Annotated in this window: 57 protein-coding genes, 1 pseudogene and 2 other annotated features; of the genes and pseudogenes, 54 read left to right on the plus strand and 4 right to left on the minus strand. The window is 27.0% G+C overall.

From position 1 onward, the window contains the following. Positions 1 to 390 (plus strand): annotated as a pseudogene (locus BUA77_RS01510) (pyruvate:ferredoxin (flavodoxin) oxidoreductase); the annotation flags it as partial. 37 nt (positions 391 to 427) lie between these two features. Here the strand turns inward: BUA77_RS01510 and ychF are convergent. Next, on the minus strand, positions 428 to 1,522 hold the full coding sequence (gene ychF, locus BUA77_RS01515; protein ID WP_072886647.1) for a redox-regulated ATPase YchF: 1,095 nt from the start codon (positions 1,520 to 1,522) through the stop codon (positions 428 to 430). Between the two features lie 212 nt (positions 1,523 to 1,734). Between ychF and BUA77_RS01520 the strand changes: the two genes are divergently transcribed. From BUA77_RS01520 to BUA77_RS01735, 44 genes are all read left to right on the plus strand, one after another. Further along, positions 1,735 to 2,157 (plus strand): YhcN/YlaJ family sporulation lipoprotein, encoded by a 423-nt coding sequence (locus BUA77_RS01520; RefSeq protein WP_072886648.1) that lies wholly within the window; start codon positions 1,735 to 1,737, stop codon positions 2,155 to 2,157. Positions 2,158 to 2,235: 78 nt separating this feature from the next. Then, on the plus strand, positions 2,236 to 3,354 hold the full coding sequence (locus BUA77_RS01525; RefSeq protein ID WP_072886649.1) for a hypothetical protein: 1,119 nt from the start codon (positions 2,236 to 2,238) through the stop codon (positions 3,352 to 3,354). 1 nt (position 3,355) lies between these two features. Beyond that, positions 3,356 to 4,618, plus strand: coding sequence for an EF-P 5-aminopentanol modification-associated protein YfmF (gene yfmF / locus BUA77_RS01530; RefSeq protein ID WP_242939063.1), 1,263 nt, complete (start codon positions 3,356 to 3,358; stop codon positions 4,616 to 4,618). A 12-nt stretch (positions 4,619 to 4,630) separates the two neighbouring features. Next, positions 4,631 to 5,914 carry an EF-P 5-aminopentanol modification-associated protein YfmH gene (gene yfmH, locus BUA77_RS01535; RefSeq protein WP_072886651.1) on the plus strand — a complete coding sequence of 428 codons (1,284 nt, stop codon included), beginning with the start codon at positions 4,631 to 4,633 and terminating at the stop codon, positions 5,912 to 5,914. Between the two features lie 108 nt (positions 5,915 to 6,022). Beyond that, positions 6,023 to 6,754 (plus strand): prolipoprotein diacylglyceryl transferase, encoded by a 732-nt coding sequence (gene lgt / locus BUA77_RS01540; protein WP_072886652.1) that lies wholly within the window; start codon positions 6,023 to 6,025, stop codon positions 6,752 to 6,754. Positions 6,755 to 6,825: 71 nt separating this feature from the next. Continuing rightward, positions 6,826 to 7,761, plus strand: coding sequence for a 16S rRNA (cytosine(1402)-N(4))-methyltransferase RsmH (gene rsmH, locus BUA77_RS01545; RefSeq protein ID WP_072886653.1), 936 nt, complete (start codon positions 6,826 to 6,828; stop codon positions 7,759 to 7,761). A gap of 24 nt (positions 7,762 to 7,785) precedes the next feature. After that, on the plus strand, positions 7,786 to 8,151 hold the full coding sequence (locus tag BUA77_RS01550; protein ID WP_072886654.1) for a septum formation initiator family protein: 366 nt from the start codon (positions 7,786 to 7,788) through the stop codon (positions 8,149 to 8,151). Positions 8,152 to 8,171: 20 nt separating this feature from the next. Next, entirely contained in the window at positions 8,172 to 10,343 is a 2,172-nt protein-coding gene (locus tag BUA77_RS01555; RefSeq protein WP_072886655.1) for a stage V sporulation protein D, read from the plus strand. A 218-nt stretch (positions 10,344 to 10,561) separates the two neighbouring features. After that, positions 10,562 to 12,733: a stage V sporulation protein D gene (locus BUA77_RS01560; protein ID WP_072886656.1), complete on the plus strand. Its 2,172-nt coding sequence runs from the start codon at positions 10,562 to 10,564 to the stop codon at positions 12,731 to 12,733. Positions 12,734 to 12,863: 130 nt separating this feature from the next. Further along, complete coding sequence (locus tag BUA77_RS01565; RefSeq protein WP_072886657.1) at positions 12,864 to 14,318, plus strand: UDP-N-acetylmuramoyl-L-alanyl-D-glutamate--2,6-diaminopimelate ligase; 1,455 nt, start codon at positions 12,864 to 12,866, stop codon at positions 14,316 to 14,318. Positions 14,319 to 14,320: 2 nt separating this feature from the next. Continuing rightward, entirely contained in the window at positions 14,321 to 15,706 is a 1,386-nt protein-coding gene (locus BUA77_RS01570; RefSeq protein ID WP_072886658.1) for a UDP-N-acetylmuramoyl-tripeptide--D-alanyl-D-alanine ligase, read from the plus strand. A gap of 63 nt (positions 15,707 to 15,769) precedes the next feature. Beyond that, a complete protein-coding gene (gene mraY / locus BUA77_RS01575) occupies positions 15,770 to 16,732 on the plus strand; it encodes a phospho-N-acetylmuramoyl-pentapeptide-transferase (RefSeq protein WP_072886659.1) in 963 nt (320 codons plus the stop codon). A 72-nt stretch (positions 16,733 to 16,804) separates the two neighbouring features. After that, on the plus strand, positions 16,805 to 18,154 hold the full coding sequence (gene murD / locus BUA77_RS01580) for a UDP-N-acetylmuramoyl-L-alanine--D-glutamate ligase (RefSeq protein ID WP_072886660.1): 1,350 nt from the start codon (positions 16,805 to 16,807) through the stop codon (positions 18,152 to 18,154). Positions 18,155 to 18,173: 19 nt separating this feature from the next. Beyond that, complete coding sequence (gene ftsW, locus BUA77_RS01585; protein WP_072886661.1) at positions 18,174 to 19,283, plus strand: putative lipid II flippase FtsW; 1,110 nt, start codon at positions 18,174 to 18,176, stop codon at positions 19,281 to 19,283. A gap of 4 nt (positions 19,284 to 19,287) precedes the next feature. Further along, positions 19,288 to 20,382, plus strand: a complete 1,095-nt coding sequence (gene murG, locus BUA77_RS01590) for an undecaprenyldiphospho-muramoylpentapeptide beta-N-acetylglucosaminyltransferase (RefSeq protein WP_072886662.1) — start codon at positions 19,288 to 19,290, stop codon at positions 20,380 to 20,382. Between the two features lie 122 nt (positions 20,383 to 20,504). Continuing rightward, a complete protein-coding gene (gene murA, locus BUA77_RS01595) occupies positions 20,505 to 21,755 on the plus strand; it encodes a UDP-N-acetylglucosamine 1-carboxyvinyltransferase (protein ID WP_072886663.1) in 1,251 nt (416 codons plus the stop codon). Positions 21,756 to 21,797: 42 nt separating this feature from the next. After that, positions 21,798 to 22,517 (plus strand): cell division protein FtsQ/DivIB, encoded by a 720-nt coding sequence (locus BUA77_RS01600; protein ID WP_072886664.1) that lies wholly within the window; start codon positions 21,798 to 21,800, stop codon positions 22,515 to 22,517. Between the two features lie 13 nt (positions 22,518 to 22,530). Then, positions 22,531 to 23,250 (plus strand): DUF881 domain-containing protein, encoded by a 720-nt coding sequence (locus BUA77_RS01605; protein ID WP_072886665.1) that lies wholly within the window; start codon positions 22,531 to 22,533, stop codon positions 23,248 to 23,250. A 1-nt stretch (position 23,251) separates the two neighbouring features. Then, positions 23,252 to 23,968, plus strand: coding sequence for a DUF881 domain-containing protein (locus tag BUA77_RS01610; RefSeq protein WP_072886666.1), 717 nt, complete (start codon positions 23,252 to 23,254; stop codon positions 23,966 to 23,968). Continuing rightward, positions 23,961 to 24,323 (plus strand): small basic family protein, encoded by a 363-nt coding sequence (locus tag BUA77_RS01615; protein ID WP_334292342.1) that lies wholly within the window; start codon positions 23,961 to 23,963, stop codon positions 24,321 to 24,323. The genes BUA77_RS01610 and BUA77_RS01615 overlap by 8 nt, the downstream gene beginning before the upstream one ends. Before the next feature lie 107 nt (positions 24,324 to 24,430). Then, positions 24,431 to 25,525, plus strand: coding sequence for a cell division protein FtsZ (ftsZ, locus tag BUA77_RS01620; RefSeq protein ID WP_072886668.1), 1,095 nt, complete (start codon positions 24,431 to 24,433; stop codon positions 25,523 to 25,525). Between the two features lie 158 nt (positions 25,526 to 25,683). Beyond that, on the plus strand, positions 25,684 to 26,532 hold the full coding sequence (locus BUA77_RS01625; protein ID WP_072886669.1) for a sigma-E processing peptidase SpoIIGA: 849 nt from the start codon (positions 25,684 to 25,686) through the stop codon (positions 26,530 to 26,532). A 32-nt stretch (positions 26,533 to 26,564) separates the two neighbouring features. Further along, the gene (gene sigE / locus BUA77_RS01630) at positions 26,565 to 27,296 is read left to right on the plus strand and encodes an RNA polymerase sporulation sigma factor SigE (RefSeq protein ID WP_072886670.1); all 732 of its coding nucleotides are present in this window, start codon (positions 26,565 to 26,567) and stop codon (positions 27,294 to 27,296) included. Positions 27,297 to 27,386: 90 nt separating this feature from the next. Then, a complete protein-coding gene (sigG, locus tag BUA77_RS01635) occupies positions 27,387 to 28,160 on the plus strand; it encodes an RNA polymerase sporulation sigma factor SigG (protein ID WP_072886671.1) in 774 nt (257 codons plus the stop codon). A 94-nt stretch (positions 28,161 to 28,254) separates the two neighbouring features. Further along, positions 28,255 to 28,518 carry a YlmC/YmxH family sporulation protein gene (locus tag BUA77_RS01640; protein WP_072886672.1) on the plus strand — a complete coding sequence of 88 codons (264 nt, stop codon included), beginning with the start codon at positions 28,255 to 28,257 and terminating at the stop codon, positions 28,516 to 28,518. A 47-nt stretch (positions 28,519 to 28,565) separates the two neighbouring features. Further along, a complete protein-coding gene (nrdR, locus tag BUA77_RS01645; protein ID WP_072886673.1) occupies positions 28,566 to 29,024 on the plus strand; it encodes a transcriptional regulator NrdR in 459 nt (152 codons plus the stop codon). A 4-nt stretch (positions 29,025 to 29,028) separates the two neighbouring features. After that, positions 29,029 to 29,736, plus strand: a complete 708-nt coding sequence (pgeF, locus tag BUA77_RS01650; protein WP_143151272.1) for a peptidoglycan editing factor PgeF — start codon at positions 29,029 to 29,031, stop codon at positions 29,734 to 29,736. Between the two features lie 14 nt (positions 29,737 to 29,750). Further along, entirely contained in the window at positions 29,751 to 30,440 is a 690-nt protein-coding gene (locus BUA77_RS01655) for a response regulator transcription factor (protein WP_072886675.1), read from the plus strand. A gap of 7 nt (positions 30,441 to 30,447) precedes the next feature. Continuing rightward, the gene (locus BUA77_RS01660) at positions 30,448 to 31,722 is read left to right on the plus strand and encodes a HAMP domain-containing sensor histidine kinase (RefSeq protein WP_242939064.1); all 1,275 of its coding nucleotides are present in this window, start codon (positions 30,448 to 30,450) and stop codon (positions 31,720 to 31,722) included. A 99-nt stretch (positions 31,723 to 31,821) separates the two neighbouring features. After that, positions 31,822 to 32,730: a YIEGIA family protein gene (locus BUA77_RS01665; protein ID WP_072886676.1), complete on the plus strand. Its 909-nt coding sequence runs from the start codon at positions 31,822 to 31,824 to the stop codon at positions 32,728 to 32,730. Between the two features lie 2 nt (positions 32,731 to 32,732). Continuing rightward, positions 32,733 to 32,924 carry a capping complex subunit for YIEGIA gene (locus BUA77_RS01670; protein WP_072886677.1) on the plus strand — a complete coding sequence of 64 codons (192 nt, stop codon included), beginning with the start codon at positions 32,733 to 32,735 and terminating at the stop codon, positions 32,922 to 32,924. A gap of 86 nt (positions 32,925 to 33,010) precedes the next feature. Further along, positions 33,011 to 34,342, plus strand: coding sequence for a DUF512 domain-containing protein (locus BUA77_RS01675; protein ID WP_072886678.1), 1,332 nt, complete (start codon positions 33,011 to 33,013; stop codon positions 34,340 to 34,342). 18 nt (positions 34,343 to 34,360) lie between these two features. Then, positions 34,361 to 35,683 (plus strand): ribosome biogenesis GTPase Der, encoded by a 1,323-nt coding sequence (gene der, locus BUA77_RS01680; protein WP_200773903.1) that lies wholly within the window; start codon positions 34,361 to 34,363, stop codon positions 35,681 to 35,683. Between the two features lie 5 nt (positions 35,684 to 35,688). Next, entirely contained in the window at positions 35,689 to 36,282 is a 594-nt protein-coding gene (plsY, locus tag BUA77_RS01685; protein WP_072886680.1) for a glycerol-3-phosphate 1-O-acyltransferase PlsY, read from the plus strand. A 17-nt stretch (positions 36,283 to 36,299) separates the two neighbouring features. Next, the gene (locus tag BUA77_RS01690; protein WP_072886681.1) at positions 36,300 to 37,325 is read left to right on the plus strand and encodes an NAD(P)H-dependent glycerol-3-phosphate dehydrogenase; all 1,026 of its coding nucleotides are present in this window, start codon (positions 36,300 to 36,302) and stop codon (positions 37,323 to 37,325) included. A gap of 126 nt (positions 37,326 to 37,451) precedes the next feature. Further along, positions 37,452 to 38,927, plus strand: a complete 1,476-nt coding sequence (gene spoIVA / locus BUA77_RS01695) for a stage IV sporulation protein A (RefSeq protein WP_072886682.1) — start codon at positions 37,452 to 37,454, stop codon at positions 38,925 to 38,927. Between the two features lie 226 nt (positions 38,928 to 39,153). Then, positions 39,154 to 40,410, plus strand: coding sequence for an HlyD family efflux transporter periplasmic adaptor subunit (locus BUA77_RS01700; protein ID WP_242939066.1), 1,257 nt, complete (start codon positions 39,154 to 39,156; stop codon positions 40,408 to 40,410). A gap of 11 nt (positions 40,411 to 40,421) precedes the next feature. Continuing rightward, positions 40,422 to 41,123, plus strand: coding sequence for a YggS family pyridoxal phosphate-dependent enzyme (locus tag BUA77_RS01705; protein ID WP_072886684.1), 702 nt, complete (start codon positions 40,422 to 40,424; stop codon positions 41,121 to 41,123). A gap of 11 nt (positions 41,124 to 41,134) precedes the next feature. Next, on the plus strand, positions 41,135 to 41,587 hold the full coding sequence (locus tag BUA77_RS01710; RefSeq protein ID WP_072886685.1) for a cell division protein SepF: 453 nt from the start codon (positions 41,135 to 41,137) through the stop codon (positions 41,585 to 41,587). A 14-nt stretch (positions 41,588 to 41,601) separates the two neighbouring features. Then, the gene (locus tag BUA77_RS01715) at positions 41,602 to 41,877 is read left to right on the plus strand and encodes a YggT family protein (RefSeq protein ID WP_072886686.1); all 276 of its coding nucleotides are present in this window, start codon (positions 41,602 to 41,604) and stop codon (positions 41,875 to 41,877) included. Continuing rightward, a complete protein-coding gene (locus tag BUA77_RS01720; protein WP_242939065.1) occupies positions 41,878 to 42,666 on the plus strand; it encodes a YlmH family RNA-binding protein in 789 nt (262 codons plus the stop codon). 11 nt (positions 42,667 to 42,677) lie between these two features. Beyond that, on the plus strand, positions 42,678 to 43,130 hold the full coding sequence (locus BUA77_RS01725; protein WP_072886687.1) for a DivIVA domain-containing protein: 453 nt from the start codon (positions 42,678 to 42,680) through the stop codon (positions 43,128 to 43,130). Positions 43,131 to 43,209: 79 nt separating this feature from the next. Next, positions 43,210 to 43,462 (plus strand) — a binding site (T-box leader). Positions 43,463 to 43,535: 73 nt separating this feature from the next. Next, positions 43,536 to 46,640 carry an isoleucine--tRNA ligase gene (gene ileS / locus BUA77_RS01730; protein WP_072886688.1) on the plus strand — a complete coding sequence of 1,035 codons (3,105 nt, stop codon included), beginning with the start codon at positions 43,536 to 43,538 and terminating at the stop codon, positions 46,638 to 46,640. 78 nt (positions 46,641 to 46,718) lie between these two features. After that, positions 46,719 to 47,417: a 5'-methylthioadenosine/adenosylhomocysteine nucleosidase gene (locus tag BUA77_RS01735; RefSeq protein ID WP_072886689.1), complete on the plus strand. Its 699-nt coding sequence runs from the start codon at positions 46,719 to 46,721 to the stop codon at positions 47,415 to 47,417. Positions 47,418 to 47,454: 37 nt separating this feature from the next. On the opposite strand, the gene BUA77_RS01740 is transcribed toward BUA77_RS01735, so the two are convergent. Next, positions 47,455 to 47,658, minus strand: coding sequence for a hypothetical protein (locus BUA77_RS01740; RefSeq protein WP_072886690.1), 204 nt, complete (start codon positions 47,656 to 47,658; stop codon positions 47,455 to 47,457). 163 nt (positions 47,659 to 47,821) lie between these two features. On the opposite strand from BUA77_RS01740, the gene BUA77_RS01745 reads away from it, so the two are divergent. The 9 genes from BUA77_RS01745 (at position 47,822) to BUA77_RS01785 (ending at position 55,235) form a co-directional block, all read left to right on the plus strand. Continuing rightward, positions 47,822 to 48,076, plus strand: a complete 255-nt coding sequence (locus tag BUA77_RS01745) for a hypothetical protein (protein WP_072886691.1) — start codon at positions 47,822 to 47,824, stop codon at positions 48,074 to 48,076. Positions 48,077 to 48,137: 61 nt separating this feature from the next. Continuing rightward, positions 48,138 to 48,342, plus strand: a binding site (T-box leader). Between the two features lie 56 nt (positions 48,343 to 48,398). After that, a complete protein-coding gene (trpS, locus tag BUA77_RS01750) occupies positions 48,399 to 49,403 on the plus strand; it encodes a tryptophan--tRNA ligase (protein WP_072886693.1) in 1,005 nt (334 codons plus the stop codon). Positions 49,404 to 49,624: 221 nt separating this feature from the next. Further along, positions 49,625 to 50,728, plus strand: a complete 1,104-nt coding sequence (locus tag BUA77_RS01755) for a GerAB/ArcD/ProY family transporter (protein WP_072886694.1) — start codon at positions 49,625 to 49,627, stop codon at positions 50,726 to 50,728. A gap of 85 nt (positions 50,729 to 50,813) precedes the next feature. Further along, positions 50,814 to 51,092, plus strand: coding sequence for a DUF5665 domain-containing protein (locus tag BUA77_RS01760; protein ID WP_072886697.1), 279 nt, complete (start codon positions 50,814 to 50,816; stop codon positions 51,090 to 51,092). Between the two features lie 9 nt (positions 51,093 to 51,101). Further along, positions 51,102 to 51,623 carry a TraR/DksA C4-type zinc finger protein gene (locus BUA77_RS01765; protein ID WP_084605398.1) on the plus strand — a complete coding sequence of 174 codons (522 nt, stop codon included), beginning with the start codon at positions 51,102 to 51,104 and terminating at the stop codon, positions 51,621 to 51,623. A 76-nt stretch (positions 51,624 to 51,699) separates the two neighbouring features. Beyond that, positions 51,700 to 52,131: a signal peptidase II gene (gene lspA, locus BUA77_RS01770; RefSeq protein ID WP_072886699.1), complete on the plus strand. Its 432-nt coding sequence runs from the start codon at positions 51,700 to 51,702 to the stop codon at positions 52,129 to 52,131. Positions 52,132 to 52,140: 9 nt separating this feature from the next. After that, a complete protein-coding gene (locus BUA77_RS01775) occupies positions 52,141 to 53,049 on the plus strand; it encodes an RluA family pseudouridine synthase (RefSeq protein ID WP_072886701.1) in 909 nt (302 codons plus the stop codon). Positions 53,050 to 53,347: 298 nt separating this feature from the next. Next, a complete protein-coding gene (gene pyrR / locus BUA77_RS01780) occupies positions 53,348 to 53,884 on the plus strand; it encodes a bifunctional pyr operon transcriptional regulator/uracil phosphoribosyltransferase PyrR (protein WP_072886703.1) in 537 nt (178 codons plus the stop codon). 91 nt (positions 53,885 to 53,975) lie between these two features. Next, a complete protein-coding gene (locus BUA77_RS01785) occupies positions 53,976 to 55,235 on the plus strand; it encodes a uracil-xanthine permease family protein (RefSeq protein ID WP_072886705.1) in 1,260 nt (419 codons plus the stop codon). Positions 55,236 to 55,267: 32 nt separating this feature from the next. Here the strand turns inward: BUA77_RS01785 and BUA77_RS01790 are convergent, their stop codons facing one another. Both BUA77_RS01790 and BUA77_RS01795 read right to left on the minus strand, forming a co-directional pair. Continuing rightward, the gene (locus BUA77_RS01790; protein ID WP_072886707.1) at positions 55,268 to 55,765 is read right to left on the minus strand and encodes a DUF1097 domain-containing protein; all 498 of its coding nucleotides are present in this window, start codon (positions 55,763 to 55,765) and stop codon (positions 55,268 to 55,270) included. A 101-nt stretch (positions 55,766 to 55,866) separates the two neighbouring features. Then, a complete protein-coding gene (locus tag BUA77_RS01795; RefSeq protein ID WP_072886709.1) occupies positions 55,867 to 57,651 on the minus strand; it encodes an Rqc2 family fibronectin-binding protein in 1,785 nt (594 codons plus the stop codon). Positions 57,652 to 57,671: the final 20 nt, after the last annotated feature.

A 57,671-nucleotide genomic window follows, 5' to 3' on the forward strand; every position in this document is an offset into this window, starting at 1 on the left:
ATGGGAGCTGATAAGAACCAATTCATGAAAGCTTTAATTGAAGCTGAAAAATATGATGGACCATCTTTAATAATAGCTTATGCTCCATGTATCAACCATGGTTTAAAAGAAGGTATGGGACGCACTCAAGCAAATACAAAAGAAGCTGTTGAAGCTGGATATTGGCATTTATATAGATACAACCCAGAATTAAAAGAGCAAGGAAAGAATCCATTTATTCTAGATTCTAAAGAGCCAAAAAAAAGCTTTAGAGATTTCATAATGAAACAAGTAAGATATACATCACTTCAGAAAGCTTTCCCAGAAATAGCAGAGGAGTTATTTGTTAAAGCTGAAGAAGATGCGAAAGAAAGATATGAAACTTACAAAAAAATGGCTGAACAGGCTTAATAAATAAGAAAAGAGAAGCAAAAATTGCTTCTCTTTTTTATACATTAAATCTAAATAATATTACATCTCCATCTTTGACTTCATAATCTTTTCCTTCAAGTCTAACTAGTCCTTTTTCCTTAGCTGCATTCATTGTTCCGACGTTAACTAAATCTTCATAGGCTATAGTTTCGGCTCTTATAAATCCTCTTTCAATATCAGAGTGAATTTTTCCACCAGCTTGAGGAGCTTTAGTTCCTCTTTTTATAGTCCAAGCTCTAATTTCTTTTGGACCTGCAGTTAAGAAACTTATAAGTCCAAGTAAAGAATAAGAAGCTTTTATCAATTTATCAAGACCAGATTCAACTAGTCCTAAATCTGATAAAAATTCTTTCTTTTCATCTTCTTCAAGTTCAGCTATTTCGGCCTCTATTTGAGCACATATAACAACTACCTGTGCGTTTTCAGAACTTGCAAACTCTCTAACTTTTTCAACCATAGGATTATCAGCACCATCATTTGCAAGATCATCTTCAGAAACGTTAGTAGCATAAATTACGGGTTTAGAAGTTAAAAGATTTAATTGTTTTACAAAAGCTTTTTCATCATCAGTAAATTCCATTGTTCTAACACACTTATTATCCTCTAAAGTTTCTTTTATTTTATTTAATAAATCTAGTTCAGAAAGAAGAGATTTATCAGCCTTAGCTGCTTTTTGCGTTTTTTGAATTCTTCTTTCTAAAACTTCAATATCTGAAAATATAAGTTCAAGATTTATTGTTTCTACGTCTCTTAAAGGATCAACAGATCCATCTACGTGAACAACATTTGGATCTTCAAAGCAACGAACAACGTGAATTATAGATTCTACTTCTCTTATATGAGATAAGAATTTATTTCCAAGACCTTCTCCTTTACTTGCTCCTCTAACAAGTCCTGCTATATCACAAAATTCTATAGCAGTAGGAACAATTTTTTCAGAATTATATATTTCTTTTAATTTATGTAGTCTTTCATCTGGAACTGCAACTACACCAACGTTAGGTTCTATAGTACAGAATGGATAATTTGCTGATTCTGCACCAGCTTGAGTTATAGCATTAAATAAAGTACTTTTTCCAACGTTAGGTAGACCTACTATACCTAGTTTCATTTAAATCTTCCTTTCATTTGTTATTTATAATAATAAGTTTTTTCAAAACTATTTAAAACATACAGAAAAATTATAACCTATATGATAAATACATGCAATATTAGAAAAAACTTAAGTAAGATTATATAGGAGTTTATAATTTCCTAATTATTATAAAATTACTTAATTATTTTTCTATAAAAAACAAAAACTAAGTTAAAGGAGGGATTATTTTGAACAAAAAATATATTATATTTTTAGGTGTTTTCTTATTAATTATAATTTCTATTTGTGCATGTACTATGAAAGCAACTGCTAATAAATCTATTAAAAAATCTAATGTAATAGCTTCTCGTATTTCAAATTTAGATCCTATAAATAAAGTGGATATATTAATTAGTAAGAATACAGCATTAGTTGCTTTAGATTTAAAAGATAAGGAATTATTAGGAATAACTACTAAAAAGAGATTAAGGGATGAAATAAAAAAAATAGTAAAAGATTCAGATTCAAAAGTAGAAAATATATTTATAACATCCAATTCAAATATTACAAAAAAGATAATTAATATATCAAAAAATATAAATAGAGGAAAAAAAGTTAATTTAGATTGGGAAATTGAAAATATAGTAAGAAATTTTATACCTAATATATAAAGAACAGGACTTTCCTGTTCTTTATTTTTTTTAATTTCATATTTTTATAACGAGTAGAAATTTATATGGAGGATTAAAATGTATAAAAAAATAATTTTAGGACTTTGTTTTTTTAGTATGTTTATATTTAATAATTTCTTAGAAAATATATTTATAATTGCTTTTGTTATAGGGATGTATAACTTATTTTTGAATAAGGACTTTAAAAATTTATTTATAGGTTTTATTTTAGCTCACTTTATACTTAATTTTTTAGTGATAGTATTTTTTCAAGATAGATTAGAATTAAAAGAACTAGAATCAACTGATAAAAGAGAAAATAAAACAGCAGTTGTATTAGTTTATGATGGAGAAGATAAAAAATATAATTTAAAACAAAGGGCAAGAGAAATATATCAAAGAAATAGACTTTATTCATTCTTAAATATGAATTATAAACTATATAAATATAAGAATATGTATCAAGATTTAGGATCAAGTCAATTTAAAAATAAATCATATATTACAAGAAACAGTTTAAGTGAAAGGCTTGGAAAAAATTACATAGTAGTAAATAGTAATTTATATACTACTCCATATATAGAAGAAATACTAATAGATTTAGTAAATAAGGGCTATAAAGATATAATATTATGTCCTATTTTTTTTACTGAAGGAAAAGACTATGATTTATTAAGAAAGAGAATAAATAATATGGGAATATTAAAATATGAAATTAATATTAAGCTTACAGATTTATTTTGGAACTCTCAAGTTTTAGCAAAAGTCTATAAAAATAAAATATTAGAATCTATAGACAATAAAGATAAAACTATAGGAGTACTGTTAGTAGGACTTGAGGAGAAAAATAATTTAGAGGAAGATATAATTTTTAGAGAAAAGATAAAAAAATATTTAAAAGATGAAAAAATATATGATATTAAAATAAAATTACCTCTTTTAGAAAATCATAAAAAGGATATAATAAAAACAGGGGATGAATTACTAGAATATGGTATAGATTCTCTTTGTTTAGTAATACCAACATCTTTGTTTGAAACTGTATATATTAGAACTTTAGCTGAGCATATACTTGAAAAGTTAGATATACCAAATGAAACTAGATTTCATTACATAGGACCCTTTAATGAAGATGAGGTATTTATAGATGAATTATATAAAAAAATAAAGTTAGCTGAAAATGAAGGAGGTAATTAAATTGGATAATGTAGAAAGAATAAACTTAGGTAATGGAATTAATTTGACCTTTATAGATACTAATAAATTTAAAACTAATTTAGTTAGTGTATATATTCAAAGACCTCTAGACAAAAAAGAAGTTACTAAAAATGCTTTAATTCCAATTGTATTAAAAAATGGAAGTCAAAATTATAAAAGTCAAAGAGAAATATCTAGAAAGTTAGATAATTTATATGGGTCTAGTATTTTTGCTGATGTAACAAAAAAAGGAGAGAGACAAATTTTAAGTTTTAAGTTATTAGTAACTAACGATTCTTATTTGGATGAAGATATATTTGAAGAAGGATTAAAATTTTTAAATGATATAATAAACAATCCTCTAGTAGAAGAAGATGGCTTTAATAAAGAATATGTAGAAATAGAAAAAAACAATCTAAAAGATAGGATAAGATCAAGAATAAACGATAAAAGTAAATACGCTTTAGAAAGATGTATAGAAGAAATGTGCAAAAATGAAAAATTTAGCATAAATGAGAATGGTTATGAAGAAGACTTAAATTCAATAGATAAAAAAAATCTTTATCAACATTACAAAAATATAATGAAAACATCACCTATAGATATAGTGGTTGCAGGAAATCTTGATAAAGAAAAAGTAATTAAAAATATAAAAAATATATTTAAATTTGAAAGACAAAAAAATATTATAACTATACCTAGAGAAGAAATATATAATAATCCTAATACTGTAAAAAATATATTAGATAAAATGGATGTAACTCAAGGAAAAATAGTTCTGGGATTTAGAACAAATATAGATTTTAAAGAGGAAAAATATTATTCATTAATGGTTTATTCTAACATATTAGGAGGAGGCCCTCATTCAAAGTTATTTATGAACGTAAGAGAAAAAGCAAGCTTATGCTATTATGTATATTCTATGGTTGAAAAATATAAATCAATAATGTTCATATCCTCAGGAATAGAAATACAAAATTATTATAAAGCCTTAGATTTAATTAAAAATGAAGTTAGCAAAATGGAAAAAGGAGAAATTTCACAAGAAGAAATTGAAAATAGTAAAAATTCTATAATAAATTCTATAAGATCTGTTAGTGATAGTTTAAACAGTCTTTCTGATTTTTATTATAGTCAAGGAGTAAGTGGATCAAATGAAACTTTAGATTCTATTATGAAAAAAATAAGAAAAGTTACAATGGATGAAATTGTAGATGTTTCGAAAAGTATAAAGTTAGATACTATTTATTTTTTAAGAAACTAAAGGAGGCATATTATGAAAAAAATATTTAATGATATATTAAAGGAAGAAATATATTATGAAAAATTAGAGAATGGATTAGACTTGTTTTTTATGCCTAAAAAAGGATTTAATAAAAAATATGCTGTATTTGCTACAAAATATGGTTCGAATGAACTTGAATTTATTCCTATTGGAGAAAAAGAAAAGGTTAGAGTTAATGAAGGTATAGCTCATTTTTTAGAGCATAAAATGTTTGAACAACCAGATGGAGGAAATGCTTTTGATCGTTTCTCAGAGCTTGGAGCAAGTGCAAATGCTTATACTAATTTTACAATGACAGCATACCTTTTTTCAGCAACAGATAATTTTTATGAAGCATTAGAGCATTTAATAAATTATGTTCAAACTCCTTATTTTACTGATGAAAATGTGGAAAAAGAAAAAGGTATAATAGAGCAAGAAATAAAAATGTATGATGATAATGCAGATTGGAAAGTATATTTTAATACATTAAAAGCAATGTATGTAAATAATTATACTAAAATAGATATAGCAGGCACAGTAGAAAGTATATATAAAATTACAAAAGATGAGCTTTATAAATGCTATAATACCTTTTACAATCCATCGAATATGGCTTTATTTGTAGTAGGAGATTTAGAATATGAAAAGGTTATGGATGTAGTGAATAAAACTATAAAAACAGATACTAAAGTTTTAGGCGATATAAAGAGATTTTATCCAAATGAGCCTGATAATATAAATCAAAAAGAAATAATAGAAAATTTATCTGTATCTATTCCTATGTTCAATATAGGTTTTAAAGATATAGATGTAAATAAAGATGGAGAAGAACTTTTGAAAAAAGAAATAAGTACAGAAATAATATTAGATATGATATTTAAAAAAGGAAGTTCATTGTATGAAGAGTTGTATTTAAATAGGCTAATAAATGAGAGCTTTGGATGTAATCATGTCTCACAAATAGATCATGGGTATACTATTATTGGTGGAGAATCTAAAGAACCTTATAAAGTAAAAGATACTATTTTTAAGTATATAGAAAAATATAAAAAAGAAGGACTGAGTAAAGAGGATTTTGAAAGAATTAAGAAAAAGAAAATAGGAATGTTTTTAAAATATTTTGATTCAGTAGAGTTTATAGCTAATAACTTTATATCATATAAATTTAGAAATATAAATTTAATTGATTATTTAGAGGTTTTAAAGAAAATACAATTTGAAGAAGTAATTAAAAGGTTTGAAAATCATTTTAAAGAAGAATACTCCGTTATATCTATCGTTAATCCTAAATAATAAATTGAAAAGCCCTATTATGACTTTAATTAACTTTAATAAAATCAATATTATGATATAATAAAAGCTAGGTTATACCTAGTTTTTATTATATGGAGGTAATTAATTATGAATCCTATTGCTTTTACTATTTTTGGAATAGACATTAGATGGTATGGAATACTTATATCTACAGGGATAATGATTGGTATATTCCTAGCTCTTAAAGAGGCAAAGAGAGTAAGTATTAATGAGGAAAAACTATTAGATTTATTTTTAATAGCGATTCCATGTGCGATAATTGGAGCAAGAACTTACTATGTAATATTTAACTGGGATTACTATAAAGGTGATTTATTTAAGATTATAAATATAAGAGGTGGAGGTCTTGCAATACATGGTGGAATAATAGGAGCAGTACTTGTTGGATATTTATATTGTAAAATTAAAAAAATGAATTTTCGCAAAATATTAGATTTAACTGCTCCAAGTATAGCTTTAGGACAAGCTATTGGAAGATGGGGTAACTTTATAAATCAAGAAGCTTATGGAAGACCTACGAATTTACCTTGGGCAATTAACGTAAATGGAGTAAATGTTCATCCAACTTTTTTATATGAATCTATTTGGGATTTTTGTTTGTTTTTATTTTTAATGTGGCTTAGAAAAAATAAAAAATATGATGGTCATGTATTTATATGTTATGCTATTATATATTCTATTGGTAGGTTTTTTGTTGAAGGATTTAGAATTGATAGTTTGATGTTAGGGACATTTAGAATGGCTCAAGTTATTAGTATAATATTTATAGTACTTGGTAGTATAGTTCATATTAATTTGAAAAATAAAAATAAATTATAATAAATAATTTAACCCATAGATTTTTGTTTAAAAAATTTATGGGTTAAATTAAGTAACGAAGGAGGAATAATATGGAATTTAATCATGTATCTGTGCTTTTGAATGAATGTATAGAGAATTTAAACATAAAACCTAATGGAATATATGTGGATGGAACATTAGGTGGAGCAGGTCATTCTTCTGAAATAGTAAAAAGGCTAGGAGATGGTGGGCTTTTAATTGCTTTCGATCAAGACATAAATGCAATAACTGTTGCAAAAGAAAGGCTTAAAGATTACTTAGATAAGGTAAGATTTATACATACAAACTTTGTGAATTTAAAAGAAGAACTTTTAAATATAGGAATAAATAATATTGATGGAATATTACTTGATTTAGGGGTATCTTCTCATCAACTAGATGAAAGAGAAAGAGGATTTTCTTATATGCAAGATGCACCTCTTGATATGAGAATGGATATAAGAAATTCTTTTACAGCTGAGTATATAGTAAATAATTATAGTGAAGATGAAATAGAAAAAATTATAAGGCTTTATGGAGAAGAAAAATGGGCTAGAAGAATTGCAAAATTTATAGTTGAAGAAAGAAATAAAAAAGAAATAAAAACAACGGGAGAATTAGTAGAAATTATAAAAAAAGCTATACCTAAAAAAGCTAGAATAGATGGACCACATCCAGCAAAAAGAACATTCCAGGCATTAAGAATAGAAGTAAATAATGAACTTGATATAATTGATAAAACTATAATTGACGCTGCAAATATGATGAATACTGATGGAAGAATCTGTGTTATTACTTTCCATTCTTTAGAGGATAGAATAGTTAAAAATGTATTTAAAGAATTAGCCATAAGTTGTGTTTGTCCTAAGGAATTTCCTATTTGTAGATGTGAAAAGGAGCAAGTTGTAAAAGTTATAACTAGAAAACCAATAATTCCAAGTAAAGAAGAGATAGAAATGAATCCTAGATCTAGAAGTGCAAAGCTTAGAGTAGCTCAAAAAGTTTAATTTTTTTGTTCAAGGGGGAAGAGAATGAAAAAAAATACTAAAGTAAGCAGTTTAGAAGAGTATAGAAAGAAAAAATTAGATCGTATTAATTCTCATAAAAATAATCTTAAAAAGAAAAAAAATAGAAAATTAAATATTTTGAGTATTTTTGGTTTATTTATACTTTGTATTATAATAATTTTTATGTATAGATATTCTATTGTTTCTAGTTTGAAATATGAAGTCCAATCTTTAAATAAAGAGTTGGAAAATAAGAAAAATAAGAAAAAACAGTTATATTTAGAACTGGATAATTTAAGTAAAAGTGGTTTTATAGAAAAAGAAGCTAAAGAAAGGATTAATATGATTTATCCAACAGATGAACAAACTGTTTATATAAAAGTAGATTGATTGTAAGGGGGGCTAAGTCTTTGTCTAAGTTTAATATTAAGAGTAAAACAAGACTAGTTGTTCTTCTATTCTTCGTATGTTTCTTATTCTTAGGATTAATAATAAGAGTAGGATATTTACAAATAGTAAAAGGAGATTGGTTGAATGAAAAAGCATTATCGCAACAAACAAGAGATATATCAGTTGAACCTAAAAGAGGTACTATTTATGATAGAAAAGGAAAGGAACTTGCAGTAAGTGTTATAAAACACACAGTTTGGGCAAAACCTTCTGAAATAAAAGATAAAAGAGAAACTTCTAAGGTACTTGCACAAATATTAGATGAGGATGAAAATGAAATATATAAAATAATAAATGAAAATAAGCGTTTAGTTAAAATTAAAAGATGGATAGATGATGATAAAGTAGATAAAATAAAAAAATCTAAAGTTAAAGGAATTTGGGTTTCAAAAGACAATAAAAGGTATTATCCATATGGAAATTTTGCAGCACATATATTAGGGTATGTTTCAGCTGATAACTCAGGTGGTTCAGGAATTGAGCTTGAATATGACAAGGATTTAAGGGGGCTTCCAGGAAGAAATATAATAAGTACAGATGCTTCAGGTAGAAAAATTCCATACGGAGATGAAAAATATAATGAACCAAAAGATGGATTGGGAGTTGTACTTACTATAGATGAGGTTATTCAGCACTATGCTGAAAAAGCAGTGGATGAAGCCTTACAAATAAACAAGGCAAAAAAAGTACATGCAATAGTAATGGATCCAAAGACAGGAGATATTTTGGCAATGGTATCAAAACCAGATTATAATCCTAATGACCCTAGAACTCCAATATATCATATTTTTGAAGAAGAACTTTCAAAATATGAGGAAAAAGAAAAAATAAAAGGCTGGTTTAAAATGTGGAGAAATCCCATAGTAAATGATGTGTATGAACCAGGTTCTACTTTTAAATTAATTGTTGCTTCAGCAGGACTTGAAGAAGGGGTTGTAACACCAGAAGAAGAGTTTTATGATAAAGGATATATTGATGTTGCAGGTAGAAGAATAAAAGATGCTATTTATCCAAGAAGCCATGGAAAGGAAACTTTTGCTCAGGCTATTCAAAATTCATGCAACCCTGTGTTTGTTGAAGTGGGACAAAGATTAGGAGTAGATAAACTTTATGATTATATAAATGCTTTTGGATTTACACAAACTACAGGAATAGATTTACCAGGAGAAGGACAATCTATTGTTTATAATAAAAAAAATGTAGGACCAGTTGAGCTTGCAACAATATCTTTTGGACAAGGGATTTCTGTTACACCTATTCAGTTAATTACTGCTATAAGTGCTATAGCAAATGATGGAGAGCTTATGAAGCCAAGAGTTGTAAAAGAGCTTGTAGACTCTAAAGGCAATGTAGTAAAGAAATTTGAGCCAGAAGGTATAAGGCGAGTTATATCTGAAGAAACATCTAAAACATTAAGAAAAATAATGGAAGCTGAAGTTGTAGATGGAGGGGGAAATAAAGCATATATACCAGGTTATCATGTTGGAGGTAAAACTGGAACTGCGCAAAAGGTTATAAATGGGAGATATGCAAAGGGTCGTTATATATCATCTTTTGTTGGAATAGCACCCGCAGATAATCCTAAGGTTGTTGTTTTAGCAGTAGTAGACGAACCTAATGTAGAAAGCTATTATGGTGGTATCACAGCAGCGCCTATAGTAAAAGAAATTATATATAATACTTTAAGATATTTAGATGTAAAACCTACATATACAGAAGAAGAAAAAAAAGGTCTTGTGAAAGAAGAAACTATAGTACCAGAAGTTAGAAATTTAAAGATTCAAGAAGGAGGAAAAGTACTATTAGAAAATAAACTTAATTACATGGTTGAACCTAATGTTCATATAAGTGGAAATGAACGTATCATAGACATGTTTCCAAAACCCGGAGTTAAAGTTCCGATAGAATCTAATATAACACTTTATATTGAAACTTCTAAAGGTGAGAATAATGAAATGTCAAAAGTTAGTATTCCTGACTTTAGTGGTAAAACTATAAAAGAAGTTGCAAATATAATTCAAGGATTAGGACTCAAATTAAAACCTATAGGAAATGGAAAAGCAGTAAATCAAAATCCACTACCAAATTCTCAGGTGGATATAAACTCTATAGTTACTGTTGAATTTAAATAAACAATTAAAAAATATAATATGAGTAAAAAGGCAATGTATAGTAATGTACATTGTCTTTTTTGATTAAAAATATAGTAAACTAAGTAGTTAAAAGGAATATACATACAAAAAAATGAATATTAATTATAATGACAAAGACAATTTTGTTAAAAAAATTAGTGAACTTATGAATAAAGTATATATATTAAAGTTGATTAATTGTAAGGGGGGCAAAATTTTTGTCTAAATTTAGTATTAAAACCAAAAAAAGATTGGTTTTTGTTTTGGTTTCTGTGTGTATTATATTTTTAGGACTAATAGTAAGAGTGGGGTATTTACAGTTGGTGAAAGGAGATTGGTTAAGAGAAAAAGCTTTATCTCAACAAACAAGAGATATACCTGTTGAAGCTAAAAGAGGTACTATTTATGATAGAAAAGGAAAGGAACTTGCAGTTAGTATTACTAAAAATACAGTTTGGGCAAAACCTTCTGAAATAAAGGATAAAAGAGAGACTGCTAAAGTACTTGCAAAAATACTAGATGAAGATGAAAGTGAAACTTATAAAAAGCTAAGTAAAAATATGGCATTAGTTAGAATTAAAAGGTGGGTAGACGATGATAAAGCAGTACAAATAAGGAAATTTAAGATTAAAGGGATATGGATTGCTGAGGACAATAAAAGGTATTATCCATATGGAAATTTTGCTGCTCATATATTAGGGCATGTCTCTGCTTATAATGAAGGGGTTTCGGGGTTGGAACTTAAATATGATAAATATTTAAAAGGAATGCCGGGAAGGCTTGTAATAAGTACAGATGCTTCTGGTAGAGAGATTCCACATGGAGATGAAAAGTATCATGAACCAAAAGATGGTTTAGGCGTTGTACTTACTATAGATGAAGTTATTCAGCATTATGCTGAAAAAGCAGTAAGTAAAGCTTTAGAAATAAATAAAGCAAAAAGAGTACATGCAATAGTAATGGATCCAAAAACGGGAGATATATTAGCGATGGTATCAAAGCCAGATTATGATCCTAATAATCCAACAACCCCAATATATTCTAGTTTTGAAGAAGAATTATCAAAGTATGATGAAAAGAATAAAATAAAAGGCTGGTTTAAAATGTGGAGAAATCCTATCGTAAATGATACATATGAGCCTGGTTCAACTTTTAAACTAATTACTTCAGCGGCAGGACTTGAAGAAGGAGTTGTAACACCGGAAGAAGAATTTTATGATAAAGGATATATAATTGTTGCAGGTAGAAGAATAAAATGTTGGAGGCATTATAGACCTCATGGGCAAGAAACATTTACTCAAGCTGTTCAAAATTCATGCAATCCTGTATTCGTTGAAGTTGGTCAAAGACTGGGTGTAGATAAGTTTTACGAATATATAAATGCTTTTGGTCTTACAAAGCGTACAGGAATAGATTTTCCAGGAGAGGAAAATGGTCTTATTTACAATAAAAAGCATGTAGGACCAGTTGAACTTGCAACAATGTCTTTTGGGCAAAGTATTTCTGTTACACCTATTCAGTTAATTACTGCTATAAGTGCTATAGCTAATGATGGAAAGCTTATGAAGCCTAGATTAGTTAAGGAATTTATAGATAGTAAAGGTAATGTAGTAAAAAAATTTAATTCACAAATGGTAAGGAAGGTAATTTCCCAGGAAACATCTAAAACACTTAGAGAAATAATGGAATCTGTGGTTTCTCAAGGATCAGGTAAAAAAGCGTATATACCAGGTTATCATGTTGGAGGTAAAACTGGAACAGCACAAAAAGTTATAGATGGAAGGTATGCTAAAGGTCGTTATATTACTTCCTTTGTAGGAATAGCTCCAGCAGATGATCCTAAGGTTATTGTTTTAGCAATAGTTGATGAGCCAAATGGAGAAAGTCAATTTGGTAGTACGACAGCAGGACCTATAGTAAAAGAAATTATATATGATACTTTAAAATACTTAGATATAAAACCTAGTTATACAGAAGAAGAAAGAAAAAATCTTGTTAAAGAAGAGGTGGTGGTGCCAGAAGTTAGAAATTTAAAACTTGAAGAAGCTGGAAAAATATTGTTAGAAAATAAGTTTAATTTTACAGTTGAACCTAATATATATGCTAGTGGAGAAGAGCGTGTTATAAGTATGTTTCCAAATCCTGGGGCTAAAGTGCCGATAGAGTCTAATATAATACTTTATGTTGAAAATTCTAAAGATGAGAATAGTAAAATACCAAAAGTTGTTCTTCCTGACTTAACTGATAAAACTGTAAAAGAAGTGGCAAATATACTAAAGGAGTTAGGATTAAAATTAAAGCCTATAGGAAATGGAAAAGCAGTAAATCAAAATCCACTACCAAATTCAGAAGTGAATATAAATTCTGTAATTACTGTTGAATTCAAATAAACTATCAAAAAAAGATAAATTATTATATAATTAAAAAGGCAATGTATATAAAAATGCATTGCCTTTTATAACGACCCAGTTGAAAGAATGATGAATTTATTTGTTGAGTTTGTTATGGAGGGATAAAAATATGAATTTAAAAGATATAATAAAAGGTTTAGACATAGTAAATAGTAAAGGAAATATTGAAGTGAACATAGAAGATATACATTATGATTCTAGAAAAGTAAATAAAAATAGTTTGTTTATATGTATAAAAGGATTTAGTGTAGATGGTCATAAATTTATACAAGATGCTATAAGCAAAGGTAGTATAGCTTTCATTGTAGAAGATGACGTTTATATAGATGGATATACTTTTATAAAAGTTAAAGATACTAGAAAAGCCATGGCAAAAATATCTTCAAATTTCTTTAATGAGCCAACGAAGGATTTAAATTTAATAGGAGTTACAGGCACTAATGGAAAGACTACCATAACTCATTTACTAAAAGATGTGCTTGAACATAATAATGAAAATGTAGGATTGATTGGGACTATAAAAAATATAATAGGTGATAGAGAAATAATATCATCTAGAACTACTCCTGAGAGTATAGAGCTTCAAAACTATTTTAGAGAAATGATAAATAATAATAATAAATATTGTGTAATGGAGGTATCTTCTCATTCTCTTGAACTAAGTAGAGTAGATAATTGTGAGTTTAAAATAGGAATATTTACCAATTTAACTGAAGATCATCTAGATTTTCATAAAGATTTAAATGATTATAGAATAGCAAAAGAAAAGTTATTTTATAAAACTACTATAGGTAATGTGATAAATATAGATGATGAAGGTGGTAAAAAAATATATAAGTCTATTAAAAATTTAGAAGTTCCAGTTTTAACTTATGGTATAGAAGAAGATGCCAATATTAAAGCAAAAGACATAAAAATATATCCTAATGGTGTTGAATACAAACTAATAACTCCAGAATACAAAGCCGATATATATGTACCTATTTCAGGAAGATTTACTGTTTATAATTCATTAGCAGTAATAGGTGCATGCTATTTAATGAATATTTCTAAAGAAATAATTATAGAGGGACTTAAAAATACAAAAGGAGTTCCTGGAAGGTTTGAAAATATAAATAGCAGTAAAGGATTTAATGTAATTGTTGATTACGCACATACACCAGATGCTCTTGAAAATATTTTAAAGACAGCTAAAGAGTTTGTAAATGGGAAAATAATAACTGTATTTGGATGTGGAGGAGATAGAGATAAAACTAAAAGACCTTTAATGGGACGAATTAGTCAAAAATACTCTGATTTTACTATAGTAACATCAGATAATCCTAGAACTGAAACTCCTATTAATATAATAAAAGATATTTTAAAAGGAATGGATGATAATAAACAAAACTATGAAATTGTTGTAGACAGAAAAGCAGCTATAAATAAGGCTATAAATATAGCAAGGAGTGGAGATATTGTTATTATAGCAGGAAAAGGACATGAAGATTATCAGGTTATAGGAAAAGAAAAAATACATTTCGATGACAAAGAAGTAGTAAAAGAAATTTTAGGGGAGGAATAAAAATGAATCCTATTAAAATAAGAGAAATATTAAATTGTACAAATGGAAAATTAATTAAGGGAAATAGTGAAGATTTAATTCTAAATATATGCACTGACAGTAGAAAAGCAAATGATGGAGATTTATTTATACCCTTAATTGGAGAAAATTTTGATGGACATAATTTTATATTAAGTGCTTATGAAAAAGGAACTAAAAGCTTCTTAAAAAATGAAGATCAAGATATAAATTTAAACTTTAACAATATAAATATAATAGAAGTTAAAGATACAATAAAAGCATTAGGAGATATAGCAAAATATTATAAAAGTAAATTTCCTATAAATTATGTAGGAGTTACAGGAAGTACAGGAAAAACTACAACAAAAGATATAATACATAGTGTTTTATCTAGTAAATATAATACTTTAAAAAATGAAGGGAATTTTAATAATCACATAGGATTGCCTTTTACAATATTTAATTTAAATAATAAATATGAATGTGCAGTACTTGAAATGGGAATGTCTTCTTTTGGAGAAATAGAGTACTTAACAAATATTGTAGAGCCTAAAATTGGTGTTATTTCAAATGTTGGGCTTTCTCATATAGAAAATTTAGGATCACAAGAAGGAATTTTAAAAGCAAAACTTGAAATAACTGCTAATTTCAAAGGAAATAATGTGTTAATTATAAATGGAGATGACGAATACTTAAAAAGAATAAAAAATAAAAATCTAAACTATAAATTAAAATCTTTTGGATTTGAAAAAAATAATGATTTATACTGTATAGGATATAAAATGGATAAAAAAGGGATATATTTTAACTGTATAGTATATGGTAAGAAAGAAGAATTTTTTATTCCAGCAAGAGGAAAGCACAATATATATAATGCCATGGCAGCAATTTTAGTAGGTATTGAGCTAGATTTAAATATGGATGAAATAAAAAATGGACTTTTAAGCTTTAAACCTAGTAAAATGAGGTTAGATATATTAAAAAATGAATCATTAACTATAATAAATGATGCGTACAATGCAAGTCCAGACTCTATGAAAGCAGCTCTTGAGATACTAGGAGAATATAAAGACAATAGAAAAATAGCAATACTTGGAGATATGCTGGAAATGGGAGATTATGCTGAATCTGGGCATCGAATTGTTGGAAAGTTAGCGAAGGATAAGAGTAATATTATTATAACTGTAGGAAAAAATTCACAGTATATAGGTACTCAGGCTTTATATGAAGGATTTAATAAAGAAAATGTAATTCATTTTAGGAGTAACCTAGAAGTTATGGATTATCTAAAGAAAATGTTAAAACAAAATGATGTTATATTAGTAAAGGGATCTAGAGGAATGAAAATGGAGGAAATAGTTAAATTTTTAAATGACTATACTATCTAGCATATACGGATAAAACCAAAAGCTTTATAATAAGCTTTTGGTATGAGAGAGGAGATTGGTAAAATGAATGATTTAAAAGAAATAGTATTTACAATAATAATTTCTTTTGTAATAACACTAATACTAGGACCTATATTTATACCTATGCTTAAAAGGTTAAAGTTTGGGCAGACAGTTAGAGATGAAGGACCTAAAACTCATTTGTCTAAAAATGGAACACCTACTATGGGTGGAATTATAATGATGATTGCAATACTTATTACCTGCCTTACAACAACTAGATTAAATAAGGATATGATATTTGCATTAGTTGCTATATTTGGATTTGGCCTTATAGGATTTATAGATGATTATATAAAAGTAGTATTAAAAAGATCATTAGGGCTTAGAGCTTATCAAAAAATAGTAGGGCAGTTAATAATTGCTACTGTTTTAGCTATTTATCAATCTAAAACATCAATACTTGGAACGCAGGTTATAGTTCCTTTTTTAAAAACTAACATAGACTTAGGAATATTTTACATACCATTTATTATATTTGTTACAATAGCCACAGTTAATAGCGTTAATTTAACTGATGGACTTGATGGATTAGCATCTGGGGTTACACTTATAGTAGCTTCGTTTTTTGCAATGATTGCAAGTCACTTGGGAAATACTAGCATATATATAGTTTCTGCAGCTTTAGTTGGAGCTTGCCTTGGATTTTTAAAATTTAATGCTCATCCAGCTCAAGTTTTTATGGGGGATACAGGTTCTATGGCATTAGGAGGAGCTGTTGCTGCTGCTGCTATACTTATGAATTTATCTTTGATAATTCCAATTGTTGGAGGGATATATTTTGCAGAATCTTTATCTGTAATTATACAAGTTACATCATTTAAGCTTACAGGAAAAAGAGTTTTTAAAATGAGTCCTCTCCATCATCATTTTGAACTTGAAGGATGGCATGAGACTAAGGTAGTAACAGTATTTTGGATAACAAGTGTAATTTTAAGTGTAATAGGTTTCTTAGCATTATTATAAAAAATTCGCTTCATACTAACATTTATAATATCCTATAGAGTAAAAAGAGTACATAATAAGGGGGAGTTGAATATGAAGTTAAAAGACAAAACAGTACTATTGGTAGGGCTTGCTAAAACTGGAATATCTACAGTGAAAAAATTAATTAATATGGGAGCTAATGTTGTTGTAAATGATATCAAAAAAGAAGAGCAGCTAAAAGATATAATAAACAATTTAAAAGGGTATAATGTTAAATATATACTAGGAAAACATATAGAAGATGTAACTGACATAGATTTAGCTATAGTATCCCCTGGAGTTCCTCTAGATCTTCCATTTATTGAAAAAATAAAAAGAAATAATATAGAAGTTATAGGAGAGGTAGAATTTTCTTATAGATTATCTAAAGGTATTTTCATAGGAATTACAGGTACAAATGGGAAAACCACAACTACTACACTTACTGGAGAAATATTTAAAGCAGCTAATAAAGATACTTATGTAGTTGGAAATATAGGAAATCCAGTAATAGATGTAGTTGATGAGGCTAACGAAAACTCAATATTTGTTACAGAACTTAGCAGTTTTCAACTTGAGAGTATTAAGGAATTTAGACCAAAAGTAAGTTCTATACTTAACATAACTGAAGATCACTTAAATAGACACAAAACAATGGAAAACTATATAAATGCAAAAGCAAGAATATTTGAAAATCAAAATGAAGAAGATTTTACAGTACTAAATTACGATTGTCCTATAGTTCGTTCTTTAGCATCTAAATGCAAAAGTAGAGTGGTATTTTTTAGTAGAAAAGAAATACTTAAGGAAGGGGTATTTGTAGAGAAAAATAGTATTATAATAAAATTTGAAGGAATAAATACTATTTTAATGAATAAAAATGAAATTAATATACCAGGAAATCATAATCTAGAAAATGCATTAGCTGCAATTGCCATAGGAGTAATTTTAAATTTAGATTTGGATGTAATAAAAAATATATTAAAAACTTTTAATGGAGTAGAGCATAGACTTGAGTTTGTAAAAGAAATAAATAATATTAAATTTGTTAATGATTCTAAAGGAACAAATCCAGACGCATCTATTAAAGCAATAAAATCCTACAATGAACCTATTATATTAATTGCAGGAGGAATGGACAAAAAAAGTGATTTTACAGAGTTTATAAAACATTTTAAAGGAAGAGTAAAAGAATTAGTTCTTCTAGGTGAAACTGCAGGTATAATAGAAAAAACAGCGAATAAAGAAGGATTTACTAATTGTCATAAAGTAAAAAATATGAAGGAAGCAGTGAAAAAGTCATATGAACTAGCAAGATCTGGATATGTAGTATTACTTTCTCCTGCTTGTGCTAGTTGGGATATGTATGAAAGTTATGAAATTAGAGGAAAAGACTTTAAGAATGAAGTATTTAGCCTTTAAATTTTAAGGAGGTTTTTAAATGGCTAAAAAAAGAGAAAAGCATTTTGATCCATATATTTTTTATACAACTTTAACTTTAGTAATAATAGGCATAGTAATGGTGTTTAGCTCTAGTTATGTTCAAGCAAAGTTTAAAATGGATGATGCATATTATTTTTTAAAGAGAAATATAATTTATGCAAGTATGGGTTTCTTTGCAATGATGTTTGTATCAAAAATTAATTATAAGAGATTAGAAAAGTTTATTCCAGTAATTGGCGGGGTTACTGCATTATTATTAGTTGCAGTATTAACTCCTTTAGGAATATCATTCAATGGTGCAAAGAGATGGCTTGGAGTTGGGGGGCTTACAATAATGCCATCTGAAATAGCTAAATTTGCTTCTATAATAATAGTAGCAAAAGTAATAGAGAATAAAAAAGATAAAATAAGTAGTTTAGTACAAGGAATTTTACCTCCACTTTTAATTTCAGGATTATTTTTTATACTTATAGTCTTACAGCCTGATCTTTCAACGGGTGGAACTATCATGATGACTACATTTGTAATGCTATTTGTAGCTGGTATGGATTTAAAGTATGTTTATTCTATGATAGGAGCAGGTTTTGGACTTCTTGGAATAATGATTGCTATTGCACCTTATAGGCTAAAAAGACTTACATCTTTCTTAGATCCATTTAAGGATCCATTAGGAGATGGTTATCAGGTAATACAGTCATTATATGCTTTAGGATCAGGAGGATTATTTGGGCTAGGTCTTGGGAGAAGTAGACAAAAATTCTTTTATATACCAGAGCCTCAAAATGATTTTATATTTGCTATAATAGGAGAAGAGCTTGGATATATAGGATGTATATTTTTACTATTATTATTTTTATTTTTAATATATAGATGTATAAGAGTTGCTATTAATTGTCCGGATACTTTTTCTTGTATGTTAGTTACTGGAATTACGGCTCAGATAGGAATACAGGTTATGATTAATATCGCTGTTGCAACTTCATCTATGCCTGTTACAGGAATGCCACTTCCTTTTATAAGCTATGGAGGAAGTTCACTTATAATATTTATGGCAGCAATTGGATTAATATTAAATATATCAAGACATGTTAAGTTGGACAGGAGTTGATAAAATGAAAGTTTTGATTTCTGGAGGAGGAACTGGAGGACATGTTTATCCAGCAATAGCTATAGCTAATAAATTAAAAGAAGAGATAAAAGATGTCGAAATATTATTCGTAGGAACTAAGAATGGTATTGAAAGTGAAATTGTTCCAAAAGCTGGATATGAATTAAAAACTATTACTGTACAAGGGTTTAGAAGAAAAGTAAGTGTTGAAAATATTAAAAGAGTAATTAAATTATTTAAGGGACTAGAGCAATCTAGAAGAATAATAAAAAGTTTTAGACCAGATATAGTTATTGGAACTGGTGGATATGTATGTGGACCTGTTGTATTTAATGCAGCTGTTAATAAAATACCTACTGTTATACATGAACAAAATGCATTTCCAGGAATAACAAACAAAATACTTTCAAAAGTAGTAAATAAAATTTTGATAAGCTTTGAAGATGCAAAAAAGCATTTTAAAGATAAAGATAATATTGTGCTTACTGGTAATCCTGTTAGAAAAGAAATTTTGCATTCTAATAAAACAACTTCAAGAAGAAAGCTTGGAATTGCTGAAGATAAAAAGATGGTTTTATGTGTAGGTGGAAGTGGAGGAGCGAAAAAATTAAATGATTGTATGCTCTCTATTATTCCTAATTTTATTAAAGAAGATATACAGTTTATACATGTTACTGGAAAAAACCATTATGATGATTTTATAAATTCTATAGGAGATGTAAATCTAAAAGGATGTCAAAAAATCATTCCTTACCTTGATGATATGGCTAATGCATTAGCAGCTTGTGATTTAGTTATATGTAGTGCAGGAGCTATAACTCTTGCAGAAGTTACAGCCCTTGGAAAGCCTTCTATTGTAATTCCAAAGGCTTATACTGCTGAAAATCATCAAGAATTTAATGCAAAGAGTATTGAAAAAAAGGGTGCTGGTATAGCTATTTTAGAAAAACATCTAACATCTAATAAGTTAGATAAAACTATATTTAAAATTTTAGGAGATAGAGAAAAATTAAAGAGTATGGAAAAAAATAGTAAATCCATTGGAAATCCTGATTCTCTAAATATAATATACAAAGAAATTATAGATATGTTAAAGTAACATAAAACCCTACTAATACATAAAATTATATAATATAAAGGTAGTTTTATTGAATTTTTAAAAGTCAAATTTAATAATCTTTAGAATAAAGACTTTTTCATTTTTAGTAGGGGGTGGCCCTTTTGGCAAAATATATAGTTTGTGGTGGAAATAAATTAGAAGGAGAGATAACTTTAAAAGGTGCAAAAAATGCAGTTTTACCTGTTATTGCAGCAACTATATTAAATGAGGGAGAAAGTATAATACACAATATACCTAATATATCAGATGTAAAAGTAATGATTGATATATTAACACATATAGGTTGTTATGTGAAAATGGAAGATGGAACCTTAATTATAAACACTAAAGATATTAATTCATCTGAGATACCAGAAAAATTTGTTAGGAAAATGAGATCTTCTATTGTATTACTTGGAGCAATGGTTGGAAGGTTTGGATACACTAAAATTAGTTATCCAGGAGGATGTGAGATAGGACCAAGGCCGATAGATCTTCATTTAAAATCTTTAGTACAAATGGGAGTTAAAGTAGAAGAGATACATGGGTTTATTAATTGTACAAGAGAAAATCTTAAACCTTGTGATATACATTTAGATTTTCCAAGTGTTGGAGCAACAGAAAATGTAATGCTTGCGGCTGTAAAGACAAAAGGAGTAACAAGAATTTATAATGCAGCAAAAGAACCTGAAATAGTTGATCTTGCTGATTTTTTGAATGCTATGGGAGCAAAAATAAAAGGAGCAGGAAGTAGTTGTATAGAAATAATAGGTGTTAAAAAACTTCAAAATGTTGAATATAAGATAATACCAGATAGAATAGCTGTAGGAACTTATCTAGTTGCAGGAGCAATGACAGGAGGAAAAATTATTATTGATGATGTTATACCAGATCATATTAATAGTATAGTTTCAAAGCTTAAGGAAGCAGGATGTGAAATTGAATATATAGGAAGTAAAGTTAAATTAATTGCTCCAAAAACTATAAAATCTATTGATATAATAAAAACACTTCCATACCCAGGATTTCCAACAGATATGCAAGCTCAAATGATGGCTTTAATGACATTAGGAAATGGAACTTGTATAGTTAGTGAAAATATATTTGAAAATAGATTTAAACATTGTGAGGAACTTATTAGAATGGGAGCTAATATAAATGTAAATGGAAAATTTGCTGTCATTAAAGGTGTAAAAATATTAATGGGGACAAAGGTAAGATCTTCTGATTTAAGAGGAGGAGCGGCATTAGTTTTAGCAGGGCTTGCTGCTACTGGATATACAGAGATAGAAAATATACATCATATTGATAGAGGTTATGAGTCTATGGAAAAGGTTCTAAGTAGTCTAGGTGCTAATATTATTAGGGCTTAGGCTTAAGCCTTTTTTTGATTTGTTTTAGAGGGGGCAAAATATATGAAAAGAATACATAATATATTATTATTAATAGTTTTTATAGTTTCTATATTTGGGTATATATTTATGAAGACTGATTTTTTATTTCTTAAAGAGTTAACTATAGTTGGACAAGTTAAATTAAATAAAGAAGATATACTTAGTAGTGGTAAAATAGAAATGAATAAAAATATATATATGTATAATGTAAAAGACATAAAAGAAAACTTGCTACAAAACGCATACATAAAAGATGTAAATATAAAAATTAAATTTCCAAATAAGATGATTATAGACTTAGTGGAGAGAGTAGATATGTGTGCTATACCGTATATGGGATCATATGTACTTATAAATGAAGAAGGAATAGTTCTAAAAGTAGAAGAAGATATTAATAATATTGACAATCCTTTACTTACAGGAATAAAATTTAAAAATTTAAAAGTAGGAGAAAAAATAAAATTAGATGATAATGATTTTTTGGTAAAAATATTAGATTTGCTAAATTCCTGTAATAATGCTAATATTTTAAGTAATATATCTGAAATAAATATAGACAAAAATAAAAATATTAAATTATATACTGTACAGGGAGTAGAAGTCTTACTTGGAAAAGGTGAAAACTTAGATTACAAAATGCTTGAGTTGAATAAAATATTAATAGACCTATATACAAGAAATATATCAAAAGGTATAGTTGATATGAGGTATAATGCTTATCCTGTGTATAGGCCTGAATAGGTGGTGAGGTATTTTGAAAAAAAATAGTTTGTCATTATTAATATTAAGCTTTTTTTTAGGAATGTTGCTTATTATTGAATTTAAAACTGTGGATAAAACAACAGGGGGGTTAGTATCTTCTCAAAAGGCAAATCAATTAGCCATAGAACTTAAGAGTTTAAAGGACAGGAAAGAAGGTTTGTTAAAAGAGTTAAAATCTTTAGAAAATAGAATTGATGAATATAAAAATTCTGAAGCCGAGAAAAGTGTAATTGTAAAAAATTTAAAAGAAGATATGAAGAAGTATGAGGTTCTATCTGGATATACTGATGTTAAAGGCTCAGGAGTCATAATAAGATTAGAAGAACCACAGGGGGATTCAAATAGTAATATATTACTATATAATTATGATTATTTATTAGCTATAATAAATAAATTAAAGGCAGCAGGAGCAGAAGCTATATCGATAAATAATGAAAGAATCATTTCAAATACAGAAATTTTCTTGTCTGGAGAAAAATTAATTATAAATGGAAATCCAACTCTTCCCCCTTTTGAAATAAAATGTATAGGGAATTCAGATACTTTAGAGGCAGCTTTAAATCTAAGATTTGGAATAATATATAAAATGAGAAAATATTATGGATTAAGTGTAAGTGTAGAAAAAGAGGAAAACATTAAAATACCTAGATATAATAAAAAGATAAACCTAAAATATGCAAAACCAGTAGATAGTAAAATGCAGGTGAAGTAATATGAGTAAAAAAATAAAACAAAAATCTATAATATATTTAATGTTTTTTTTAGGAATTATAATATCTATTCATATGAAAAGCTTGAATCCTAATAATACTTTTGTTACTTTAAAAAGTATAAAAGAGATGGAAAATCAAATTAATTTAGAAAGAGTAGAACTTGAGAATATAAATAAATTAATTTTAGAAAGAAAATCTGATATAGCCAAATATGAACTTGAATTAAATGAAAATGGATCTATAAGTAGTATACTAGAAAAGGAATTAAAAGATATTAAAACTATAACTGGTTTTGAAGATGTAAAAGGAGAAGGAGTAATTGTAGAATTAAGAGATAGCGAAAGAGAATTAGGAGAAGGAGAAGACCCCAATGATTATTTAGTTCATGATATGGATGTTTTAATAATAGTAAATGATTTGAAAGTGGCAGGAGCAGAAGCTATATCTATAAATGGAGAAAGAGTGACAGCTCTATCAGAAATTAAATGTTCAGGTCCAACAATAACAATAAATGGTTCAACTTATGGACAACCCTTTGTTATAAAAGCTATAGGAAATAAAAAAATGCTACAAGCATCTATACAAGCTCAAAATTCTCATGCCTATTTATTGAAAGAAATTTATGGAATAGATGTACAGTTGAGACTTATGGATAAGATAATAATACCTAAATATTATAAAAAAATAAATTTAGAATATATAAAAGAAGGTGATTAATTTGATTTTATCATTGATAGGACTTGCGCTTGGAATAATTATTGGATATTATATACCTGTGACTTATCCTGATAGTTATTCTTTATACATATCTGTTGGATTATTAGCTGCAATGGATTCTGTATTTGGAGCTATAAGAGCAACATTAGAAGGAAAATACAATAGTATTATATTCATAACTGGATTTTTTGGAAATGCAATTTTAGCGGGTCTATTAGCTTATATAGGTGATAGATTAGGAGTACCACTTTATTATGCTTCTATATTTGTATTTGGAGGAAGGCTATTTCAAAATTTTGCTATTATTAGAAGGTACGTTTTTGGCAAATTAATGAGCAAAAAAAGAGGAGATTAATATTTTGTGTTGAATACCTTTAATATTAATAAAATTTTTGAGAAACAATAATGTAGTAAACATAGTATAAATTTTAAATGAATTATTATTGGTAAGGAGGTTTCTACATGCTACAATTTGATGTTGATATGGATCAATTTGCACAGATAAAAGTAATAGGAGTAGGCGGTGGAGGAAATAACGCTGTTAATAGAATGATAGAAGCTCAGTTAAAAGGAGTTGAGTTTATAGCTATAAATACAGATAAACAAGCTCTTTTTACCTCTAAAGCTGAACAAAAAATACAAATCGGAGAAAAATTAACAAGAGGTTTAGGAGCAGGAGCAAATCCTGAAATAGGGAAAAAAGCTGCAGAAGAAAGCAGAGAAGATATAATGCAGGCCCTTCAAGGTGCAGATATGGTTTTTGTTACTGCTGGTATGGGTGGCGGAACAGGAACAGGTGCAGCGCCAGTAGTAGCTCAAGTTGCTAAGGAATTAGGAATACTTACTGTAGGTGTTGTTACAAAACCATTCACTTTTGAAGGAAGAAGAAGAATGCTTCATGCGGAATCAGGTATAAAGGAGTTTAAATCTAATGTAGATACCTTAATAACAATACCTAACGATAGACTACTACAAATTGTTGAAAAGAAAACTTCTATGCTTGATGCTTTTAAAAAAGCAGATGATGTTTTACAGCAGGGAGTTCAGGGGATATCAGACTTAATAGCTGTTCCAGGACTTGTTAACCTAGATTTTGCTGATGTTCAAACTATAATGAGAGAACAAGGTCTTGCTCACATGGGCATAGGAAGTGCTAAAGGAGAAAATAGGGCTATTGAGGCAGCGAAACAAGCTATTCAAAGTCCACTACTTGAAACTTCAATAAGAGGAGCAAGAGGAGTATTACTTAATATAACTGGAGGATCAGATTTAGGACTATTTGAAATAAATGAAGCTGCAAGCTTAGTTCAAGAAGCATCGGATCCGGAAGCAAATATTATATTTGGTGCAGTTATAGATGAAGACTTAGGAGATGAGTTAAAAATTACTGTTATAGCAACAGGATTTCAAGAAGGACAAGATAATACTTTAGATATAGTAACTTTTAGAGATAAAGAAAAAAATAATGAAGTAAAAGAAGAAACAAAATCAAAAGAAGAAAAACAAAATAATTTAGACAATGATTTAGATATACCTACTTTTTTAAGAAGAAGATAATAAAGTCTTCTTCTTTTTTAGTTTTTGATAAATATTTTGTTACAAATTGAAGAAAAAATTTTAAATTCGACTACGCATTATGACACAAAAATAATAATTGATTTAGTATAATTTATGTATGATTAATTTAATTTATAACTTCAAAAAAGGTGATTTTAATGAAAATTTATGCAGAGTATTATTTTTTACAAAACTTATTATTAGATTATTTAATAATACAAACTACTGCTAAAATACTTAACTGCTATTTATCTAGATATAAAGCTTTATTTGGAGCATTACTGGGAGCAATATATTCTATGTTTTATTTTATTCCAAAACTTATTTTTTTATACAGCATTATATTTAAAATCATTTTTATTTTTATTATTATAGGAATTAGTTTTAATTATACTAATTTGAAACAATATTTCAAAATTTTAATTACTTTTTATCTAGTTAATATTTTTTTGGCAGGTAGTGGATTTTTTATAGTATACTGCACTGGAATAGATTATACGATAGTTTCTCTAGTTATTATAGGTGGGTTGTTTATTATTTTTAACAGTAAATTTTTAAGTGTTTTTTATAAATATCTAAGAAGTTTAAATATATTTAAAGAGATGCAAAAAGACGTATTGGTTAAAATTGAAGAAAATATTTTGAATTTTAGAGCTTTAATGGATACAGGTAATTTACTAAAAGACCCTATAACGAAAGATCCTGTCATGATAGTTGATGTAAAAAAATTAGAAAAAATTTTACCTAAAGAATTAGTTTATATAGACTATTCTATTATGGATTTTAAAAAGATAGACTATTTATTAAGTAAATTAAGTATTGAAATTTCAAATAGATTTAGAGTGATTCCATATAAGGTTGTAGGAAATGAAAAGGGTTTAATACTAGGAATTAAAGCTGATTATATAGAGGTAGAGGGAAATAAGAAGAATAATATTATTTTAGGTTTATCAAATTTTTCACAAAAAGATGAATATAATGCAATAATCAATCCTAGTGTTCTTTAAATAAATAGAGTATGTTTTATGGGGGGATATATATGTTAAAATTTTTTAATTTATTGAAAGGTAAAATTGTATATTTAATTAATAAGATATTAATTAAGTTTGGGTTTATGAATTATGATGAAATATACTATTTGGGTGGTAATGATGTGCTCCCACCACCATTAGATTCAAAAGAAGAAGCAGATCTTTTAAAAAATATTGACAAAGATGAAAATGTAAAAAGTATATTGATAGAAAGAAATTTAAGACTTGTTGTTTACATATCTAGAAAATTTGAAAATACTGGGCTAGATATAGAAGATTTAATTTCTATAGGAACTATTGGACTTATAAAAGCTGTAAACACATTTAAGCTGGATAAAAATATAAAACTTGCAACATATGCTTCAAGGTGTATAGAAAATGAAATACTTATGTATTTAAGGAAAAATAGCAAAAAAAAGGTTGAAGTTTCCTTTGATGAACCATTAAATATTGACTTAGATGGAAATGAACTTTTACTTTCAGATGTTCTTGGAACAGAAAATGATGAAATATACAAATTAATAGAAGAAGAAATAGATAGAGAGCTTCTTCAAATAGCTTTAGATAAATTATCTAGTAGAGAAAAACAGATTATGGAGTTAAGATTTGGGCTTCAAAGTGGAAATGAAAAAACACAAAAAGAAGTAGCAAATATTCTAGGTATATCACAATCATATATATCAAGACTTGAGAAAAAAATAATATATAGATTAACAAAAGAAATGAAAAAATTTGTATAGTTTCCTAATATTTACGACTCCTCAAAAGTATAAAAAATTTATTTATGTAAATAATTCAAAAGAAATAACTTGAGGAGAGGACTGGTACTGATGCAAATTAATAAAGTAGAAATATGTGGAGTAAATACATCTGAATTACCAGTATTGAGTAATAAACAAATGAAAGAGCTTTTGCTAAAAATAAAAGATGGAGATGAAGATTCTAGACAAGTATTTGTGCAAGGAAACTTAAGGTTAGTATTAAGTGTAATACAAAAATTTAATAACAGAGGAGAAAATATCGATGATTTATTTCAAATAGGATGTATAGGACTTATTAAAGCTATAGATAATTTTGACTTAAATCAGAATGTAAGATTTTCTACTTATGCAGTTCCAATGATTATAGGAGAAATAAGAAGATATTTAAGAGATAATAATCCTATAAGAGTAAGTAGATCCTTAAAGGATATAGCTTATAAAGCTCTTCAGATAAGAGAAAGACTTACTAGACAAAATTCTAAAGAACCTACTATATCTGATATAGCTAAGGAACTTGATATAGATAGAGAGGATATAGTTTTGGCTCTTGATGCTATACAAGATCCTATTTCATTATTTGATCCTATATATCAAGACAATGGTGATGCTATATATGTAATGGATCAAGTTCAAGATAAAAAAGGAAATGATGAAGTTTGGATAGAGGAAATTGCACTAAAAGAAGCTATTAAAAAATTAAATAGTAGAGAAAAGCTTGTACTTGACTTAAGATTTTATAAAGGAAGAACACAAATAGAAGTAGCTGAAGAAATAGGTATATCTCAAGCTCAAGTTTCAAGAATAGAAAAAAATGCTTTAAAAAATATGAGAAAATATATTTGACCTTAAAATTAAGGTCAATTTTTTTTTAGATTCTGTATTTGTTATAAAATAATTTGTTAATTCATAATTATTATTTATAAGGAGGGTGATTTATATGTTTAAAATATCAGAAATGATGGAAAAGGAAGTTGTGAATGTAAATAATGGAAAAAAATTAGGGTTTATAAATGATATAGAACTAGATATGAATGAAGGTAAAATAAGATCTTTAATTATTTTTAATGAAAACTCAAAATTGTATTTGCTGGGAAGAGGAGAAGTTTATTCAATTTTTTGGAATGATATAGTAAAAGTGGGGTGTGATACTATTTTAGTAAAGATAGACCAAAGAGTAGAATTTAATAACATAGACATATAGTTTGTTAATGTATATAATGAACTTAAGATAAAAAATGGAGGTATGCTATGAAGTGTCCATATTGTAATTTTTCTCAGTCTAAAGTAATTGATTCTAGACCAACAGATGAAGGAAGTTCTATAAGAAGAAGAAGAGAATGTGAAAGTTGTAAAAAAAGATTTACAACTTATGAAAAAGTAGAAGATATAACACTTATGGTGATAAAAAAAGATGGAAATAGGGAAAGATTTGATAGAAGTAAAATAATAAATGGAATTATAAAATCTTGTGAAAAAAGACCTGTATCTATTGATGTAATAGAAAATATAGTTACAGATATAGAAAATAGTATAAATAGAAGTATGGTTAGAGAAATAGATAGCAACAAAATAGGAGAATTAGTTATGGAGAAATTAAAGGAAATAGATGAAGTGGCTTATGTTAGATTTGCATCTGTTTATAGACATTTTAAAGACATAAATACTTTTTTACAAGAGCTTGAAAAAATTTTAAATGAGAAAAGGTGATTTCATGAAATACATATTTTTTGATGATATAAAAAAATATCCTTTTGTAAATATAGCTTTTACAACCAAGGATTTAGATATATCAAAGGAAATAGATAGAGAAGTATTTTGTAAAGATTTAGATTTTAATTTTAAAAATTTAACATTTAACAAGCAAGTACATGGAAACAATATAGCAATAATAGATGATGTCAATAAAATAGGCACAATTAGTGAAGGTGATGGACTTATAACAAAATTGTCTAAAGTTCCAATAATGGTGTTTGTAGCAGATTGTGTATCAATAGGATTTATAGATACAAAAAATAAGGTTATAGGATGTGCTCATGCTGGATGGAGAGGAACATTTGAAGAAATATCTTCAAATTTAATAAAAAACATGAAAAAAAATTTTAATTCTAAAAGCAATGATATAATTTGCATTATAGGACCATCAATAGGTCCTTGTTGTTATGAGGTAGGAGAAGATTTAATTAAAAAGTTTAACAATAAATTTACAAATATAGATGATAGTTTTTATATAATAAAAGATGAGAAGTATTTTTTAGACCTTTGGAGAATAAATGAATACATTTTGATTAACAATGGAATAAAAAAAGAAAATATAATTAATTTAAATTTATGTACACACTGCAATGGGGATTTATTCCATTCTTATAGAAGAGATAAAGGAACTTCAAAAAGAATGGGCTTTATAATTGAACTAATCTAAACAGGAGGATGAATATGGATAGAAAAATACTTGTTGTAGATGATGAAGAGCATATAGTTGAACTTTTAAAATTTAATTTAGAAATAAAAGGATATAAGGTTGAAGTAGCTTATGATGGATTAGATGGTTTTATTAAATCTAAAGAAGTAAATCCAGATTTAATACTTTTAGATAGAATGCTTCCTAATATGGATGGAATTGAAGTTTTAAAAAGAGTAAGAAATGATGAAAATATAAAAAATATACCTGTAATAATGCTTACTGCTAAAACTATGGAAAAAGATAAAATAGAAGGACTTGAAGTAGGAGCTGATGATTATATAACAAAGCCTTTTAGCATTGAAGAAGTATTAGCTAGAGTAAATGCTGTATTAAGAAGGTATTATTCAACTAAAGGAGAAAATAAAAATACTATTACTTTAGGAGAGATAAAAGTAGATCTTCAAAACTACGAAGTTATAAAAAATGGACAAAAAATAGACTTAACATTAAAAGAATTTGAACTTCTAAAATTGTTAATTCAAAATAGAGGCAAAGTTTTATCTAGGAATTTCTTATTAGATAAAATATGGGGATATGAATATTTTGGAGAAACTAGAACTGTAGATGTTCATATAAGACATTTAAGAAAAAAAATAGAAGATGATGATAAAAGACCTAAATATATAGAAACTATAAGAGGTGTTGGATACAAGATAAAGTAGAGAGCAGGTGATTAGTATAAATTATAATGATATATATGTATTAGTTTTATTGCTTACTATAATATCAATTTTAATATATAGATATCTAACAATATTGAGGAGATATTTAAAAGAAATCATACTTGTATCTAATAAAGTTAGTAATGGAGATTTTTCTGTTAAATTAAAAAATCAATATAGTGGTGATTTGGGAAGGTTATCTAATAATTTTAATTTTATGATAACTAAAATTAACAATAATATAGAGGAGCTTGAAGATAAAAATATTAAATTAAAATCTATATTAAAGAGTATATCTAATGGAATAGTAGCTATTGACAATGATGAAACAATACTTTTAATTAACGATGTAGCAAAAGAAATTTTCAATTATGAAAGTGATAAATTTGAAGGAGAAAAAATAGATAAAGTTATAAATAATGATGTCTTATTAAAGTCTATAAAAAACTTAATTCCTATTAGAAAAAGTACTCAGATACAAATAGAAGATGAAAAAGATAGATTTTATAAAGTAAAGATAGACCCTATATTATTAAAAAATGCAGAGAATGTTATAATAGGATCTATTATAAATATTGAAGATGTAACAGAAAATGTAAAACTTGAAAAGATAAGATCTGATTTTGTTGCTAATGTAACACATGAACTTAAAACTCCTCTAACATCTATAAATGGTTTTATTGAAACATTAAAAAGTAATAATGAAATTGATATTGAAACTAGAAATAGATTTTTAGATATAATTGATATTGAGTCAAATAGACTTAGAAGACTTATTGATGATATACTTATGCTATCATTTATTGAAAATAACAAAAATGATAAATATGAGGATGTTAATCTATGGGAAACATTTGAGGAAGTATTTGACCTTACTTTTAATTTAGCAAAAAATAAGAATATAAATTATACTTATAATTTCCCGAGTAAAGATATATATTTAAAAACAAACAAAGACTATATTAAGCAGATTTTTGTAAATCTAATAGACAATGCAATTAAATATACACCTGAAGAAGGAAGTGTAAGAGTTTTAGTAAAAGAAGATAGCAAAAATATAAAAATAAGTGTTAAAGACACAGGTATAGGAATACCTGATGAAGATATACCTAGGATATTTGAAAGATTTTATAGAGTAGATAAAGCTAGAAGCAAAAAAATAGGAGGAACAGGACTTGGACTTGCTATTTTAAAGCATATAGTTATATCTTTAAATGGAAAGATAGAAGTAAATAGTGAATTGAATAAAGGCACAGAATTCATAGTTATTATTCCAAAATAAGGATTTCCTTAATTTACAAGGAAATTTTTATTTTTTTTTTGAAAAAATAAGAAATATAAGAAATATCTAAATGATATCCTTTTAAAAGGAGATGGTGTAGTGAATAATTACATACATTTAATTACTTCTTCATTTATAATGGGAATAATAGGAAGGTTTTATATGATGAGGCTTGATTATAGGCAATATCCAACCTATCCTCAAGGATTTGTATCTCATATAACATTAGGCATGATTGCAGCTGCACTAGGAGCAGTAGCAGTTCCAGCTTTAGCAGAAAAAGAATTTTCAGCAGTTACATTTTTAGCATTAGCAGCACAACAGTTTAGAGATGTTAGAAATATGGAGAGACAAAGTCTAGATAATATAGAAAGTACAGAACTTGTGCCAAGAGGGACAGCTTATATTGAGGATATTGCAAAAGCTTTTGAGGCAAGAAATTATATGGCAATACTTACAGCTTTAGCTACAGGGACAACATTTTATGCATGTTCCAATATTTTTAAATTGAATAATATAATATCTACTATTGCATCTGTTTTAGCTGGAATAATAGTAGCTACATTTCTTAAAATTGTATTAACACGAGATAAAATTGGAGAAATAGCTGATGTAGTACCAGCTAAAATAAGTTTTGATGGACCACTACTTATGGTAAATAATGTTGTAATCATGAATATAGGACTTTCTTCTTCTAAAGAAAGATATTTAAAAGAAGGACTCGCTGTAGAAATAATTCCAAAAGATTCTAATAATATAGGAATCCTATCTAATGTAGGACAAAGACAAGCAATTGCACATAATGCTTGTGTACAGCTTGGAATCAAAAAAGATGTTGATGAGCCTGATTTTACTCCTATTGTCAGGAGGAATCCTAAAAATGAAAGTGTAGTTATGCCTATAATACCTGTTAAAAAGGATGAAAGCTTGCTTATAGAAATAATAAAAAATACTCCTGTTATAGAATCAGCAAAGGGGAAAACAAATTTCTTGAAAGGTAGGGAATAATTATGGATGTAGGTATAAATGATTTTATACTTGCTATAGTTACTACAGATAAAAAAATGGTATCTAATACAATACCTATATTTTATGTTGAGAATAGAGAAGAGTTAGAAAGAAGATCATTAATAATATCTAAGTGCATGATGGGGATGGTTCATGATGTACAAAATGATACATTTATAATAGTTAAACATTAAGGTACCTTAAAAGGTACCTTTTCTCATCTTGACTACTTAATATATTACATGATAATATAATTTGACATATTATTTAAAGAGTGGTGATGACTTTGGAAATAAAAAATACTGAAATGAAAAACATTATAAGCAATGTTAAAAAGAATAGTATAGCTCATGAACTTAAAATAGAAGAAGGAGATATATTGTTAAGTATAAATAATCAAAAGATACAGGATATTATTGAATATAAATTTTTAATTTCTGATGAGTATTTAGATGTAGAAATACAAAAGAAAAATGGAGAAATATATATATATGAAATAGAAAAAGAATATGATGAAGATTTAGGAATAGAGTTTATAAATCCTATTATAGATAGAGCTAGAAGTTGTAGTAATAAGTGTATGTTTTGTTTTATAGATCAACTACCAAAAGGAATGAGAAAAACACTTTACTTCAAAGATGATGATTCTAGATTATCTTTTTTACAAGGTAATTTTATAACTCTTACGAATATGAGTGAAGAAGATATAGAGAAAATGATAAGATATAGAATAAGCCCTGTAAATATATCTGTACATACTACTGATTCAGATTTAAGAGTTAAAATGTTAAATAACAAAAATGCGGGTAAATTATATGATATAATGAAAAAGCTAGCAAATGCTTCAATAGATATGAACTGTCAAATAGTACTTTGTCCTGATATAAATGATAAAGAGAATTTAGACAAAACTCTTTTAGATTTATCTAAATTATATCCTCATGTAAAAAGTGTTGCAATTGTTCCAGTGGGACTTACAAAATTTAGAGAAGGACTTTATAATTTAAAAGAGTTTGATAAAGAGAGTTCTCAAAATTTAATTTCTCAAATAAAACAGGTTCAAGAAAAGTTTTTAAATGATTTAGGAACTAGATTTGTGTTTTTATCTGATGAATTTTACATAATGGCTAAGGAAAAAATGCCGGATTATGAAAGCTATGAAGGTTTTCCTCAAATAGAAAATGGTGTAGGTTTAATTGCTAAATTTGAAAAAGAAGTAAATGACTATTTAAAAAATACATTTCTTAAATTAAAAAAGGAAAAAGTAGTTTCTATTGCTACAGGAGAATCAGCATTTGAGTTTATGAAAAATATTTCAAATAAAATTATGAATAATATAGAAGGATTAAAGATAAATATTTATAAAATAAGAAATGAATATTTTGGAGAAAGTATAACTGTAGCTGGTCTTATTACTGCAAGTGATTTGATTGAACAACTAAAAGGAAAAAATTTAGGAAATAAGCTTATCATTTCAAAATCTATGCTTAAATCAGATGAAGATATTTTTCTAGATGATATCACATTAGAAGAGCTTGAAAAAAAATTAAATATAAAAGTAATTCCTTCTAAAAATAAAGGAAGAGAATTTATAAAGAAATTAATAGGATAAAAGAAAGGAGATATTATTATGAGTAGACCAATAGTGGCTGTAGTTGGAAGACCAAATGTTGGAAAATCCACTTTATTTAATAAATTAGTTGGAAAAAGAATTGCAATAGTAGAAGATACGCCAGGAGTAACTAGAGATAGAATATATGCAGAGGGTGAGTGGTTAAATAAGTATTTTACTTTAATTGATACAGGAGGAATTGAACCTGAAAGTGAAGATATAATACTTTCTCAAATGAGAACTCAAGCTGAACTTGCAATGGATATGGCTCATGTAATATTATTTGTTGTAGATGGTAAAGTTGGGCTTACTAATGATGATAGAGAAGTTGCTCAAATGCTTAGAAAAACTAATAAACCAGTTTTATTAGTTGTAAATAAGGTAGATAATAAAAATAAATCTGAGCATTATTATGATTTTTATGAATTAGGATTTGGAGATCCTATAGAAATATCTGCTTCAATTGGTCTTGGAATAGGAGATCTATTAGATGAAGTTATTGAAAATTTTCCAGAAGGATTAGATACCGAGTATGACGAAGATATTATAAAGGTAGCGATTGTTGGTAAGCCTAATGCAGGAAAATCTTCTATACTAAACAATATACTAGGAGAAGAAAGAGTTATAGTAAGTCCTATAGCAGGAACTACAAGAGATGCAATAGATACTTATTTTGAAGATGGAGAAGATAAATATTTATTAATAGATACAGCAGGACTTAGAAGAAAAAGTAGAGTAAGTGAAAATATAGAAAAATACAGTGTATTAAGGTCTATTGCAGCAGTAGAAAGAGCTGATGTTGCTCTTATAGTAATTGATGCAACTCAAGGAGTTACAGAGCAAGATACTAAAGTAGCAGGAATTGCACATGATGAAGGAAAAGCATGTATAATTGTAATTAATAAATGGGATTTAATAGAAAAAGATGATAAAACAATGAATAAGTTTGTAAAACAAATAAGAGAAAAATTTCCATTTATGATGTATGCACCAATATTATTTGTTTCTGCAAAAACTAATCAAAGAATGCATAAATTATTACCAAAGATAAAATGTGTATCTAATGAACATTCAAAAAGAGTACATACAGGTGCTTTAAATGATGTTATAGGGGAAGCAGTACTTTTAAATCAACCACCTTCAGATAAAGGTAAGAGATTAAAAATTTACTATGGAACACAAACTTCTGTAAAACCTCCTAACTTTACACTATTTATTAATGATAAAGAGCTTACTCATTTTTCATATCAAAGATATTTAGAAAATAAAATAAGGGAGAATTTTGGTTTTGAGGGAACGCCTATAAGATTTAATTACAAAGAAAAAGAAAGGAAGAGATAGGTTATATGAACAATTATTTTTTATCCGCTTTAATTTCTTATTTCTTGGGAAATTTTTCAACGTCTTATATAATAGGTAAAACCATGGCAAAGATAGACATTAGAGACCATGGCTCAGGCAATGCAGGAACTACAAATGTACTTAGAACTTTAGGAAAAAAAGCAGCACTTTGGACATTCTTAGGAGATGGATTAAAAGGGGCTGTAGCTGTATTTGTAGGATTAAAATTAGGTGGTAAAAATGCAGCTTTAATTTCTGCTTTATTTGTAGTTTTAGGGCATGATTGGCCTGTTTTATTAAAATTTAGAGGGGGAAAAGGTGTTGCAACAACACTTGGCTCTATGTTAGCTATATACCCTCTGCAAGCTATTTTTTGCATGTTAATAGGAATAATAACTATATATAAAAGTAGGTATGTATCTCTTGGGTCAATACTTGGAATATGTGCTTTTCCATTTTTTATGTTCTTTAAGGGAAAAAATGAGTTTATACTATCTTTAGCGTTAATGTTTTTAATTTTATTTACACATAGAACCAATATAAAAAGACTTATTAATAAAAAAGAAAGAAAAATAGGTCAAAAGGTAGAAATAAGATAAATTAGGAAGGTGTCTTTATGGAAAAAATTTGTGTATTGGGTGCTGGTAGTTGGGGTAGTGCACTTGCAATTTTACTATCTAAAAAAGGTTATGATGTTAGCCTTTGGATGAGAAACAAAGACCAATATGAAAGTATGATAAAAACTAAAGAGAATGTAAAATATCTTCCAGGAGTAATATTGCCTAACAATATAAATTTAACATTAGATATAAAAGAAGCTGTAGAAAATTCTAAAATAGTAGTATTAGCAGTAGCATCTCAAGGCGTTAGAAAAGTTTTAAAATCTGCAAAAGAATTTATAAATAGTGATCAAATTATAGTTAATGTGGCAAAAGGCTTTGAAAAAGGTACTAATTTGAGAATATCACAGGTGGTTAAAGAAGAACTCCCATACAATAATTATGCTATATTATCTGGGCCTTCTCATGCTGAAGAAGTTTCAAAAGATATGCCAACTACAGTTGTTGTTGCATCAAATGATATAAAAATAGCTGAATATGTACAGGATACTTTTATAAATCCAAAATTTAGAGTATATACTAACCCTGATGTAATAGGAGTGGAACTTGGAGGAACTCTTAAAAATATAATTGCCTTTGGAGCAGGTGTATGTGATGGGCTTGGATATGGAGATAATACAAAAGCAGCTTTAATGACGAGAGGAATTAGAGAAATAGGAAGACTCGGTGTTGCCATGGGAGCTCATGGAAGTACTTTTTCAGGACTTTCAGGAATAGGAGATTTAATAGTTACGTGTACTAGCATGCACAGTAGAAATAGAAGAGCGGGTATATTAATAGGTCAAGGAAAAACACTAGAAGAAACTTTAAAAGAAATAAAGATGGTTGTAGAAGGAATAACAGCTACAGAGGTAGCGTATAATCTATCTAAAAAATATGGTATAGACATGCCGATAACTAAAGAAATATATGGAGTTTTATATGAAAATAAAAATGTAAATGAATCAGTTATAAATTTAATGCTTAGAAGTAAAACACATGAAATAGAAGAAGTTGTACTTGATGACAAATTTAATTTTTAATGAGTGTACTAAAATTCTCCATTGCTTTTTAATAAAGAAAAGCAATGGGGAATTTTTTTATTTTGTAATATTAATACTTTATTAATAATATATATTTATTAAGAATCTAATGCGGGGGGGATAATTGTGCATAATAATATATATGAAGATATCTCAAAAAGAACTCAGGGAGATATATACATAGGGGTAGTAGGACCAGTTAGAACTGGTAAGTCTACATTTATAAAAAAGTTTATGGAACTTCTTGTTCTTCCTAATATTGAAAATGACTACAAAAGAGAAAGGACAAGAGACGAACTTCCACAAAGTGGTACAGGAAAGACAATAATGACTGTAGAACCAAAGTTTGTTCCAGCAGATGGAATAGAAATAAAACTTAAAGAAAAACTTAGAATGAAAGTAAGAATGGTAGATTGTGTAGGATATTTGGTAGATGGAGCATTAGGACATGAAGAAGAGGGAAAAGAAAGATTAGTATCTACTCCTTGGATGGAAAAGCAAATTCCTTTTGAAATGGCTGCAGAAATAGGAACTAAAAAAGTTATAAATGAACATTCTACAATAGGAGTAGTAGTGGTAACAGATGGTAGCATAACAGGAATAGATAGAAGAAGTTATATACCATCTGAAGAAAGAGTCATAAACGAATTAAAAGAATTAAATAAACCTTTTACTATAATACTAAATACAACTCATCCTAATGGTGAGAATACTTTAAATCTAAAAAGAAAATTAGAAGAAAAATATGAAATGCCTGTGCTTCCTGTAGATATATTAAATATGGATTTGAAGAATGTAGAAAATATAATGGAAAGTATATTATTTGATTTTCCATTAAGAGAAGTAAATATAAATTTACCAACTTGGGTAGAAGGGCTTGAAAAAAATCATTGGATTAAAAGCAATATAATTAAAACAATAAAAGACAGCTTAGAAGATATAAATAAAATAAGAGATGTTGAAAATATTGTAAATAGATTTCATGATATGGAATTTTTAGAAAAATGTTATTTAGATGATGTAGGATTAGGGGAAGGAATAGTAAATGTAAAATTGGAAACAAGACAGGATTTATTTTATAATATTCTTGAAGAAAAAACTGGATTTAGAATTGAAGGAGAGCATCAATTACTTAATTTGATTTCTAAATTATCTAAGATTAAAGGAGAGTATGATAAAGTAGAAACTGCATTAAACGATGTTAGAACTAAAGGATATGGATTAGTTCCACCATCACTTGATGAATTAACACTTGATACTCCTGAAACTGTTAAAAAAGGAAATCAGTATGGGGTAAAACTTAGAGCTAAAGCTCCATCAATTCACTTAATTAGAGCCGATATTGCTACAGAAGTATCACCTGTAGTTGGAACAGAAAAGCAAGGAGAAGAACTAGTAAAATATTTATTAGAGGGATTTGAAGAAAATCCAGAAGCAATATGGCAATCAAATATTTTTGGAAAATCATTACATGATTTAGTAAAAGAACAGCTTCAAAATAAACTATTTATGATGCCAGAAGATGTAAGAGTTAAAATGCAAAAAACACTTCAAAAAATAATAAATGAAGGTAGTGCTAATTTAATAACTATAATATTATAAATGTAGATTGTAAGGAGCTTATTTATAAGTTCCTTTTTTCTTGACTTTTAATAAAATGTTGATATAATTTTATAATTAGAAGGGTTTAGAGTGGATGTTCTATTCTAAGCCCTTTTTCCAATTGTATAGAAAATTATGGATTTTTCTTAAATGTTAAATTATTAAAAGGATAAATAAAGTTTTTGAAGAATTATTAATTTATATAGAGGTGAGTTTTTTGGCTAAAATGAAGGCAAGAAAAAAGAAAAAAAAGAAAATTAGATTTAATTATGTTATAATTTTAGGTGTTTTTTTATACATACTATTTAAATTGATTAATAATTTATCTAATTTTACAATACCAATAGTAACTGTAGAATATGGAAACTTAACAGAAACTATAGAAAAGACAGGAGTAATAATAAGAAATGAGAAACTTATTTTTTCGAAAGCATCTGGAAAAATAAATTACTTTGTCAATGAAGGTAAAAGAATACCAAAAAATGAAAAAATTGCAGAAATAGAAATAAAAAAAATAGATTCTAAAGTTAAAGAAAAGCTAGATACATTAAATAGAAGAATTGAAGGTATAAAAACAAATAGAGATGAAGAAATTTTAAAAAAAGATATAGAGAAAATAGATAATAAAATAAAAGTTTTAAGGTCAGAAATAAAAAATAAAATAGTAGATGGGGATATAGAAAACATACAGAATTTAAAAGAAGATCTTTATTATTTTATAGATAAAAAAAGCTTGATTTGGGGAGAAAAAAGTATTGTAGGAAAAAATATAAAGACTTTGGAAGAAGAAAAAGCAATTCTTGAAAATAAAATCAATAGTTCAGTGAATACTATTTTAGCTGATGAAACAGGAGTTATTTCTTTTAATGCGGATGGGCTTGAAGATATCCTTAAAATTTCTTCTTTAGATAAATTAGATTCAGAATATTTATCTAAAGTTAAAAATAATAAAAATGAGATAAATAAAGAGAAAGACACTGTAGAAGTTGGAGATCCCATTGCAAAAATTGTGAATAATCATATTTGGTATATTGCTGTTATATTGGATAAAGATGAAAATGATAAATTAAAAATAAATCAAAAAGTTAAAATTATAAAAGATAAAGAAGTTTTTACAGGAACAGTTATATACTTATATAAAGATAAATTAGGAAAATATATTGCAGTATTTGAAATAAATGAAGAAAAAGTAGATTTTTATAGTAATAGAGTTAGTAACTTTAAAATTATATATAAACAAATAAATGGTATAAAAATTCCTAAAAATGCTATTATAACTAAAGAGGGTAAAAGGGGAGCTTATGTGCTTTCAGAAACTGGAAATGCTATTTTTAAAGAATTAAAAAGTATTCTAGGAGAAAATAGTGAGTACGTTGTTTTAAATTATAGAGACATCAAAAAAAATAGAATTGATACTATAGATTTATACGATGAGCTAATTCTAAATCCGAAAAATATTAAAGAGGGTCAAAAAATAAGGTAGGTGTAGGTATTTTGAATTATATAAAAGAAAATTTAAATAATGTATTTAAAGATATTGAAGATGCTTGTGTTAAAGTAAATAGAAATAAAGATGATATTGTTTTAATAGGAGTTACAAAAACAGTAGATATCCCTATAATAGAAGAAGCAATAAAAAACGGAATAAAGCATGTAGGAGAAAATAAAGTCCAAGAGTTGGTAAAAAAATATGATCTAATAGGTAGTAAAGTAAAATGGCATCTTATAGGAACTTTACAGACTAATAAAGTTAAATATATAATTGATAAGGTAGATATGATACATTCATTAGATAGAATTTCATTATGTAAAGAAATTAACAAAAGAGCTGAATCTATAGATAAAGTAATAGATTGTCTTGTTCAAGTAAATATTTCAAAAGAAGAGAGTAAGCATGGTATTTATAAAGAAGATGTTATTGAATTTATAAAAAATGTATCTAATAAATTTAATAATATAAGAATAAAAGGACTTATGACTATGGCACCATATGTTGATAATCCAGAAGATGTTAGAATATATTTTAGAGAGTTGAAAGATTTATCGAATGAAATAAAAAAATTAAACTTAGAGAATGTATATATGGATTATTTATCTATGGGGATGAGTAATGATTTTAAAGTTGCAATAGAAGAAGGAGCAAATATGATTAGAGTTGGAACTTCTATATTTGGGAAAAGAAATTATATGAAATAGGAGGTATAAATATGTCGGATAAATTTGTAGATAAAGTAAAAAAGTTTATGGGATTTGAAGAATATGAAGAAGAGGAATATGAAGAAGAGGAGCATGAAGAAGAAATTATACCCTTTAATCAAAGAACAAGTTCTAAAATAAATAATAAAATAGTTAATATACATGCTACTACTCAAATGAAAGTAATGATACATGAACCTCAAGAATATGATGAGGCAGCATCTATAGTAGACAATTTAAAGAATAGAAAAGCTGTTATTGTTAATCTTGAAAATATAGAAGATGTAGAGCTTGTTAAAAATATATTTCATTTTATAAGTGGTGCTGTTTATGCTTTAGATGGGAGTATTCAAAAGGTATCTAAGGGTATATTTATATTAGCTCCTAGCAATATAGATATAGATGGAAATATAAAAAAGGAGCTTGAGAACAAGGGATTATTTCCATGGCAAAAAGAAATCTAAAAGGAGAATAAATTATGTGGATTATAATTAAAGCATTAGGTTATTTTGTTGAGTTTTTAGAACTTATGATTTTAATCAGAGTAATTATGTCTTGGGTTCCAAATGCTAGATATTCTAGATTTTATGATATTGTTTATTCATTAACAGAACCAATACTTGGACCTGTTAGAGATTTAATGTTTAGATATTTAAATACAGGGCCAATAGATTTTTCACCAATAATTGCATATTTTTTAATAAAAATTGTATATCAAGTATTAGTTAGAATATTAATAGGAGTAGCTTTTTAGATGATAGATAAAGAAAGACTTACAAATCATATAAAAGATTTAGAACTTAAAAATACTATGTATAAAGTAATAGATAAAGCTATAGGTGTAATAAAAAATCATGATTATAGATGTACTGACTTTTTAAATCCATATGAAATAAAAAATGCAGTATCTGTATTAAACTATATAGATGATGTAAAATATTTTATATATGGAGGATATGAAGAAGCAGAAAGAAAGGTAGTATATATATATCCTTATTATGTATTTGAGCAAGATTTAGACATACCTATAAAGGTTTTGGAGATAACAGGCAATTTTAAATTTAAAGAAATATCTCATAGAGATTATTTAGGAGCTATATTAGGTCTTGGTATTAAAAGAGAAAAAATTGGAGATATATTAATACATAAAGATTTTTGGCAAGTAATAGTTAAAAAAGATATATGTGATTTTTTGTTATTGAATTTAAATAAAGTCGGAAATAATAGTGTGAAAATAAAGGAAATAAACTTTTTAGATATAAAGTATTCTGAACCAGAATATAAAGAAGTGAGTTTTACAGTTTCTTCACAAAGGTTAGATTGCATAATATCAGGTATATATAACTTATCAAGACAAGAGAGTACTAAGCTTATATCATCTCAGAAAGTTTGTATTGATTTTGAACCTATAAGTTCAGCTTCTAAAGTTGTAAAAGAGGAATCTTTAATATCTGTAAAGGGAAGAGGAAGAGCTATAATATCAGAAATAGGAAATTATACTAAAAAAGGACGAGTAAAAGTCAAGGCAAAAATAATACTATAGGAGGTTTGGGTATGATAACTCCATTAGACATAGAAAATAAGGAATTTAAAAGAAGCTTAAGAGGATATAAAGAAGAGGAAGTAGATGAATTTTTAGATGAAGTTAAAGAAGATTTTGAAAAGTTATATAAAGAAAATATAGAATTAAAAGATAAATTAAATATGCTTAGTGAACAAGTTAATAAATATAAAAATATTGAAGATACATTAAAAAACACTCTTATAATTGCTCAAAATACAGCTGAAGAAGTAAATTCTAATGCATCAAAAAAAGCACAGCTAATAATAGATGAAGCAGAACTTAAAGCTAGAAAAATAATAGAAGAGGCAAATAATCAAGTTATAGAAATTAGAAAAGAATATGAAGAAACAAGAAAGTCATTTAAGTTATTTAGAGGAAAGTTCAAAGCACTTCTTGAAAATGAAATAAAGACTATAGATGAAACATTTGATGATATAGATTAATAAAAAAATATTGACCAAATTAAAAATTTATTATAAAATGCTAATAAATCTTTTAAAAGTTTTAAATAATTAAATATTTTTAAAAGCTATGAAAGGGAAGAGTATATTTTAGATGATTTTACAGAGAGCTGACATTTGCTGAAAAGTCAGTAAATCTATAAAATAGAAAATCACCCTTGAGCTGTAGGCTGAAAACAATAGTGATTAAGCTGAGCCGGCAAAGCCGTTAAATTTAATGAGATACCATATTTAAAACAAATTTTATGTTATTAATTATATATTTAAGATATGGTAATTAGGGTGGTAACACGGGTATTAACCTCGTCCCTTTATAGGGTCGAGGTTTTTTTGTGTAAAATAAAAGTTAATTGGACAATAATAAATACATAAGAAAGGGTGAAATACATGAAGAAATTTAAATCATTAGCCAATTCAGTTGTGGAAAGTGAAAAACAAATATCTGATTTTTGGAAAGAAGTAAATATATTAGAAAAAACATTAGAGCATGGGAAAGATAAGCCTTCTTTTGTATTTTTCGAAGGACCTCCAACTGCAAATGGAAAACCTGGAATTCACCATGTTATGGCTAGAACTCTAAAAGATTCTGTTTGTAGATATAAAACTATGAGTGGTTATCAAGTAAAAAGAAAAGCAGGATGGGATACTCATGGTCTTCCTGTTGAAATAGAAGTTGAAAAGCAGTTAAATCTTAAAGATAAGCAGGCAATAGAAAATTATGGTATAGACAAATTTAATGAAAAATGTAGAGAATCAGTTTTTTCATATGAAAAGTTATGGAGAGAAATGACAGAGCGTATGGCTTATGAAATAGACCTTGATAATCCATATATAACACTTGACAATAACTATATAGAAAGTGTTTGGTGGATACTAGATAAGTTTAATAAAGAAGGATATATATATGAAGGTCATAAAATACTTCCATACTGTTCAAGATGTGGAACTGGACTTGCTTCTCACGAAGTTGCTCAAGGATATAAAGAAGTAAAAACAAATACAGTTATAGTTAAATTTAAGAGAAAAGATGTAGATGAATACTTTCTTGTTTGGACAACAACACCTTGGACATTACCATCAAATGTTGCACTTACTGTTAATCCTAATGAAACTTACTTAAAGGTTAAATATAATGATGAAGTATATTATGTAGAAAAAAATCTATCTTCAAAGGTCATTGATGGAGATTTTGAAGTTTTAGAAGAATTTAAAGGTAAAGATTTGGAAGGAATAGAATATGAACAAATTATGCCATTTGTAAAGGCTGATAAAAAAGCTTTCTTTGTAACTTGTGGTGATTATGTAACAACAGAAGATGGGACAGGTATAGTACATACTGCTCCTGCTTTTGGTGAAGATGACTATAATTTAGGTAGAAAATATAATCTTCCTGTACTTCAGCCTGTTGATGAAACTGGAAAGTTTACAGCTACTCCATGGGAAGGTAAGTTTGTAATGGAAGAAGGAGTAGATGTTGAAATTATAAAATGGCTTCACGCAGAAGGAAAACTTTTCAAAAAAGAAAAAGTGGCTCATAATTATCCACATTGCTGGAGATGTTCAACTCCTCTTTTATATTATGCTAAGCCTAGTTGGTATATAGAGATGACAAAGCTTAAAGATAAGCTTATAGAGAACAATAATACAGTTGAGTGGTATCCTTCATTTGTTGGAGAAAAGAGGTTTGGAAATTGGCTTGAAAACTTAAATGATTGGGCTATATCTAGAAGTAGATATTGGGGAACTCCTCTTAATATTTGGACATGCGAATGTGGACATAAAGAATCTATAGGTTCAAGAAAAGAACTTGTAGAAAAAGCTATAGAAGATATAGATGAAACTATAGAACTTCATAGACCTTATATAGATGATGTTCATATAAAATGTAGCAAGTGTGGAGAAACTATGACTAGAGTTAAGGATGTAATAGATTGTTGGTTTGACAGTGGAGCAATGCCTTATGCTCAACATCATTATCCTTTTGAAAATAAGGAAAACTTTGATGAATTATTTCCTGCTGACTTTATATCTGAAGGAATAGACCAAACTAGGGGATGGTTCTATTCACTACTTGCAATATCAACTTTTGTAAAAGGGAAAGCTCCATATAAAAGGGTATTAGTTACTGACTTAATACTTGATAAAGATGGTAAAAAGATGTCTAAATCTAGAGGAAACACTATTAATCCATTTGAATTATTTGATAAATATGGTGCAGATGTTTTAAGATGGTATTTACTTTATGTATCACCACCATGGACTCCAACTAGATTTGATATAGATGGACTTAAAGAAGTTCAAAGTAAATTCTTTGGAACTATAAAAAATGTATATAACTTCTTTACTTTATATGCAAACACAGATGAAATAAATCCTACTGATTTCTTTGTAGAATATAAAGATAGACCAGAGCTTGATAGATGGATTATATCTAAATTTAATAATTTAAAAGCAAAAGTAGAAGAATATTTAAGTGTATTTGAATTAACAAAAACAGTTAGAGATATTCAAGAATTTGTAAATGAAGATCTTTCAAACTGGTATATAAGACGTTCTCGTAGACGTTTCTGGGCTACTGAGCTTACTGAGGATAAAAAAGCAGTTTACAATACTACTTATGAAATATTAGTTGGAATATCACAAATGGTAGCTCCATTTGCTCCTTATATTTCTGAGGAAATATACAAAAATCTTACTGGTGAATTCTCAGTTCATTTAAGTGAGTATCCAAGAGCTAATAAAGAATTAATAGATTTAAAAGTAGAGGAAAAAATGGACTTAGTTAAGAACTTAGTTACTCTTGGTAGAGCATCAAGAGAAACTGTAAGAATAAAGGTACGTCAACCAATACAAAAAGTTTTAATAGATGGTAAATATGAAGAATTAATAGATGATCTTGTTCCACTAATTAAAGAGGAACTAAATGTTAAGAATGTTGTATTTGCTAAGAACTTAAATGAATATATGAACTTTAGCTTAAAGCCAAACTTCAAAGTTTTAGGGCCTGTACTTGGACCTAAGCTTAAAGCATTTGGTAAAGCTTTATCACAAGTTGATGCATCAGTTGTAGTTCCAAAATTAGAAAATGGAGAAAGTGTAGTTGTAGATATTGAAGGTGAAGAATTTGAAGTTACAAAAGATCATGTTTTAGTAACTATTTCTGCAAAAGAAGGATTTAATGTATCTATGGAAAATAATCTATTTGTAATTTTAGATACAACTCTTACAGAAGAGCTTATAAATGAAGGATATGCAAGAGAGTTTATATCTAAAGTACAGCAAATGAGAAAGAATAATGATTATGAAATGATGGATAATATAAAAATTTATTTCAGTGGAGATGAAGTTATATCTAAAGCTGTTGAAATTCATAGAGACTATATAATGAGTGAAACTTTAGCAGTAACTTTAGATGAAGTTTCTGATGATGGCTTTGAAAAACATAATTTAAATGATCATGAAACTGGAATTAAAATAGAAAAAGTAAATTAGTAAAAGTGCTCCTTTCATGGAGCACTTTTTTCTGCTAAAATAAATAAAGTAAAAATATTATAATTAGGAGGAATAAAAATGAATAGAATTGGAATAATAGGGGCCATGGATGAAGAAGTAGATATACTCAAAGAATTAATGAATATAGAGGAAACAATAGAAAAAGCTTCTTTAAAATTTTATGTAGGAAAACTAGAAAATAAAGATGTTGTTTTAGTAAGATGTGGAATAGGTAAAGTAAATGCTGCACTTTGCACTCAAATACTTATAAGTGAATTTAAAGTTGAAGCTGTTATAAATACAGGAGTTGCAGGAGCACTTCATGATGAACTTGATGTATTTGATATAGTAATATCTACAGATACTCTTCATCATGATTTTGATACAAGCGTATTTGGATATGAATTAGGTATAATTCCTAGAATGGAAACTTCTATATTTAAAGCAGATGATAGACTAATTGATGTAGCCTATAATTCAAGTATTAAAAATGTTAAAAATCATAAGGTATTAAAAGGAAGAGTTGTAACAGGAGATATATTTGTTAGCAGTAAAGAATTAAAGGATAAATTAGTTAATAAGCTTAATGGATATTGTGCAGAAATGGAAGGGGCTGCTATTGGACATACTTGTTTTGTAAATAATGTGCCATTTGTAATAATAAGAGCAATGTCTGATAAAGCAGATGGAAGTGCTGATGTTACATATGAAGAATTTGTTCAAGAAGCAGCACATAATTCAAAAGATATAGTACTTAGCATGCTAAAAAATATATAAAAGAAAGGCTGATATTAAAAATCAGCCTTTCTAAACTTTAATCTATATGATATTTATAAGGATAAATATCTTCCACTTTTTTACCTAGTTTATTGGCAAAATCATATGGATTGAATTCATTTATGATTTTTCCATCTTTATATATTTTTGTGTTCCATACTTTTCCATCTTCTCTAAGTAAAATCTCAGCTGGATATACACTTCCATCATCAAATTCAATTCTTCCTTTTTTCCATGGCATAAAAAATACCTCCTTTAATAAGTTATATATATTTTTTCACTTATTTTATTAAATATTACTACAAAAATATGGAGATAAGGTTTCATCATATTTATTAGTAATACATATATTTTAAAGAATGAAAATATTAAATAATTATTTAAAAGATGGGAGAGAAATAAGAATGTATGATAGAACTTTATTAAAGAGAATTTATAATTCTTTAAATGAAATTTGTAAAGATAATAAAATAACAAAAGTTAATAAAATAACTTTTGTTACTAGCATGGATAGTGATTTAGATGAGGTTAATATATGTGATTATTTTTCAAAAAATAATAGTGAACTAATAGGAAATTGGACTGATATTAATATAAAAAGAGAAAATTTTGAACAAAATATTGCTATTATTCATAGTATAGAAGGTGACAATAAATAATATTTGAATGAACTATAAAAAAGATATATAATTATATATATCTTTTTAAAAATTTGATAAAATTAAAGTGATGATTAAGAGTAGTAAATATAAATGAAGTTACAGCGATTTAGGGATGGTGTGAGCCTAGAACTGATGTTTATATTGAATGGACTTATGAGCTTAAATCTGAAATAACAGTAAGGTTTAACGGATATCCACCGTTATAGGATAAAGTGGACATTTGTCAACTAGAGTGGTACCGCGGGAATTAACTCGTCTCTATATTAATAGAGACGAGTTTTTGTTTTATAAATATAAGTTTAACAGGAGGTTTTAACTAATGAGTGAAAAAAAAGTAATATTAAGTGGAGTTCAACCATCAGGGAAATTAACACTTGGTAATTATATAGGAGCAATAAATAATTGGGTATCTCTTCAAGAAGAATATGATTGTTATTATTTTATAGCAGACTTACATGCAATTACTGTACCTCAAGAAGCTAAAAATTTAAGAAAAAATTCAATAGAAGCTATTGCTCAATATATAGCAAGTGGGTTAGATCCTGATAAGAATACGATATTTATGCAGTCACATGTAAGTGCTCATGCTGAACTTGCTTGGGTATTAAACTCTATAACTTATATGGGAGAACTTAATAGAATGACTCAATTTAAAGATAAATCTAAAAAAAATGAAGCAAATTTAAATTCAGCTCTTTTTACATATCCTACATTAATGGCAGCTGATATATTACTTTATCAAGCAGACTTTGTTCCTGTAGGAGAAGATCAAAAACAGCATTTAGAGCTTGCTAGAAATTTAGCGCAAAGATTTAATAAAAGATATAGTGAAACTTTTAAAGTTCCTAAGCCATATATAGCTAAAGTAGGAGCTAGAGTAATGAGCCTTCAAGAACCTACAAAGAAAATGTCAAAATCAGATGAAAATGAAAATGCATATATAGGAATGGTAGAAGAACCTGATTCAATACTTAGAAAAGTAAAAAGAGCAGTAACGGATTCAGTTGGAATAGTAAAATATTCTGATGAACAGCCAGGAATTAAAAACTTAATAGATATTTATTCAAAACTTTCAGGAAAGACTACAGAAGAAATTGAAGTAATGTATGAAGGAAAAGGGTATGGAGAATTTAAAAATGATGTGGCTGAAGTTATAATAGAGAGTTTAAGACCTGTAAGAGAAAAATATAATGATTTATTAAATAATAAAGATTATTTAGAGAAAATCTATGCTCAAGGTGCAGATAAAGCAGAAAGAGCTGCTAGAAAAACATTAAGAAAAGTTTACAAAAAGGTAGGATTTATACCAAGGAAATTTATATAGTATAACAAAAGACTGTTGTTTTGACAACAGTCTTTTATTTGAGTAAATGCATAAAGGAATATTTTGTTAAAAAAATGAATATGCTAAATGAAGGAATAAATTGTATAAGAAGGTATGTAATGTTTTAAAATAATTTGGTTAAAATATAGAAATAAATTATATGTTTTTTTATAATGAATAGGAAATTATAATCCTTTTTATAAAATATTGAGGTGAAAAATTTGAAATACAAAATAACCCCGTATCAATTTTTTATAATGATGATTCTTTTGCCTTATGGTAGTGCAATTCTTTTTTTCTTAGTTCCAGAAACAAAACAAAATGCATGGATAGCAATGCTTTTTTATTCATTGGTAGGGGTTATTTTACAGCTTATATATATAACATTATATTATAAATATCCTAAGGACACCTTAGTTGCTTATATGCCAAAAATTTATGGCAAATTTTTAGGTAATATTTTAAGTATAGTTTATATATGCTATTTTACATATATAGCATCAAGAGTACTAAGAGATTATGAGGAAATGATATTTAATACTAGATTAAATGATACTCCAACATTTTTTATAGGTATGTTTTTTATTATAGTTATAACTTACGGAGTATATGAAGGAATTGAAGTTATAGCAAATCTTTCACAGTTATCATTTATAATATTAATTTGTATGCCGATTTTAGTATTTATAGTTGCGCTATTTACAAAAGATTTATTTACAGTAAATAAGCTTAAACCTGTTCTGGAAAATGGTTTTTCTGAAGTAATAATAAAGGGGTGGCCTCTTATAGCATTTCCCTATGGAGAAGAAATTGTATTTACTATGTTTTATCCTTGTGTTTCCAAAAATTATGAAGTTATAAAAATAGCTGTAGTAGCTGTTCTTATTGAGGGGATTATATTATCATTAAATATTGTATTGTTTATAGGAGCACTAGGCTTAGAAACAGCAAGCTCAGCTGTTTCACCTTTTTTAGAAACTGTAAGTGTTTTAAAGGTAGGATTTTTAGAAAGACTAGATACTGTATTTGTTGTTACATTAGTTATTGGAGGCTTTTTTAAAATTTCAATTTTTATGTATGCTGCACTTCTTGGTACATCTCAAATTATTAAATTAAATAATACAAAAACATTAGCGATTCCATTTGGTATTATTGTTTTGTTTTTATCAATGATTATAGCAAGAAACTATTTTGAACATATAAAAATAGGACTTGAATTTGTAGTTAAATATATACACATACCTTTACAGGTTATTGTTCCTATTTTTACATTGCTATTATCTTATGTTAGGCAATTTTATAATAGTTATAAAAATAATATATAAGACCTTATACATACTTTTAAAATTTTAAAGTATTTTTTTGAAATAATATTTCATAAATAATTATTTAAAGCAGGGGGAAAAATAATTGAAAGAAGAAAGATTAGATAGAATAGAAAAAAAATTAGACAAAATAGCCCAAATATTAGATAAAAGTAGATTAAAAGAATATATAGATTTAATGAATAACCCATATAGACTTATTTATATTAATTTTATAGCTGGACTTGCTAGAGGTCTTGGAACAGCTATAGGGCTTACTCTTTTAGCAGCTTTAGCTTTTTATATTTTAAGAAGTTGGGTAAATTTACCTTTAATAGGCGAGTATATAGCAAAACTTCTAGACATTATTGAAAATTATAGATAGGAGGAAATTATGAATAATATAGATTTAAACTACTATAAAGAAATTCTTTTAAAGGAAAAAGAAAAAGTTACAAATTTAGTAGATAAAATTGATGATAATACAGTTTATGGAGATAATAGTACACGTTCTAGTATGAGAGAAAACACAGGAGAATTATCAGGGTATGATAATCATCCGGCAGATATGGGAACAGAAGTATTTATGGCAGAAATAAACATGAATTTAAAAGATAATGAAAAAGATAGATTATATCAAATAAATGCAGCACTAGATAGAATAAATAATGGAACTTATGGAATTTGTGAAAAGTGTAAAAAAGAAATAGAAGAAGAAAGACTAGATATAATTCCAGAGAGTTCTTTGTGCTCAAGTTGTTCAAATGAATATGATAAAATTTATAAAAATCAAGATTATAGACCTATTGAAGAAGAACTTTTAAATAAGAATGATTATTTTTATAGTGATATTCTTGAAGATTTAGCAGATTTAAATAGAAATGAAGAACATGATCAAGTAGAAGATGGCTTTTAAAATGCTGTGGAAAGTATCCATGGCATTTTATTTTGTGGTATAATTTTATGGACTAATTTATTAGGGGGTTATATACGTGAATATAATATTAATTATACTTTTAATAGGACTAGATCAAATAACAAAATATTTTGCTTTAAAGTATTTATCTCAAATAGGTTCTATTAGTATTATTGAAAATATTTTTAATCTTACATATGTAGAGAATAAGGGAGCTGCTTTTGGAATACTTCAAAATCAAAAATGGTTTTTTGTTTTAGTTGCTACATCAGTAGTTATATTTATTTTATATTATTTATTTTATAATAAAAAATTAAGTATTTATACTAGAATTTCTTTAATATTAATTTTATCTGGAGCAATAGGTAATTTAATAGATAGAGTAAGACTTAATTTTGTAGTTGATTTTTTTGATTTTATAATATGGCCTGTTTTTAATATGGCTGATATATATGTTGTAGTAGGAGGAATATTACTTTCATATACTATAATTTCAGGAAAAGAATAGGAGGAATTTATGGAGGAAAAAGAATTTATAGTTCTAGAAGAAGATGAAGGAAATAGATTAGATGTTTTTTTATCAAATGAACTAGGAGAAATGTCAAGATCATACATACAAAAGTTAATAAAAGAAGGAAATGTATTTGTTAATAATAATAAAGAAAAGCCTAGGTATTTAGTAAAAGAAGATGATAAAATTAAGATAAATATACCAGAACCTAAAGTTTTAGAAGTTTTACCTGAAGATATACCTATAGATATAGTATATGAGGATGATGATGTTTTAGTAGTAAATAAACCTCAAGGTATGGTTGTTCATCCAGCTCCAGGAAATTATACAGGAACTTTAGTAAATGCTATTTTATATCACTGTAAAGATAATTTATCTTCAATAAATGGAGTAATAAGACCAGGTATTGTTCATAGAATAGATAAAGATACATCTGGACTTTTAATGGTAGCTAAAAACAATAATTCACACAACTTTTTAGCAGAGCAGTTAAAAGAGCATAGTATAAATAGAAAATATGAAATGATATGCCATGGGGTTTTAAAAGATGATAATTTAACTGTAAATGCTCCAATTGGAAGACATCCTGTTGATAGATTAAAAATGGCTGTAGTACCTAATGGTAAAAGAGCTGTAACTCATTTTAAAGTAATTAAAAGATTTGAAAAATACACTCATGTACAGGCGCAACTTGAAACAGGAAGAACTCATCAAATAAGAGTTCATATGTCACATAATAGACATCCTTTACTTGGAGATCCTGTATATGGACCTAAAAACTCTAAATTTAATTTAAATGGACAAGTTCTGCATGCAAGAACTTTAGGATTTATTCATCCAAAAACTAAAGAATATATGGAATTTAAATCAGAACTTCCAGATTATTTTCAAAAATTATTAAAAATACTTGATTAGAATTTTTATAAATGATATAATTAATTAGAAAATTAAAGACCTTTAATTTCAGTCCAGAGAGGCTGGCAAGGATTATACTTAAAGTTTTTATAGTGGTACTATAACTTCTTGCCGTCTTGCAAGAAGTTTTTTTTATAATGAATAGGAAATTATAATCCTTTTGAATTGTGGATAAATATAATTTTCGTTATGAATTTTAAGCAACGGAATTCGTTAGAATTCGTTGGCGCCATGAAATTTCAAAAAAGTCTACATTTAAAATCTTTAGAATGAAGACTTTTTTATGGAGGTGTAATTCTTGAAAGAAAAAGCTAAATTAATGGATGAAAAAGCAATAGGAAGAGCTATAACTAGAATAAGTCACGAAATTATAGAAAAAAACAAAGGAATAGAAGATGTAGTTTTAGTTGGAATAAAAACTAGAGGTGTTCCACTAGCTAATAGAATCGGTAAAAAAATAGAATCTATAGAAGGAAAAAATGTTAATGTAGGTGAAATTGATATAACCTTATATAGAGATGACTTAACTAAAGAAGACTTAAATCCAATAGTTCATGGATCAAATATAGATTTTGATATAAATGATAAAAAAGTTATTTTAGTAGATGATGTTTTATATACTGGAAGAACTGTAAGAGCTGCAATGGATGCAGTTATGGATATAGGAAGACCAAAAGCAATACAGCTTGCAGTACTTGTAGATAGAGGACATAAAGAACTCCCTATAAGAGCTGATTATGTGGGGAAAAATGTTCCAACATCAAAAAGTGAAATTATAAGTGTGAATTTAAATGAAATTGATGGTCAAGATTATGTTTCTATAAATGAAAAGTAAATAATCTAGATAGACCTTTTAATTCAGTCCAGAGAGACTGAAAAAGGGAGAAAACTTTCTCCCTCCTTAAAAAAATAAAGGAGGTATTTTTATGCAACAAAAAATATTAAACCCGTCTGTTAACAAATCTTTTGAACTATCTAAAAACTTTAAAAAAGTAGTTTTAGCAATGCAACACTTACTTGCCATGTTTGGAGCAACAGTACTTGTTCCTATCTTAACTGGATTTGACCCATCTGTAGCATTAATATCAGCTGGACTTGGTACTTTAATATTCCATTTAGTAACAAAAGGTATGGTTCCTGTATTTTTAGGATCTAGTTTCGCATTTATACCTGTAATACTTACAGTTAAAGAAATATATAATGGAGATTTAACTTATGCTCAAGGTGGAATAGTAGTAGCAGGAATTTTATATGTTATAATGTCTTTCATAGTAAAAAAAGTAGGAGTTGATAAGGTAAAAAAATACTTTCCAGCTCAAGTTACAGGACCTATGATTGTTGTTATAGGATTAAATCTTGTGCCAGTAGCAATTAATATGGCATCAGGAAATTATATAGTATCAGTAGCAACTCTATCAATAGCTCTTTTAGTAACTTTCTTAGGAAGAGGGTTTATAAAACAACTTTCAATATTAATAGCTGTAACAGTAGGATATATTATTTCTTTAAAATTAGGAATAGTAGATACTAATGTTATAAAAGAAGCTTCTTGGGTTTTAGTTCCAAACTTTACTTTACCTAAATTCGAAATGGGAGCAATAGCAATAATTGCACCAGTAGTATTAGCTGTTTTCATGGAGCATATAGGAGATATAACTACAAATGGAGCAGTGGTTGGTAAAAACTTTATAGAAAATCCAGGTCTTAATAGAACATTAATAGGAGATGGCCTTGCAACAATCATAGGTGGATTTATAGGAGGACCAGCAAATACAACATATGGAGAGAATACGGGAGTACTTGCTATAACTAAAAATTATGATCCATCTATACTTAGAATTACAGCAGTACTTGCAGTAATACTAGGTTGTATAAATAAGGTAGGAAGCTTTTTACAAACTATACCAACACCAGTAATGGGTGGAATAAGCTTAATGCTATTCTCTATGATAGCAATTATTGGAATTAAAACTGTAAGAAATGGCAGTGTAGAGTTTAAGACTTCAAATATTATAATAATATCTTTAATATTAATTATAGGACTTGGAACAAACTATCTTCAAAATAAAGGAATAGTTATTGGAATACCAGTTACATCAAGCGTTAAAATAACAGGATTAAGTCTTGCAGCTATAGTTGGAGTAGTACTTAATAAGTTGTTGAATAAAGAAAAAATAGGAAACTAATAAAAGTCCCTAAATTTTGGGACTTTTTACAATTAAGATGCTTTTTTTATTTCTAAATTATTGTTTTTATTTTTTATTTTACTTGCAAGTATTCCTGCTTTATCTCCTAAATATCCAAGAATAGCTCCGCATAATAGTCCTGTTGCAGCCATTTTATAATCTCCATTTAATCCAAATGTTATAAAGCATCCTATAAAGCAGCATGGAACACAAGAAACTAATTTGAATTTTGATTGATAAATTAAAAATACAGTAACAATACCTGTTGTAAGTAGTATAGTAACGGCAGGTATATTTATTAAATTGCTTATATAAAGAGAAGTACTTGCCCAAAATATGCCACTTAAATTACATGTATACGATTTAATTGCTTTTTTTAGGGAATCGGTTTCATTTACTACACAAAAACTAGTCCATCCTGCAAATCCTACCCATGTAAATATTCCACTTAAAAAACTAGCACTTCCCCAAATTACAGCTATAACAGCTGAAAATAATGATACTAATAATAACTCGCTAATAATAATCATCCTTTCTATATAAACTTTAAGGAATTTTATTATATCAAGAAAATTTTAAAAAATAAAGTTTATTTTTTAAAATTTAAAATAAGCAAGGAGAATTTCCTTGCTTATTTATGTTCATTATTGTTTTTAATTTTAACAATTTCTTCTTCAAGTGGTGTAACATATATTGTACTATTTGTTTCATAAATTACCATCCCAGGTTTTGCACCACTAGGTTTTTTTACATTTTTTTTCTTTGTATAATCTACAGGAACTTGAGATGACATTCTTGCTTTGCTAAAATATGCAGCAAGCATTGCTCCTTCAAATATTGTATTCTCTGGAACTTCTTTTCCTTCACATTTTATTATAACGTGAGATCCTGGAATATTTTTCGTATGAAGCCAGATATCATCATTTGATGCCAGTTTTAAAGTAAGATAATCATTTTGCTTATTATTTTTACCAACATATATCTTAAAGCCATCTGAAGATATAAATTCATAAGGAGCAGTTTTAAGATTATTTTTATCTTTATTCTTATTATTGCTTCTACCTTTTATATATCCTACTTTTACTAATTCTTCTTTTATTTCCTCTAGTTCTTCTAAGTTTTCGCAGTTATTTATATTAAGAATTATATTTTCTAGGTATTCTATTTCTTCATTAGTTATTTTTAACTGGTGTTTAATTTCTATTGCTGCATTTTTAAGCTTATTATATTTTTTAAAATATTTTTGAGCATTTTCTGAAGGGTTTAATCTTTTATCTAATTTTATTTTTATGTTTTTACTTTCTGGATTATAGAAATTTGCAACTTCAATTTCTTCCATTCCTTTTTGTATCATATATATATAAGAAGTTATTAATTCTCCATAAGTTTTGTAAGTATCTGCATTTTTAGATTCTAATAATTCTTCTTTTTGTTTTTTTATTTTATTATAGAGTCTATCTAATTTATTTGAAATATTTTTTCTAAGATTTTGAGATTTTTGATTTATTCTTTCTCTAATATCTTTTTCATAATAATATTTATCAAGAATAAAGCTTATACTATTATTTTCTATAAAAGAATAGTGATTATACATTGTTAGTTTTATACAGCTAAAATCTATAACTTTATTTAATCTTTTATCAATAATAATACAAGGATAAAAGATATTATTTTTTATTTGCCTAAAAAGTCTAGTAAATGTATCATACAATGCTGTAAAGTCTTTGCTATCAACATATTCAGTATTAATATCTATATCAATATTACTTCTAAAGCATATTTCCTTAGCTATTAATGGACTTATTCCTTCAAAAGAGGAATAAATTGATTTATATAATGCTTTTTTGTTATTAGTAAGAGATTCTATGAATTTTTCTTTTGATATTTCATGTATTGGATTTAATTTATTTTGAGATGGTGGATTTATATATTTTTGTCCTGGAAGAACTTGTCTATATCTACTTACACTAAGTGGAATTCTTTTAATAGAATCTAATATTTTATTTTCTTCATTATCTACAAGTATTATATTGCTGTGTCTTCCCATTATTTCTATAATTAAATCCTTTGTTTTTCTTATTTTTAATTCATCTAAGGATTCGATAGTTATTCTTATGATTCTCTCAAAATCTGGCTGATGTATATTTGTTATTTTTCCGTTTTGAAGATGCTTTCTAAGAAGCATACAAAACATTGGTGCTTTTATAGGGTTTTCTTTGTTGTATGTATTAGTTATATATGCTCTTGGATTAGAGCTATTTGAACTAAGTAGTAATTTATAATTTGTTCCTTCATTTCTTATGTTAAAAAGAAGTTCATCTTCTTCAGGCTGATATATTTTATCTATTTTACCACCTATTAGTTTAGAAGAAAGTTCTTTAACTAAAGAATAAATTACTATTCCATCTAATGCCATATAAAGTCCTCACTTTCCAG

Origin of the sequence: Tepidibacter formicigenes DSM 15518 (genome assembly GCF_900142235.1) — a bacterium.
GTDB lineage: Bacteria > Bacillota > Clostridia > Peptostreptococcales > Peptostreptococcaceae > Tepidibacter > Tepidibacter formicigenes.

Bases quoted from the DNA above. Each gene is read 5' to 3' on its own strand.
- BUA77_RS01600 (WP_072886664.1), top strand. From the start codon at position 21,798: ATGAAAAGAATACATAATATATTATTATTAATAGTTTTTATAGTTTCT.
- sigE (WP_072886670.1), top strand. From the start codon at position 26,565: ATGTTAAAATTTTTTAATTTATTGAAAGGTAAAATTGTATATTTAATT.
- BUA77_RS01710 (WP_072886685.1), top strand. From the start codon at position 41,135: ATGTCGGATAAATTTGTAGATAAAGTAAAAAAGTTTATGGGATTTGAA.
- BUA77_RS01525 (WP_072886649.1), top strand. From the start codon at position 2,236: ATGTATAAAAAAATAATTTTAGGACTTTGTTTTTTTAGTATGTTTATA.
- BUA77_RS01625 (WP_072886669.1), top strand. From the start codon at position 25,684: ATGAAAATTTATGCAGAGTATTATTTTTTACAAAACTTATTATTAGAT.
- BUA77_RS01775 (WP_072886701.1), top strand. From the start codon at position 52,141: ATGGAGGAAAAAGAATTTATAGTTCTAGAAGAAGATGAAGGAAATAGA.
- pgeF (WP_143151272.1), top strand. From the start codon at position 29,029: ATGAAATACATATTTTTTGATGATATAAAAAAATATCCTTTTGTAAAT.
- BUA77_RS01785 (WP_072886705.1), top strand. From the start codon at position 53,976: ATGCAACAAAAAATATTAAACCCGTCTGTTAACAAATCTTTTGAACTA.
- BUA77_RS01735 (WP_072886689.1), top strand. From the start codon at position 46,719: ATGAATAGAATTGGAATAATAGGGGCCATGGATGAAGAAGTAGATATA.
- BUA77_RS01700 (WP_242939066.1), top strand. From the start codon at position 39,154: ATGAAGGCAAGAAAAAAGAAAAAAAAGAAAATTAGATTTAATTATGTT.
- murD (WP_072886660.1), top strand. From the start codon at position 16,805: ATGAAGTTAAAAGACAAAACAGTACTATTGGTAGGGCTTGCTAAAACT.
- BUA77_RS01795 (WP_072886709.1), bottom strand. From the start codon at position 57,651: ATGGCATTAGATGGAATAGTAATTTATTCTTTAGTTAAAGAACTTTCT.
- sigG (WP_072886671.1), top strand. From the start codon at position 27,387: ATGCAAATTAATAAAGTAGAAATATGTGGAGTAAATACATCTGAATTA.
- BUA77_RS01790 (WP_072886707.1), bottom strand. From the start codon at position 55,765: ATGATTATTATTAGCGAGTTATTATTAGTATCATTATTTTCAGCTGTT.
- BUA77_RS01675 (WP_072886678.1), top strand. From the start codon at position 33,011: ATGACTTTGGAAATAAAAAATACTGAAATGAAAAACATTATAAGCAAT.
- BUA77_RS01690 (WP_072886681.1), top strand. From the start codon at position 36,300: ATGGAAAAAATTTGTGTATTGGGTGCTGGTAGTTGGGGTAGTGCACTT.
- yfmH (WP_072886651.1), top strand. From the start codon at position 4,631: ATGAAAAAAATATTTAATGATATATTAAAGGAAGAAATATATTATGAA.
- der (WP_200773903.1), top strand. From the start codon at position 34,361: ATGAGTAGACCAATAGTGGCTGTAGTTGGAAGACCAAATGTTGGAAAA.
- BUA77_RS01765 (WP_084605398.1), top strand. From the start codon at position 51,102: ATGAATAATATAGATTTAAACTACTATAAAGAAATTCTTTTAAAGGAA.
- mraY (WP_072886659.1), top strand. From the start codon at position 15,770: ATGAATGATTTAAAAGAAATAGTATTTACAATAATAATTTCTTTTGTA.
- BUA77_RS01610 (WP_072886666.1), top strand. From the start codon at position 23,252: ATGAGTAAAAAAATAAAACAAAAATCTATAATATATTTAATGTTTTTT.
- BUA77_RS01550 (WP_072886654.1), top strand. From the start codon at position 7,786: ATGAAAAAAAATACTAAAGTAAGCAGTTTAGAAGAGTATAGAAAGAAA.
- ileS (WP_072886688.1), top strand. From the start codon at position 43,536: ATGAAGAAATTTAAATCATTAGCCAATTCAGTTGTGGAAAGTGAAAAA.
- BUA77_RS01655 (WP_072886675.1), top strand. From the start codon at position 29,751: ATGGATAGAAAAATACTTGTTGTAGATGATGAAGAGCATATAGTTGAA.
- BUA77_RS01640 (WP_072886672.1), top strand. From the start codon at position 28,255: ATGTTTAAAATATCAGAAATGATGGAAAAGGAAGTTGTGAATGTAAAT.
- BUA77_RS01745 (WP_072886691.1), top strand. From the start codon at position 47,822: ATGTATGATAGAACTTTATTAAAGAGAATTTATAATTCTTTAAATGAA.
- ychF (WP_072886647.1), bottom strand. From the start codon at position 1,522: ATGAAACTAGGTATAGTAGGTCTACCTAACGTTGGAAAAAGTACTTTA.
- trpS (WP_072886693.1), top strand. From the start codon at position 48,399: ATGAGTGAAAAAAAAGTAATATTAAGTGGAGTTCAACCATCAGGGAAA.
- murG (WP_072886662.1), top strand. From the start codon at position 19,288: ATGAAAGTTTTGATTTCTGGAGGAGGAACTGGAGGACATGTTTATCCA.
- lgt (WP_072886652.1), top strand. From the start codon at position 6,023: ATGAATCCTATTGCTTTTACTATTTTTGGAATAGACATTAGATGGTAT.
- plsY (WP_072886680.1), top strand. From the start codon at position 35,689: ATGAACAATTATTTTTTATCCGCTTTAATTTCTTATTTCTTGGGAAAT.
- nrdR (WP_072886673.1), top strand. From the start codon at position 28,566: ATGAAGTGTCCATATTGTAATTTTTCTCAGTCTAAAGTAATTGATTCT.
- BUA77_RS01720 (WP_242939065.1), top strand. From the start codon at position 41,878: ATGATAGATAAAGAAAGACTTACAAATCATATAAAAGATTTAGAACTT.
- BUA77_RS01740 (WP_072886690.1), bottom strand. From the start codon at position 47,658: ATGCCATGGAAAAAAGGAAGAATTGAATTTGATGATGGAAGTGTATAT.
- ftsW (WP_072886661.1), top strand. From the start codon at position 18,174: ATGGCTAAAAAAAGAGAAAAGCATTTTGATCCATATATTTTTTATACA.
- BUA77_RS01670 (WP_072886677.1), top strand. From the start codon at position 32,733: ATGGATGTAGGTATAAATGATTTTATACTTGCTATAGTTACTACAGAT.
- BUA77_RS01715 (WP_072886686.1), top strand. From the start codon at position 41,602: ATGTGGATTATAATTAAAGCATTAGGTTATTTTGTTGAGTTTTTAGAA.
- BUA77_RS01570 (WP_072886658.1), top strand. From the start codon at position 14,321: ATGAATCCTATTAAAATAAGAGAAATATTAAATTGTACAAATGGAAAA.
- BUA77_RS01565 (WP_072886657.1), top strand. From the start codon at position 12,864: ATGAATTTAAAAGATATAATAAAAGGTTTAGACATAGTAAATAGTAAA.
- rsmH (WP_072886653.1), top strand. From the start codon at position 6,826: ATGGAATTTAATCATGTATCTGTGCTTTTGAATGAATGTATAGAGAAT.
- ftsZ (WP_072886668.1), top strand. From the start codon at position 24,431: ATGCTACAATTTGATGTTGATATGGATCAATTTGCACAGATAAAAGTA.
- BUA77_RS01725 (WP_072886687.1), top strand. From the start codon at position 42,678: ATGATAACTCCATTAGACATAGAAAATAAGGAATTTAAAAGAAGCTTA.